Origin of the sequence: Tessaracoccus palaemonis, from assembly GCF_019316905.1 — a bacterium.
GTDB classification, from domain to species: Bacteria; Actinomycetota; Actinomycetes; order Propionibacteriales; family Propionibacteriaceae; genus Arachnia; species Arachnia palaemonis.
Genome location: NZ_CP079216.1, coordinates 1,091,731 through 1,149,401, shown reverse-complemented (window position 1 = coordinate 1,149,401; position 57,671 = coordinate 1,091,731). Strand labels below are relative to the sequence as shown.

Annotated in this window: 51 protein-coding genes (2 of these 51 only partly in view); 6 read left to right on the top strand and 45 right to left on the bottom strand. The window is 70.4% G+C overall.

Translation table 11 applies throughout. The annotated features are described in order from the left end of the window. The 27 genes from KDB89_RS05105 to KDB89_RS04975 all read right to left on the bottom strand — a co-directional run. Positions 1-283, bottom strand: the 5' end (the start) of a protein-coding gene (locus KDB89_RS05105; protein ID WP_219083772.1) for a ribonuclease HII. 350 nt of this gene lie to the left of the window's left edge; the window shows 283 of its 633 coding nt (coding positions 1-283); the start codon lies at positions 281-283; its stop codon lies beyond the left edge, outside the window. Beyond that, positions 283-1,062, bottom strand: a complete 780-nt coding sequence (lepB, locus tag KDB89_RS05100; RefSeq protein WP_255556244.1) for a signal peptidase I — start codon at positions 1,060-1,062, stop codon at positions 283-285. Before lepB ends, KDB89_RS05105 begins: the two co-directional genes overlap by 1 nt. Before the next feature lie 133 nt (positions 1,063-1,195). Continuing rightward, a complete protein-coding gene (gene rplS, locus KDB89_RS05095) occupies positions 1,196-1,543 on the bottom strand; it encodes a 50S ribosomal protein L19 (RefSeq protein WP_219083771.1) in 348 nt (115 codons plus the stop codon). A gap of 231 nt (positions 1,544-1,774) precedes the next feature. Continuing rightward, complete coding sequence (locus KDB89_RS05090) at positions 1,775-2,527, bottom strand: succinate dehydrogenase/fumarate reductase iron-sulfur subunit (RefSeq protein ID WP_219083770.1); 753 nt, start codon at positions 2,525-2,527, stop codon at positions 1,775-1,777. Continuing rightward, on the bottom strand, positions 2,524-4,536 hold the full coding sequence (locus tag KDB89_RS05085) for a fumarate reductase/succinate dehydrogenase flavoprotein subunit (protein WP_219083769.1): 2,013 nt from the start codon (positions 4,534-4,536) through the stop codon (positions 2,524-2,526). Before KDB89_RS05085 ends, KDB89_RS05090 begins: the two co-directional genes overlap by 4 nt. Continuing rightward, on the bottom strand, positions 4,536-5,228 hold the full coding sequence (locus tag KDB89_RS05080) for a succinate dehydrogenase cytochrome b subunit (RefSeq protein WP_219083768.1): 693 nt from the start codon (positions 5,226-5,228) through the stop codon (positions 4,536-4,538). The genes KDB89_RS05085 and KDB89_RS05080 overlap by 1 nt, the downstream gene beginning before the upstream one ends. Before the next feature lie 136 nt (positions 5,229-5,364). Next, entirely contained in the window at positions 5,365-6,075 is a 711-nt protein-coding gene (gene trmD / locus KDB89_RS05075; protein WP_219083767.1) for a tRNA (guanosine(37)-N1)-methyltransferase TrmD, read from the bottom strand. Continuing rightward, positions 6,072-6,593 (bottom strand): ribosome maturation factor RimM, encoded by a 522-nt coding sequence (rimM, locus tag KDB89_RS05070; protein ID WP_219083766.1) that lies wholly within the window; start codon positions 6,591-6,593, stop codon positions 6,072-6,074. Before rimM ends, trmD begins: the two co-directional genes overlap by 4 nt. A gap of 90 nt (positions 6,594-6,683) precedes the next feature. After that, the gene (locus tag KDB89_RS05065) at positions 6,684-6,932 is read right to left on the bottom strand and encodes an RNA-binding protein (protein ID WP_219083765.1); all 249 of its coding nucleotides are present in this window, start codon (positions 6,930-6,932) and stop codon (positions 6,684-6,686) included. Between the two features lie 2 nt (positions 6,933-6,934). Continuing rightward, positions 6,935-7,393, bottom strand: coding sequence for a 30S ribosomal protein S16 (gene rpsP, locus KDB89_RS05060; RefSeq protein ID WP_219083764.1), 459 nt, complete (start codon positions 7,391-7,393; stop codon positions 6,935-6,937). A gap of 189 nt (positions 7,394-7,582) precedes the next feature. Then, positions 7,583-7,927, bottom strand: coding sequence for a metallopeptidase family protein (locus tag KDB89_RS05055; protein WP_219083763.1), 345 nt, complete (start codon positions 7,925-7,927; stop codon positions 7,583-7,585). A gap of 29 nt (positions 7,928-7,956) precedes the next feature. Then, positions 7,957-9,030, bottom strand: a complete 1,074-nt coding sequence (locus KDB89_RS05050) for an amidohydrolase family protein (protein WP_219083762.1) — start codon at positions 9,028-9,030, stop codon at positions 7,957-7,959. 41 nt (positions 9,031-9,071) lie between these two features. Further along, the gene (gene ffh, locus KDB89_RS05045) at positions 9,072-10,604 is read right to left on the bottom strand and encodes a signal recognition particle protein (RefSeq protein ID WP_219083761.1); all 1,533 of its coding nucleotides are present in this window, start codon (positions 10,602-10,604) and stop codon (positions 9,072-9,074) included. Positions 10,605-10,679: 75 nt separating this feature from the next. Beyond that, entirely contained in the window at positions 10,680-11,879 is a 1,200-nt protein-coding gene (gene ftsY, locus KDB89_RS05040; RefSeq protein ID WP_219084207.1) for a signal recognition particle-docking protein FtsY, read from the bottom strand. Between the two features lie 56 nt (positions 11,880-11,935). Beyond that, complete coding sequence (locus KDB89_RS05035; RefSeq protein WP_219083760.1) at positions 11,936-12,160, bottom strand: hypothetical protein; 225 nt, start codon at positions 12,158-12,160, stop codon at positions 11,936-11,938. A 113-nt stretch (positions 12,161-12,273) separates the two neighbouring features. Beyond that, positions 12,274-15,804 carry a chromosome segregation protein SMC gene (gene smc / locus KDB89_RS05030; RefSeq protein ID WP_219083759.1) on the bottom strand — a complete coding sequence of 1,177 codons (3,531 nt, stop codon included), beginning with the start codon at positions 15,802-15,804 and terminating at the stop codon, positions 12,274-12,276. A gap of 34 nt (positions 15,805-15,838) precedes the next feature. Continuing rightward, positions 15,839-16,363 carry a GtrA family protein gene (locus tag KDB89_RS05025; RefSeq protein WP_255556234.1) on the bottom strand — a complete coding sequence of 175 codons (525 nt, stop codon included), beginning with the start codon at positions 16,361-16,363 and terminating at the stop codon, positions 15,839-15,841. After that, positions 16,360-17,199, bottom strand: coding sequence for a bifunctional DNA-formamidopyrimidine glycosylase/DNA-(apurinic or apyrimidinic site) lyase (mutM, locus tag KDB89_RS05020; protein ID WP_219083758.1), 840 nt, complete (start codon positions 17,197-17,199; stop codon positions 16,360-16,362). Before mutM ends, KDB89_RS05025 begins: the two co-directional genes overlap by 4 nt. After that, positions 17,192-17,872, bottom strand: coding sequence for a ribonuclease III (gene rnc, locus KDB89_RS05015; protein ID WP_219083757.1), 681 nt, complete (start codon positions 17,870-17,872; stop codon positions 17,192-17,194). Before rnc ends, mutM begins: the two co-directional genes overlap by 8 nt. A gap of 23 nt (positions 17,873-17,895) precedes the next feature. Continuing rightward, positions 17,896-18,087: a 50S ribosomal protein L32 gene (gene rpmF / locus KDB89_RS05010; RefSeq protein WP_219083756.1), complete on the bottom strand. Its 192-nt coding sequence runs from the start codon at positions 18,085-18,087 to the stop codon at positions 17,896-17,898. 29 nt (positions 18,088-18,116) lie between these two features. Next, entirely contained in the window at positions 18,117-18,665 is a 549-nt protein-coding gene (locus tag KDB89_RS05005) for a YceD family protein (RefSeq protein WP_439654869.1), read from the bottom strand. A gap of 94 nt (positions 18,666-18,759) precedes the next feature. Further along, entirely contained in the window at positions 18,760-19,236 is a 477-nt protein-coding gene (coaD, locus tag KDB89_RS05000; protein ID WP_219083754.1) for a pantetheine-phosphate adenylyltransferase, read from the bottom strand. A gap of 33 nt (positions 19,237-19,269) precedes the next feature. Then, positions 19,270-19,845, bottom strand: a complete 576-nt coding sequence (gene rsmD, locus KDB89_RS04995) for a 16S rRNA (guanine(966)-N(2))-methyltransferase RsmD (RefSeq protein WP_219083753.1) — start codon at positions 19,843-19,845, stop codon at positions 19,270-19,272. Next, on the bottom strand, positions 19,842-22,067 hold the full coding sequence (locus KDB89_RS04990; protein WP_219083752.1) for an ATP-dependent DNA helicase RecG: 2,226 nt from the start codon (positions 22,065-22,067) through the stop codon (positions 19,842-19,844). Before KDB89_RS04990 ends, rsmD begins: the two co-directional genes overlap by 4 nt. Positions 22,068-22,197: 130 nt before the next feature. Further along, on the bottom strand, positions 22,198-22,383 hold the full coding sequence (gene rpmB / locus KDB89_RS04985; RefSeq protein ID WP_219083751.1) for a 50S ribosomal protein L28: 186 nt from the start codon (positions 22,381-22,383) through the stop codon (positions 22,198-22,200). 122 nt (positions 22,384-22,505) lie between these two features. After that, positions 22,506-25,259, bottom strand: coding sequence for an Rne/Rng family ribonuclease (locus tag KDB89_RS04980; RefSeq protein WP_219083750.1), 2,754 nt, complete (start codon positions 25,257-25,259; stop codon positions 22,506-22,508). Between the two features lie 217 nt (positions 25,260-25,476). Further along, positions 25,477-26,175, bottom strand: a complete 699-nt coding sequence (locus tag KDB89_RS04975) for a TIGR03936 family radical SAM-associated protein (RefSeq protein ID WP_255556223.1) — start codon at positions 26,173-26,175, stop codon at positions 25,477-25,479. Positions 26,176-26,260: 85 nt separating this feature from the next. On the opposite strand from KDB89_RS04975, the gene KDB89_RS04970 reads away from it, so the two are divergent. Both KDB89_RS04970 and KDB89_RS04965 read left to right on the top strand, forming a co-directional pair. Next, complete coding sequence (locus KDB89_RS04970) at positions 26,261-27,448, top strand: MFS transporter (RefSeq protein WP_255556222.1); 1,188 nt, start codon at positions 26,261-26,263, stop codon at positions 27,446-27,448. Further along, positions 27,445-28,185, top strand: a complete 741-nt coding sequence (locus KDB89_RS04965; RefSeq protein ID WP_219083747.1) for an alpha/beta fold hydrolase — start codon at positions 27,445-27,447, stop codon at positions 28,183-28,185. Before KDB89_RS04970 ends, KDB89_RS04965 begins: the two co-directional genes overlap by 4 nt. Here KDB89_RS04965 and KDB89_RS04960 read toward each other — a convergent pair. The 5 genes from KDB89_RS04960 to KDB89_RS04940 all read right to left on the bottom strand — a co-directional run bounded on the left by KDB89_RS04960 (position 28,149) and on the right by KDB89_RS04940 (position 33,295). Further along, positions 28,149-30,143 (bottom strand): TIGR03960 family B12-binding radical SAM protein, encoded by a 1,995-nt coding sequence (locus KDB89_RS04960; RefSeq protein ID WP_219083746.1) that lies wholly within the window; start codon positions 30,141-30,143, stop codon positions 28,149-28,151. The two genes, KDB89_RS04965 and KDB89_RS04960, sit on opposite strands and share 37 nt — an antisense overlap. A gap of 38 nt (positions 30,144-30,181) precedes the next feature. After that, positions 30,182-31,123: a CPBP family intramembrane glutamic endopeptidase gene (locus KDB89_RS04955; RefSeq protein WP_219083745.1), complete on the bottom strand. Its 942-nt coding sequence runs from the start codon at positions 31,121-31,123 to the stop codon at positions 30,182-30,184. 86 nt (positions 31,124-31,209) lie between these two features. Continuing rightward, on the bottom strand, positions 31,210-31,620 hold the full coding sequence (ndk, locus tag KDB89_RS04950) for a nucleoside-diphosphate kinase (protein ID WP_219083744.1): 411 nt from the start codon (positions 31,618-31,620) through the stop codon (positions 31,210-31,212). Beyond that, complete coding sequence (locus KDB89_RS04945; RefSeq protein WP_255556220.1) at positions 31,617-31,964, bottom strand: DUF4233 domain-containing protein; 348 nt, start codon at positions 31,962-31,964, stop codon at positions 31,617-31,619. Before KDB89_RS04945 ends, ndk begins: the two co-directional genes overlap by 4 nt. Continuing rightward, positions 31,961-33,295 (bottom strand): bifunctional folylpolyglutamate synthase/dihydrofolate synthase, encoded by a 1,335-nt coding sequence (locus tag KDB89_RS04940; RefSeq protein WP_219083743.1) that lies wholly within the window; start codon positions 33,293-33,295, stop codon positions 31,961-31,963. Before KDB89_RS04940 ends, KDB89_RS04945 begins: the two co-directional genes overlap by 4 nt. A gap of 187 nt (positions 33,296-33,482) precedes the next feature. Between KDB89_RS04940 and KDB89_RS04935 the strand changes: the two genes are divergently transcribed. From KDB89_RS04935 to KDB89_RS04925, 3 genes are all read left to right on the top strand, one after another. Further along, positions 33,483-34,289: a DsbA family protein gene (locus tag KDB89_RS04935; RefSeq protein WP_219083742.1), complete on the top strand. Its 807-nt coding sequence runs from the start codon at positions 33,483-33,485 to the stop codon at positions 34,287-34,289. A 105-nt stretch (positions 34,290-34,394) separates the two neighbouring features. Next, positions 34,395-36,953 carry a valine--tRNA ligase gene (gene valS, locus KDB89_RS04930; RefSeq protein ID WP_219083741.1) on the top strand — a complete coding sequence of 853 codons (2,559 nt, stop codon included), beginning with the start codon at positions 34,395-34,397 and terminating at the stop codon, positions 36,951-36,953. 40 nt (positions 36,954-36,993) lie between these two features. Continuing rightward, positions 36,994-38,199 (top strand): MFS transporter, encoded by a 1,206-nt coding sequence (locus KDB89_RS04925; RefSeq protein ID WP_219083740.1) that lies wholly within the window; start codon positions 36,994-36,996, stop codon positions 38,197-38,199. On the opposite strand, the gene KDB89_RS04920 is transcribed toward KDB89_RS04925, so the two are convergent. The 6 genes from KDB89_RS04920 to tig form a co-directional block, all read right to left on the bottom strand. Continuing rightward, on the bottom strand, positions 38,200-41,409 hold the full coding sequence (locus KDB89_RS04920) for a S41 family peptidase (RefSeq protein ID WP_219083739.1): 3,210 nt from the start codon (positions 41,407-41,409) through the stop codon (positions 38,200-38,202). Between the two features lie 58 nt (positions 41,410-41,467). Then, entirely contained in the window at positions 41,468-42,748 is a 1,281-nt protein-coding gene (gene clpX / locus KDB89_RS04915) for an ATP-dependent Clp protease ATP-binding subunit ClpX (protein WP_219083738.1), read from the bottom strand. A gap of 142 nt (positions 42,749-42,890) precedes the next feature. Beyond that, a complete protein-coding gene (locus KDB89_RS04910) occupies positions 42,891-43,487 on the bottom strand; it encodes an ATP-dependent Clp protease proteolytic subunit (protein WP_219083737.1) in 597 nt (198 codons plus the stop codon). Between the two features lie 47 nt (positions 43,488-43,534). After that, positions 43,535-44,131: an ATP-dependent Clp protease proteolytic subunit gene (locus KDB89_RS04905; RefSeq protein WP_219084204.1), complete on the bottom strand. Its 597-nt coding sequence runs from the start codon at positions 44,129-44,131 to the stop codon at positions 43,535-43,537. A gap of 102 nt (positions 44,132-44,233) precedes the next feature. Beyond that, positions 44,234-45,394, bottom strand: a complete 1,161-nt coding sequence (locus KDB89_RS04900) for an AI-2E family transporter (RefSeq protein WP_219083736.1) — start codon at positions 45,392-45,394, stop codon at positions 44,234-44,236. A gap of 118 nt (positions 45,395-45,512) precedes the next feature. Beyond that, positions 45,513-46,907, bottom strand: coding sequence for a trigger factor (gene tig / locus KDB89_RS04895; protein WP_219083735.1), 1,395 nt, complete (start codon positions 46,905-46,907; stop codon positions 45,513-45,515). 112 nt (positions 46,908-47,019) lie between these two features. Between tig and KDB89_RS04890 the strand changes: the two genes are divergently transcribed. After that, on the top strand, positions 47,020-47,919 hold the full coding sequence (locus KDB89_RS04890; RefSeq protein WP_255556218.1) for a patatin-like phospholipase family protein: 900 nt from the start codon (positions 47,020-47,022) through the stop codon (positions 47,917-47,919). Here KDB89_RS04890 and KDB89_RS04885 read toward each other — a convergent pair. From KDB89_RS04885 to KDB89_RS04855, 7 genes are all read right to left on the bottom strand, one after another. After that, positions 47,912-48,823, bottom strand: a complete 912-nt coding sequence (locus tag KDB89_RS04885) for an EamA family transporter (RefSeq protein ID WP_219083734.1) — start codon at positions 48,821-48,823, stop codon at positions 47,912-47,914. The genes KDB89_RS04890 and KDB89_RS04885 overlap by 8 nt on opposite strands. Before the next feature lie 4 nt (positions 48,824-48,827). Beyond that, on the bottom strand, positions 48,828-51,230 hold the full coding sequence (locus KDB89_RS04880) for a glycoside hydrolase family 3 C-terminal domain-containing protein (protein ID WP_219083733.1): 2,403 nt from the start codon (positions 51,228-51,230) through the stop codon (positions 48,828-48,830). Then, positions 51,217-54,006 carry an alpha-L-rhamnosidase gene (locus KDB89_RS04875; RefSeq protein ID WP_219083732.1) on the bottom strand — a complete coding sequence of 930 codons (2,790 nt, stop codon included), beginning with the start codon at positions 54,004-54,006 and terminating at the stop codon, positions 51,217-51,219. Before KDB89_RS04875 ends, KDB89_RS04880 begins: the two co-directional genes overlap by 14 nt. A gap of 16 nt (positions 54,007-54,022) precedes the next feature. Continuing rightward, positions 54,023-54,850, bottom strand: a complete 828-nt coding sequence (locus KDB89_RS04870; RefSeq protein WP_219084202.1) for a carbohydrate ABC transporter permease — start codon at positions 54,848-54,850, stop codon at positions 54,023-54,025. Positions 54,851-54,855: 5 nt separating this feature from the next. Continuing rightward, positions 54,856-55,773: a carbohydrate ABC transporter permease gene (locus KDB89_RS04865; protein WP_219083731.1), complete on the bottom strand. Its 918-nt coding sequence runs from the start codon at positions 55,771-55,773 to the stop codon at positions 54,856-54,858. A 76-nt stretch (positions 55,774-55,849) separates the two neighbouring features. Then, the gene (locus KDB89_RS04860; protein ID WP_255556217.1) at positions 55,850-57,175 is read right to left on the bottom strand and encodes an ABC transporter substrate-binding protein; all 1,326 of its coding nucleotides are present in this window, start codon (positions 57,173-57,175) and stop codon (positions 55,850-55,852) included. Between the two features lie 73 nt (positions 57,176-57,248). Next, positions 57,249-57,671: the 3' portion of a LacI family DNA-binding transcriptional regulator gene (locus tag KDB89_RS04855; RefSeq protein ID WP_219083730.1), read on the bottom strand. The gene runs 606 nt beyond the window's last position; 423 of the gene's 1,029 nt are visible here — the last part of the coding sequence; its start codon lies off the right edge, out of view; it ends in the stop codon at positions 57,249-57,251.

The following is a 57,671-nucleotide window of genomic DNA, read 5'->3' as shown; positions in this document are numbered from 1 at the left end:
GCATGCCCAGTTCGTCGCACTCCCCCGGCTCGACGACGGCGACGGCGACGGCGACGGCCTCCCGACGGATGACGTCGTAGAGCCGGTCGCGCGCCCTGGCGGTGATGGCCTTGGAGTCGTCGAGCCCCTCGATGGGCCGACGCGGGTCGAGGATGGCCGCGGCAGCGACCAGTGGCCCGGCGCAGGCGCCGCGCCCTGCCTCGTCCGCTCCGGCGACGGGGCCGAGGCCGGCGCGGTCCAGCGCCCGCTCATAGCTGTAGGCGCCACGCCCGAGGCGGATCATCAGCAGCCGGACTCCACGTGGATGAGCTCCGGATCCTCCGGGGCGGGTTCGGTCGCGTCGGGCACCGTCTCGTAGGTCGAGGGCAGCTGGAAGGTCGCGAGGCGGTCCAGCGGCGCGACGATGGCCACGGAAGCACCGACGACGTTCTCGATCGGGACGAAGGCGCTCTCGCCGGGGTTCTGGGACACGTCCGCCAGGCGGCAGCGCGAGTCGTTGGACGCGTTGCGGTGGTCGCCCATGACGAAGATGTGGTCGGCCGGCACGACGATGTCGAACGGCACGGTGCTCGGGGCCACCTGCACGCCGTCCTGCGCGTACAGGTACGAGGTCTCGTCGAGGACCTGGCCGTTGACCTCGATGCTGCCGTCGTCGGTGGTACGGACGTGGTCGCCCGGCATCCCGATGACGCGCTTGATGAGGTGCTCGGTCCCGGAGTTCGGCAGCACGCCGACGAACTCGAGGGCCTGCTTGATCGCGTTGGGCTCCTCGGTCACGGGGGTCAGCCAGTTGCCGGGGTCCTCGAACACGACGACGTCGCCGCGCTGGAAGCCGCCGAACTTCGCCACCAGGACACGGTCGTTGACCTGCAGCGTGTTCTCCATCGACCCGGACGGGATCACGAACATCTGCCCCACGAACGTGCGGATCAGCGTCGCGATCACGATGGCGCCGACGACGACGAGCACGCCCTCCAGCAGCCAGCCGAGCAGCCGACGCCCGACGGACGGGGCCTTCGGCTCGGGCGCGTCAGTCTCGCCGGAGGTTGTGCCTGATTCCACGGATCGTCCTTCTTCGGGTGTCGGGTCTGAGCATACCGCCGCGAACCGGGGTCACGACGACACGAGCCGCCGGGTCGGATTCGACCCGGCGGCTCGTGGGAGATGAAGGTTCAGCGTCGGTGACGCTGGACGATCAGCGCTTCTCCTTGATCTTGGCGGCCTTGCCGCGCAGCCCACGCAGGTAGTAGAGCTTGGCGCGACGGACGTCACCGCGACGCTCGACCTCGATCTTCTCGATGATCGGGGAGTTCACCGGGAAGGTGCGCTCGACTCCGACACCGAAGGACACCTTGCGGACCGTGAATGCCTCCTGCACGCCGGCAGCGTTGCGCGCGATGACGACGCCCGCGAACACCTGCACACGCGACCGGGTGCCCTCGACGACGCGCACGTGCACCTTGACGGAGTCGCCGGCGCGGAACTCCGGGACGTCGTCGCGGAGCGCGGCCTTGTTGATCTCCTGGATCAGGGGATTGGTCATGGTTCTCACCTTTTCCGTCAGTGCCATAGGTCACCGCGGCCATTCGTTTCGATGCGACTCGTCCGGGACGGACCCCCCATGGCAGGAGCCCGGGCGCGCCGCTGTCACCCCCTGGCAGGGAGCAACGACTCTCCATTATGGCAGAGGGGCGCCAGAGGGGAAAATCCCCAGGGGACACGTCAGGGGCGGCACCGAAGTGCCGCCCCTGCGATGTGGCTCAGTCTCTGATGACTACTGCTTGCCGTCGCCCTTGAACAGCGACTTGATGAGGTCGCGGTTGAGGTGGGCGATGGACTCGAGCGGGATGCCCTTGGGGCAGACCGCGGCGCACTCACCGATGTTGGTGCAGTTGCCGAAGCCCTCCTCGTCGTGCTGCGCGACCATGGCCTTGACGCGACGGTAGCGCTCGGGCTGGCCCTGCGGCAGCATCGCGAGGTGCGTGATCTTCGCCGATGTGAACAGCATGGCGGAGCTGTTCGGGCAGGCGGCGACACACGCACCACAGCCGATGCACGTCGCGTTGTCGAACGCGACGTCCGACTCCCGCTTCGGCGCCGGGGTGGCGTGGGCGTCGGGGGCCGACCCGGTGTTGCTCGAGATGAAGCCGCCGGCCTGGATGATGTGATCCAGGGCAGTGCGGTCCACGACGAGGTCCTTGATCACCGGGAACGCGCCCGCGTGCCACGGCTCGATGTCGATGGTCGCGCCATCGGCGAACGAACGCATGTGCAGCTGGCAGGTGGTGGTGGCGGATCCGCCGTGCGCGACGCCGTTGATGACGACGCCGCACATGCCGCAGATGCCCTCGCGGCAGTCGTGGTCGAAGGCCACCGGCTCCTGGTTCGCGTTCGTGAGCTGCTCGTTGAGAAGGTCAAGCATCTCCAGGAACGACATGTCCTCGGACACGCCATCCAGGTCGTACTCGACCATCTTGCCGGCGGCGTTGGCGCCGGCCTGACGCCAGATACGTAGCTTGAGCTTCACTTGTAACTCCGTTGCTTCAGTTCGATTGCCTTGTAGACGAGCGGCTCGCGGTGCAGCACGGGCTTGGCGTTGTCGCCTGCCCACTCCCACGCGGCGACGTAGCAGAACTCGTCGTCGTGGCGGAGGGCCTCGCCGTCCTCGGTCTGCGACTCGGCGCGGAAGTGACCGCCACAGGACTCGCGGCGGTGCAGCGCGTCGACGCACATGAGCTCACCGAGCTCGAAGAAGTCGACGAGACGGCCGGCGCGCTCCAGGGCCTGGTTGAAGTCCTCGTTGACGCCCGTGACGCGGACGTTCTTCCAGAACTCCTCCTTCAGCTCGTGGATGAGGCCGATGGCCTTCTTGAGGCCCTCCTCGGTCCGATTCATGCCGCAGTACTCCCACATGATGTGGCCGAGCTCCTTGTGGAAGGAGTCGACCGAGCGGGTGCCCTGCACGGCGAGCAGCGCGTCGATACGGGCCTGGGCGGCATCGCGGGCCTCGACGACGGCCGGGTGGTCGTCGGCGAGCTTGTCGAACGGGGCATCAGCGAGGTAGTCGTTGATGGTGTTCGGCAGAACGAAGTAGCCGTCGGCGAGGCCCTGCATCAGCGCGGAGGCGCCGAGGCGGTTCGCACCGTGGTCGGAGAAGTTCGCCTCACCGGTCACGTACAGGCCGGGGATGGTGGACTGCAGGTCGTAGTCGACCCAGAGGCCGCCCATGGTGTAGTGCACCGCCGGGTAGATGCGCATCGGCACCTCGTAGGGGTTCTCACCGGTGATCTGCTGGTACATGTCGAAGAGGTTGCCGTACTTGTTCTCGACAGCCTTCTGACCGAGGCGGTTGATGGCGTCGGAGAAGTCGAGGTAGACGCCGCGGCGCATCATGCGCTCCTCGCCGCCCTCGGTGACCTCCTTGACGGCGGGCCCGACACCGCGGCCCTCGTCGCACATGTTCTTCGCCTGACGCGACGCGATGTCGCGGGGAACCAGGTTGCCGAACGCCGGGTAGATGCGCTCCAGGTAGTAGTCGCGATCCTCCTCGGCGATCTCGCGCGGATCCTTGGCGCAGTCCTCGGCCTTCTTGGGCACCCAGATGCGGCCGTCGTTACGCAGCGACTCCGACATCAGGGTCAGCTTCGACTGGGTCTCGCCGTGCACCGGGATGCAGGTCGGGTGGATCTGCGTGTAGCAGGGGTTGCCGAAGTAGGCGCCCTTGCGGTGCGCGCGCCAGTTGGCGGTGACGTTGCAGCCCATCGCGTTGGTGGACAGGAAGAACACGTTGCCGTAGCCACCCGTGGCAAGCACGACGGCGTCAGCGGTGTAGGTCTCGACCTTGCCGTTGATCATGTTGCGGGTCACGATGCCGCGGGCCTTGCCGTCGACGACGATCAGCTCGACCATCTCGTGGCGGGTGTACATCTTGACGGTGCCGGCGGCGACCTGACGCTCGAGCTGCTGGTAGCAGCCGATCAGCAGCTGCTGACCCGTCTGGCCACGCGCGTAGAAGGTGCGCTGCACCTGGACGCCACCGAACGAACGGGTATCCAGCAGGCCGCCGTACTCGCGGGCGAACGGGACACCCTGGGCGACGCACTGGTCGATGATGTTCGCGGAGACCTCGGCGAGGCGGTAGACGTTCGTCTCGCGCGCGCGGTAGTCGCCGCCCTTGACCGTGTCGTAGAACAGACGGTGCGTCGAGTCGTTGTCGTTGCGGTAGTTCTTCGCAGCGTTGATGCCGCCCTGGGCGGCGATCGAGTGGGCGCGTCGCGGGCTGTCCTGGTAGCAGAAGTTGAGGACGTTGTAGCCGGCCTCACCCAGGGTCGCGGCGGCGGCGCCGCCGGCAAGGCCGGTGCCGACGATGATGACGCTCAGCTTGCGGCGGTTGGCCGGGTTGACCAGGCGGGCCTGGAACTGGCGGGTCTGCCACACCTTGTCGATGGCAACCTGCGGCGCCTTGGTGTCACAGATGTCCTCGCCCTCGGTCCAGAACTGGCCGGTCAGCGGTGCGGTGGTGATGGCGTCGGTCATCAGATCACTCCGATCAGAATTGCGAAGGGCATGCTCATGAAGCCGACGAACAGGGCGACAGCGACGATGATGCCGAGGACGTTGAGGACCTTGCGCGCGTTCGGGCTGGTGTTGCCACCGAGCGTGTTGAACGCGCTGAAGAACCCGTGCCGCACGTGCATGCAGATCAGCACCATGCAGATCGCGTAGATCAGCACCATCCACCACTGCTCGAACGCGTAGTGGACCATGACGCTCGGCTTGGCCGGGTCGGTCTCGCCGAACTGCGCCGGGATGATCGTGAACTGGAGCAGGTGGAAGATGATGAAGGCCAGCACGATGACGCCGCCCCAGCGCATGGTGCGCACGGAGTAGGTCGAGGCCTGACGCTTGTAGTTGACGTACTTGTCACCACGGTTCGCGATGGTCTGGCGCGACAGCGTCGCCGCGGCCCAGACGTGCGCACCGACCGCGACGAGCATCACTGCGCGGAAGACGATGATGAACTGACCGGCAGGCATGAGCGGGTACATGATGCCGCCCTCATGGTCGATGCCGTTCTCCGCGAGGCCCTTGAGCCAGTGCGCGTAGTGATCGTAAGCCTCGGGGCTGACGAACATCTTCAGGTTGCCGTACATGTGCACGAGGAGGAACACGATCATGATCAAGCCGGACACCGCCATGATGACCTTCTTGACGACCGTGCTTCTCAACGCTCGTTGATGAATAGTGAGAGTTGTTGCCACGCGCCTCACTCTAGCCAACGCGTTACGCGCTGTCCCTAAGAGGGGGACTTTAACTTTCCCGTCGTCTAAATGCTCAATTTAGGCGTGAATGTAGTTTCGTAAATCAGTCACGCCCGTCCGGTGCCAGCAGATCCGGTCGACGGCTGCGCGTGCGCTCGACGGCCTGCTCCCGGCGCCACTTCGCGACGAGGCCATGGTTGCCGCTCAGCAGCACCTGGGGCACCTCGCGCCCCCTCCACACCGGCGGCTTGGTGTAGTTCGGGTACTCGAGCAGGGACCCGTTCCCGGCCGAGTGCGACTCCTCCGTCAGCGACTCCGGGTTCCCGATCACGCCGGGCAGGAGGCGCACGACGGCCTCGATGACAGCCAGCGAGGCCACCTCTCCCCCGTTGAGGACGTAGTCGCCCAGGGACACCTCGATGACCTCGTAGTGTTCGACGCAGTGGTCGATGACGCGCTGGTCGATGCCCTCGTAGCGGCCGCACGCGAACACGAGCCGCTGCTTCGCGGCCAGTTCGTAGGCGAGCTCCTGCGTGAAGGGGCGACCGGCCGGCGTCGGCACAACGATCGTCATGGGCGCGGGGTCGAGCTCCTCGAGCGCGTCGAGCGCCTCGCCCCACGGCTCGGGCTTCATGACCATGCCGGCTCCCCCGCCGTAGGGGGTGTCGTCGGTGGTGTTGTGCCGGTCGTGCGTCCAGCCTCGCAGGTCGTGGACCCCCAGCTCGACGATCCCCGAGGAGATGGCCTTGCCGACGAGGCTCAGGTGCAGCGGGGCGAAGTAGTCGGGGAAGATGCTGACGACGTCGATCCTCATTCGACGTCCTCCAGCAGGCCGGGGACGTCGGCCAGCTGCACGTGTCCCGCGGCCAGATCCACGACGGGGACCAGCGCGCTGACGAAGGGCACCAGGCGGTCCTCGCCGGCGACGTCGACCTGGAGGACCTCCTGCGCGGGAAGGTGCAGGACCTCGGTGACGGTGCCCACCTGGGCGCCGCGGTGGTCGAGGACCTTCAGCCCGACGAGTTGCCGGTCGAAGTACTCCTCCGGCTCGCTCGGGCGTTCGTCCGACGGCACCAGGGCGTGGAGTAGGAGACCGGTCAGCGCCTCGACGGCGGTGCGGTCGGGGTAGCCCACCAGCGTGACCGCCAGCCGGCCGCGATTCCAGCGCACCTGATCGATCTCGACGCTGCGGCCCGTGTCGCCGAGGCGCAGCGAGACGCCCGGCCGGAACCGGCGCGCGGGCTCGTCGGTGCGCAGCTCGACGGCGATCTCACCTCGGATGCCGACGGCGCGCCCGAAGCGGCCCACCGTCACCTCAACCTGCTCTGACACGTGCTTGCTCCTGGAGAGTCGGGGGAATGCGGCGACGCCGACCGGATCAGGCTCGAAAGCCCCTCCGGTCGGCGTCGACGTGTGGTGTGCTCAGCGGCGGCGGGGACGGTCCACGTCGACGAAGTCCACGCGGACGCTCTCCTTGCCGGCCAGCGCGCCGATGACCGTGCGCAGCGCCTGGGCGGTGCGGCCCTGGCGGCCGATCACCTTGCCGACATCGTCGGGGTGCACGCGCACCTCGAGCAGCCGGCCGCGACGCAGGTCCTTGTCCTTGACGTTCACGTCGTCGGGGTTCGACACGATCCCCGCGACGAGGTGCTCAAGGGCGTCGGCAAGCATGGTCACTCGCCCTCGGCGGGAGCCTCAGCGGAGGCGTCCTCGGCAACGGCCTCTGAGGCCTTCTTGGCAGCGTCCTCGTCGGCCTTCTTCTTGGCCTTGGAGATGGCCGGGGCGGTGGCGCCGGCGTCCTCGGCCAGGGCCTTGGCGAACTCGGCCTCGCGGTCGCGACGCTCGGGCTGCGGGTCGACGCCCGACGGCGTGGTGTCGCCGGAGAACTTCTGCCAGTCACCGGTCCGCTTGAGGATCGCGACGACGGCCTCGGTCGGCTGGGCGCCGACGGACAGCCAGTACTGGGCGCGCTCGGAGTCGACGCGGATCACGCTGGGATCGTTCTTCGGGTGGTACAGACCGATCTCCTCGATGGCCTGACCGTCGCGCTTCGCGCGGGAGTCGATCACGATGATGCGGTAGTGGGGCGAGCGAATCTTGCCGAGACGCTTCAGACGAATCTTGGTAGCCACGAGTGTGGTTTCTCCTGTTTACTCAAAGTGCCTGCTGGGCAGGCGAGCCGGATGGACGCGCTTCGCGTGTGGGGCACACTCCACGCAAACCTGTGGGGCCTTGAGTCCACGTGAGAGGGCGCGGACAAAAAGCTGCACCCGACATTGTGCCAGATTCCGCCCCGCTCCCCCAAACGCCGTGGTCAGGGATCAGCCCCAGCCCAGGTCGTGCAGCGCGTCCTCCTCGATGCCGTGGTAGTGCCCGAGCTCGTGGAGCAGGGTGACCCAGATCTCGTCGTAGAGGTGGTCCTCGTCGGTACACATGCGGGTGAGCGGCCCGCGGAACAGCACGACGCGGTCGGGCAGCTGTCCGAACCCGTACTGGTCACGTTCGGTCAGCGCGGTGCCCTCGTACCAGCCGAGCGTGTCCGAGCCGTCCTCCGGCTCGTCCTCGATGACGAAGATGAGGTTGTCGAGGCCGTCGGTGAGGCGCTCGGGCAGCTGGCCCAGCGCCTCCTCGACGAGTGCCTCGAAGGCGTCGGCGGTGATGTCCATCCGGCAAGGGTACCCAGGCGGCCGCAGGCTCAGGCGACGCGCCTGCCGCGCAGGATCAGCGCGACTGGGCGGCGCAGCGTCGTCAGGTCCTCGCGGGGGTCGGCGTCCAGCACGATGAGGTCCGCGCTCGCACCGTCGGTGAGGATGTCGGCGCCGAGCCAGGGCCGGGCGTTCCAGCTGGCCGCTCCCAGCGCGTACTCGTTGCCGGCGATCTTCGAGAGCTCGTCGATCTCGTCGCGGACCCTGCCGTGCCGCACGACGGTGCCCGCGTCCGTGCCGGAGAAGACGGTGATGCCCGCGTCGACGGCCTTGCCGATGGTCTCTTGGCGGCGGTCGTAGAGGTGGTGCATGTGCGCGAAGTACGTCGGGAACCGCGCCTCGGCGGGAGCGGCGTAGATGGGGAAGCGGTCCAGGTTGATCATGGTGGGGACCAGCGCAGTGCCGCGCGCGGCCATCTGCGCGATGACCTCGTCCGACATGCCGGTGCCGTGCTCGATGCAGTCGATACCCGCGGCGACGAGTTCCGCGACGGACTGCTCGGCGAAGCAGTGGGCCGTGACGCGCGCGCCCTCCTCGTGCGCGGCGGCGATGGCCTGCTCGGCGACGTCTGCGGGCCACAGGGGTGTCAGGTCGCCGACCGAACGGTCGATCCAGTCGCCGACGAGCTTGACCCAGCCGTCGCCGGCGCGCGCCTGGCGGCGGACCTCTGCGACCAGCTCGGCGGGCTCGACCTCCGCGGCCAGGTTGCGGATGTAGCGCTTCGGCCTTGCGATGTGGCGGCCGGCTCGGATGAGGCGCGGCTGCTCCGCGCGGCCCTGCAGCCACCGGGTGTCGGAGGCGGACCCGGCGTCGCGGATCAGCATGGTGCCGGACATCAGGTCGTCCTGCGCCTGCTGCGCCGCGACCTCGTCGGTCACGGCGCCGTCGGGTCCGAGGCCGATGTGGCAGTGCGCGTCGACGAGTCCCGGCACGACCCAGCAGCCCGTCGCGACGGTCTCGGCGCCGGCGACCGGCTCCGGGGAGATGACGCCGTCGGCGATCCACAGTTCCCGTCGTTCGCCGTCGGGAAGGACAACTCCGTCGATGTGCAGCGCATTGCTCATGGGTGCCACACTAGCGCCGCCCGGCGGCGCGCCGTCTCCGGCTAGAACTTGGGCTTGTTCTGCTCGAACATCTTCGCCAGATCCGGCGGCAGCTGGAAGTCGTCCATGCTCTGCGGCGCCTCGGGGGCGGCCTGCGGGCGCTGCTGCGGGAGCTGGCGACCCTTCGCGGGACGGGCCTTCTTGCCCTTGCGGGCCTTGCCGGGGGCCTTCTTCGTTGCGCTGGCCCCGCGGGTCCTGCCCATGCCGGGCATCCCGGGCATGCCGGGCATGCCGCCGCCGGCCATGGACTCCATCATCTTGCGGGCCTCGACGAAGCGCGTGACCAGCTTGTTGACGTCCGAGACCTGCACGCCGGCGCCCTTGGCGATGCGGGCGCGGCGCGAGCCGTTGAGGATCGAGACGTCGTCGCGCTCCTTGGGCGTCATCGAGTAGATGATCGCCTCGACGCGGTCGATCTCCTTCTCGTCGATCTCGTTGATGGCGTCCTTGAACTGCCCGGCGCCCGGCAGCATGCCGAGGATCTTGCTCATCGGGCCCATCTTGCGCAGCTGCTGCATCTGCGAGAGGAAGTCCTGCAGGCCGAACTTGCCCCGGCCCATCAGCTTCTCGGCAGCGGCGCGCGACTGCTCGGCGTCGAAGGTCTTCTCCGCCTGCTCGATCAGGGTGAGGACGTCGCCCATCCCGAGGATGCGCGAGGCCATCCGGTCGGGGTGGAACATGTCGAAGTCGGCCAGCGCCTCGCCGTTGCTCGCGAACATGATCGGCTTGCCGAGCACGCGGGCGATCGACAGGGCCGCGCCGCCGCGGGCGTCGCCGTCGAGCTTGGTCAGCACGACGCCGTCGATGCCGACGCCCTCGTCGAAGGCCTTGGCGGTGTTGACGGCGTCCTGGCCGATCATCGCGTCGACGACGAACAGGGTCTCGTCGGGGTTGACGGCGGCCTTGATGTCGGCGGCCTGCTGCATCAGCTCGGCGTCGACGCCCAGCCGGCCCGCGGTGTCGACGATCACGACGTCGTGCAGCTTGGTGCGGGCGTGCTCGATGGCCCGACGGGCCACGTCGACGGGGTCGCCGACGCCGTTGCCGGGTTCGGGCGCGAAGACCTGCACGCCGGCGCGCTGGCCGACGATCTGCAGCTGGTTGACGGCGTTGGGGCGCTGCAGGTCGGCGGCCACCAGCAGCGGGGAGTGCTGCGAGCCGGCCAACCACTTGGCGAGCTTGCCGGCCAGCGTCGTCTTACCCGCGCCCTGCAGGCCGGCGAGCATGATGACCGTCGGGGGCCGCTTCGCGAAGCGGATGGTGCGGGCCTCGCCGCCCAGGATGGAGACGAGCTCCTCGTTGACGATCTTGATGATCTGCTGCGACGGGTTGAGCGCCTTGGAGAGCTCCGCGCCGAGCGAGCGTTCCTTGACCGCCGCGACGAACTCCTTGACCACGCCGAGGTTGACGTCTGCCTCGAGCAGCGCGATGCGGATCTCGCGCATCGTGGCGTCGAGGTCGGCCTCGGTCAGCCGCCCCTTGGAGCGGAGCCCCTTGAACACCGTCGAGAGCCGGTCCTGCAGAGTGTCGAACACGTGGGGAGTCCTTCGTGGATGGGAGGTGCTACGCGGAAAGGATAGTTGAGGAGGCGGCGGAAGGCTCCGCCGACCTCACTCCCCGAGGATGCCTGCGACGAATCCCTCGGCGTCGAAGGGCGCGAGGTCGTCGACGCCCTCGCCGAGCCCGACGAGCTTGACGGGGACGCCGAGCTCGCGCTGCACCTGCACGACGATGCCGCCCTTGGCGGAGCCGTCGAGCTTGGTCAGCACGATGCCGGTGACGTCGACCACCTCGGCGAAGATGCGGGCCTGCGTCATGCCGTTCTGGCCGGTGGTCGCGTCGAGGACGAGCAGCACCTCGGTGACTGGCGCCTTCTTCTCGATGACGCGCTTGACCTTGCCGAGCTCGTCCATCAGGCCGGTCTTGGTGTGCAGGCGACCGGCGGTGTCGACCAGGACGACATCGGTGCCGTCGGCGGCGCCCTTCGCGACCGCGTCGAAGGCGACGGAGGCGGGGTCGGCCCCGTCGACGTCGCTGCGGACGGTCTCGACGCCGACGCGCTCGCCCCAGGTGGCGAGCTGCTCGGCGGCGGCGGCGCGGAAGGTGTCGGCCGCGCCGAGCACGACCGTCTTCCCCTCCGCGACGAGCACGCGGGCAAGCTTGCCGACGGTGGTGGTCTTGCCGGTGCCGTTGACGCCGACGACCATCACGACGGCGGGGTCGCCCTCGGCCGCCGGGGTCAGGTTGAGGGAACGGTCGAGCGTGGGGTCGACGAGCTTGATGAGTTCGGCGCGCAGGATCTCGCGGGCGCGCTCCGGGTCGGCGACGCCGTCGATCGCCAGCTGCGAGCGGAGCGCCTCGGTGAGCTCGGTGGCGGGTCCGACGCCCAGGTCGGAGGTGATGAGCGTCGACTCGAAGTCGTCCCACACGTCCGCGTCGAGGCGGTCGACGCTCAGCAGGTCGGACAGGGCCCTGGCCAGCGCGTTGTTGCTGCCGGCCAGCCGACGACGCAGGCGCGCCCAGCGGCTGACGGGCGCCTCCGGGGTCTCGAGGGCGGGAGTCTCAGGCTCGGCCTCGGCCTCGGGCTCGACGACCACGTCGGGGGAGGTCGGGGTGACCGGCTCCGCGGGCGCGACGAGCTCGGGCGCCGGGACGGCGGGCGTCTCGACGGTGGGGGCCACGACCACAGGCTCGTCGTCCGCGGTCGGCGTCAGCTCACCGCGGGATGAGCCCTCGAGCTCCTGCCTGCGCTGCTCGCGGTGGACGACGATGCCGCCCACGATCAGCGCGACTGAGACGACGGCGAGCATTACCCAGAAGATCCACACGCCGCCATCCTAGTGTCTGTGGAGCTGGCCCCCGATTCTCAGCCCACGCGGGGTCGGGAGTCCTGGTCCCCGAGGTCGTCGAGCCGCTCGAGGAACCGCGGCATGTCGCCCTGACCCTCGAGGACCTCCTCGGTGCGCTCGGCAAACTGCTGGAGCCGGGGGCGGTTGGTCTGGAGCTTGCCGGAGGCAATGGCCACGACAGCCACGACGGCGCCGGCCAGCAGCACGGCAGCGAGGATCGCGAGGACGTAGGGAAACGGCATGACCGTCGCCTTTCAGGAGAAGCGGAAGCACCTCCAGTGTGCCAGCCGGGTGCCGATCGGCCGTGGTCACTGCGCGCGGCGCTCCGCTTTCGAGACCGTCGTCGCACATTTCGTCACTCGGAGTGCAACCGCTGGCTGACGACGGTGGAGATGCCGTCTCCTCGCATGGTGACGCCGTAGAGCGAGTCCGCGATCTCCATGGTGCGCTTCTGATGCGTGATGATCAGCAGCTGGGAGTTCGCGCGGAGCTCCTCGTAGATGCCGAGCAGGCGGCCGAGGTTGGCGTCGTCGAGGGCCGCCTCCACCTCGTCGAGGATGTAGAACGGGCTGGGCCTCGCGATGAACAGCGCGACGAGGAAGGCCACGGCCACCAGCGAGCGCTCGCCACCCGACAGCAGGGAGAGCCTCTTGACCTGCTTGCCGGCGGGCCGGGCCTCCACGTCGACGCCGGTGGTGAGCCAGTCCCCCGGCTCGGTGAGCACCAGCTTCCCCTCGCCGCCGGGAAAGAGCCGCGAGAAGACGTCAACGAAGCTCCGTTCGACGTCGCGGTAGGCCGCCTCGAACACCTCCTGCACCCGACGGTCGACCTCCTCGACGATGCCGAGCAGGTCGCTGCGGGTCTGCTTCAGGTCGTCGAGCTGTTCCGCGAGGAAGCGGTGTCGGGCCGTCATCGCGTCGAACTCCTCGAGCGCGAGCGGGTTGACCCGGCCGAGGGCCGCGAGGCTGCGTTCTGCGGAGCGCAGGCGGGTGCTCTGGGCGGCCCTGTCGTAGGGCACGGGGGCCGGGACCTCGTCGTCGTCGGTCAACGCCGATCCGTCGGGCCTCGTCAGGACGGGGACGGGCTCGGTCGTGCCGTACTGGGCGACGAGATCGTCGGGCTCGAGGCCGAGCTCGCCGAGCGCCTTCTCGGAGAGTTGCTCGACGCGCATGCGCAGCTCGATGCGGACCATCTCGTCGCGGTGCGCACCGCGGACGATCTCCTCGAGTCGGGCGGCGGCCGCCTTCGCGCGGTGCCGCGCGGCCGTGGTGCCCGCCTCGGCCTCGCGGCGGGCGGTGTCGGCGGCGTCCCGCTCCGCAGTGGCCCGGCGTCGGGCGGCGTCGACGTGCTCGGCAAGCTGGGCGGCTGCGGCGTTGACGACGGCGGCGACCTCGGCCTCGCGGCGGAGCTGTTCGGCCCTGGCCTGGGCCTTTGCCCGCGACTGGCGCTCGTGCTGCGCCGCTCGGAGCAGGCCGTCGGCACGGCCCGCGACGGCCTTGAGCTGTTCCTCGAGCGACCGGACGGCCAGCCGCGCGTCCATGTCGGTCTGCCTGGCGGCCCGGGCCTCGGCGGCCTTCGAGTCGCGGTCCGCGGGGTCGGGTTCGGCGGCCTCGTCCTCGGCCCCGGCCGCGGCGAGCCGTGCGGCCAGCTCGTCGCGCTGGGCCTCGTCGGCGGCCCGGGTGGCGACGGCGGCCTCGATGGCCTCGGCCAGCCTCTCGGCCTCGCGGATGGCGGCGGCCTGCGCCTGCCTGGCCGCGCCCAGCCGGTCCGTGATGGCGGCCAGCCGCGCGTCCGACTCGTTCAGCGCGGACAGCGCCGCGTCGTGCCCCGCCCGGGCCTCGGCGACGCAGTCCCCGGCCTGCTCTGCGGCGAACCGCAGCCGCTCGCCCTCGGCGACGGCCTCGGCGAGTTCGTGCCGCGCCTCGGCCAGCTGCGCCTGCACCTCCAGCAGCGAGGGCGCTGAGGACGCGCCGCCCGTGACGAGCCAGGCAGACACCCACTCGCCCGCGCGGGTGACAGCGCTGAGCGTCGGATCGCCGGCGACGAGGTCCGCGGCCTCCGCGAGGGTCTCCACGGCGACGCAGGCGCCGAGCAGCGCGTCGAGTGCGCCGTCGAGCTCGGCCGGGCCGTCGACGAGCGCGCGGGCGGACCGGGCGCCCGCGCCGGGCCGGGTGAGCGGCGCGTCGGCGATGACGAGCGGCCCGGGATCGGCGTCGGCGAGATGCGCGGTGGCGGCGAGCGCCCCGTCGAGCCCCGCAACGACGACGGCCTCCGTCGCCCCGCGCAGGGCGGCGTCGACGGCCGACTCCCAGCCCGGTTCGACCGTCAGCAGGTCGCTGAGGCGACCGACCACCTCCGGCCGTCCGGAGCCGAGCAGGTCGGCAGAGCCGTCCCTGCGCTCCGCCATCAGGGTGAGCGCGTCGACGCGCGCGCCGAGCGCGGCGCGGGTCCGCGAGTTGTCGGCCGCCCGCTCCGCTACCGACGCCGCCTCGGCCTCGGCCGCGTCCACGGCGGAGGCGGAGCTCTCGAAGACGGCGTCCAGGTCCGTCTCGGAGGCGCCGAGCCCCGCGAGCTCCGCCTCCCCCGCGTGATACTGGGCCGCCGCCGCGGCGGTGCGGGCGAGCGCCTCCTCGCGCCGGGCGACAAGCCGGGCGACCTCCTCCTCGGAGGCCCCGATGCGGGAGGTGACGCTGGCGAGCCTGCCGTTCAGGCGTGCGAGGCCCTCGCGCCGGTCGGCGATGGCCCGCAGTGCGGCGCCGTAGGCCTGCTCGGCGAACGCGTGCACGCGTTCGGCCTCGTTGCGGGCCGACGTGGCGGCGGCGAGCGCCTCCTCGGCCTCGGCACCGCGCTCGCGGAGCTCCTCCTCGCGGCGTCGGAACTCCGCCGCCTCGCGTTCGAGGGCCTCCGGGTCGCGGCCACCCACGTCGAGGGTCGGCTGGTTGTCGCGGGCGCGCATGCGCTCGGCGGAGATCGACACCGTCGTCGCGACCCGCTCACGCAGCGCGGCCAGCGTGTACCACTGCTCCTGGGCGGCGTCGAAGTCCTGGGCGGCGGCGCGCAGCCTCCGCTCGGCTGCCTCCTCATCGGCCTGCGCCGCGGTCACCGCGCTCTCGGCGGCGACGCGGGCCTCGTTCGCGGCCGCCTCGTCGGCGAGTTCGGCGGTCAGCTCCCGGCGGGCGGCGGCGAGGTCGTCGGCCAGTAGCCGCGCCTTCGAGTCGCGGAGCTCGGCCTGGATGACGGCGGCGCGACGGGCCGTCTGCGCCTGCCTCCCGAGCGGCCCCAGCTGGCGCTGGAGTTCCGCGACCAGGTCCTGAAGGCGGTCGAGATTCTGGCGGGTCGCCTCCAGCTTCCGCAGCGCCTTCTCCTTGCGTTTGCGGTGCTTGAGGACCCCCGCGGCCTCCTCGATGAACCCGCGGCGCGACTCCGGGGTCGCCTGCAGGATCGCGTCGAGCTGGCCCTGGCCGACGATCACGTGCATCTCGCGGCCGATGCCGGAGTCGCTGAGCAGCTCCTGCACGTCGAGGAGTCGGGCTGAGGCGCCGTTGATGGCGTACTCGGATCCCCCGCTGCGGAACATCGTGCGGGTGATGGTGACCTCGGTGTACTCGATCGGCAGCGCCCCGTCCGAGTTGTCGATGGTCAGCTCAACCTCGGCGCGGCCGAGCGGCGCCCGCCTGCTGGTGCCGGCGAAGATGACGTCCTCCATCTTGCCGCCGCGCAGGCTCTTGGCGCCCTGCTCCCCCATGACCCAGCTCAGCGCGTCGACCACGTTGGACTTGCCCGACCCGTTCGGGCCGACGACGCACGTGATCCCGGGCTCGAAGACGAGAGTCGTCGCGGAGGCGAACGACTTGAACCCGCGCAGTGTGAGCTTCTTCAGATACATGGCGCGTTCAGCCTAGTGGCGTCCGGTTCGAGGGTCAGGCGCGGCGCACGGAGCGGAAGGTCCAGAGCTTGTTCACGACGAAGTTGATGGGCATGGTGATGACGATGGCGATCAGCTGCGACCAGTACTCGCGGGAGTGGATGCCCGCCTCCTCGTGGAACCACGGCTCGGGCAGGAAGACGGGGCTGCTCGGGTTGGTCAGCGCGATCTTGATCACCAGACCGACGGCTGCGGCGGCGCTGCCGACGGCGAGGAAGGGCCAGAACTCCTTCCACCACCCCGCTGCGGCTGCGGACTTGAAGGTCCACCAGCGGTTGAGCTGGAAGTTGTAGAGGTTGGCGACCAGGAACCCGCCGATCCAGACCAGGGCCGTGAAGCGGATGTTGAACGGGGTGCCGGGGATGGCCCAGACGATGTTCTGCGCGTTGGCGGAGCCGCCGTTGAGGCGGTTCATCACGACCGCCACCAGCATGTTGACGAGCACGCCGGTGCCACCGACGACCGCGAACTTCACGAACTGCCGCATCGAGTGGCGGTAGCGCTGGTAGAGCTCGGTCATCTGGTTCCCTTCGGAGCACGCTGGCATCTCGGGCAGAGGTACGAGCTGCGGTTCATGAAGCTGCGGCGCACGATCGGCGTCCCGCAGCGGCTGCATGGCTGCCCCTCCCGGCCGTACGCCTCCAGCGACCGGGAGAAGTACCCGGACTCGCCGTTGACGTTGACGTAGAGGGAGTCGAAGGAGGTGCCGCCCTCGGCCAGCGCGTCGGCCATGACGTCGCGGGCGGTGGTCAGCAGAGTCACCGCGCGGCGTGGCCCGAGCTCGCCGGTCGGCAGTTCGAAGTGCGTGGCCGTGCGCCAGAGCGTCTCGTCGGCGTAGATGTTGCCGATGCCGCTGACCAACCCCTGGTCGAGCAGGGCGCGCTTGACCGTCGTGCGTCGGCCACGCATCCGCGCGGCGACGGCCGCGGCGTCGAAGCCGGGATCGAAGGGGTCCGCGGCGATGTGCGGGACCGGGGAGGAGGCCAGGCCGGGGCGCCACTCGAGGCCGCCGAACATGCGCTGGTCGACGAAGCGGAGCTCGGAGCCGTCGTCGAGGAGGAAGGTGACGCGGGTGTTGCGTTGCAGCGGGTCCGACGGCGCGTTGACGCGGAACTGGCCGCTCATGCCGAGATGGATGACCAGCGCGTCGTCGGCCAGGGAGAGCCACAGGTACTTGCCGCGGCGGTGGACCGCGTCGACCGTGCGGCCGCCCAGGTCAGCGGCGAAGCCGTCGGCGCCGAAGGGGTGGCTGCGGACGGGCCGCGGGTGGAGGACCGTCACGCGCTCGAGGGTGCGCCCCTGCACGTGCGCTGTCAGCCCCCGCCTGACGACCTCCACCTCGGGCAGTTCAGGCAACGCCCAGATCCTTCACGGCAATCCGTGCAGCGATCTGTTCGGCGCGCTTCTTGCTCCCGGCCGTGCCGGTGCCCATCTCGCGGGCGTCGACGACGACCACCGCGGTGAAGGTGCGCTCGTGGTCGGGGCCCTCGCCCACGACGTCGTAGCGGGGCAGGTCCCAGCCGCGGGCGGCGCAGATCTCCTGCAGGACCGTCTTGTAGTCGGCGTAGTCGCCGGCCGCCTCGGAGGCGGCGATGAGGTCGTCGAAGGTCGCGTGGATGAACCGCGACGCCGCCGCGGAGCCGGCCGAGATGTGGATGGCGCCGATGACGGCCTCCATCGTGTCGGCCAGGATCGAGGTCTTGGTGTTGCCGTGCGTGGCGATCTCGCCCTTGCCGAGCAGGATGTGGCCGCCCAGGTCGAGCGACCTGGCCACCTCAGCGAGCGCGACGGAGCTCACGACACTTGCCCTGAGCTTGGCCAGGTGTCCCTCGGGGAGCTCTGGGTAGGTGCGGAAGATGTGCTCGGTGACGACGATCTCCAGCACGGCGTCGCCGAGGAACTCCAGCCGCTCGTTGGACGCGAGGCCGGGGTGCTCGTAGGCGTAGCTCCGGTGCGTGAAGGACAGCTCAAAGAGCTGGGCATCGACCTCGATGCCCAGCTCCTGCAGTCTGTCAAGCAGTCGACTCACCCGCGTGACTCGCGGGACTCGACTCAGGCCTCGAGGACCTGACGACGCGCGCCACGCGGACCGTACTGGCCGCAGCTCGGGCACGCGGTGTGCTGAAGGTGGGGCTCACGGCACGCCGGGTTGGCGCACACGACGGTGGGAACCACGGTCGTCTTCCACTGGGCCCGACGCGAACGGGTGTTGCTGCGCGACATCTTCCGCTTCGGAACGGCCACGATCTTCTCCTTGGTCTACAGACAAAAAGTCAGTTGGGGGTGTCCCCGGTCAGCCCGGTGAGCTTCGACCACCGGGGGTCGATGCGGTCACCATGCGTGTGCGTGGGGTCGAGGTTGCGGTTGAAGCCGCAGTCCGGGCACAGGCCCAGACAATCATCCTCGCACAAGGGGGTGAACGGCAACTCGAGCACCACGGTGTCCCGCAGGACCTCCTCGAGGTCGATCGTCTCGTCGACGACGAGACTCTCCTCCTCGTCCACCTCGTTGCCGGGGTAGAAGTAGAGCTCCTGGATGTCGAAGGAATCCGTTCCCTCGATACCCGTCAGGCAGCGGGAGCACTGGCCGCGCAGCTGCGCGGTCGCCGTCCCCGACACCAGGACACCTTCGGTGACCGACTGGAGCGTGAGTTCAAGCTCGATGTCGGAACCCTCCGGCACTCCGATCACTCCGACGACAAGTTCGGCAGGAGCGGGAACCGTCGCGTCGATCCTCTTCATGGCCCCAGCCCGGCGTCCCAGCTCGTGCACCTCGAAAACGAGGGGCGAGCGGCGATCCGGTTGGGCATGCGTGGGCGACACGGCTATTCCCCTTCCTTGACCGTCCATGACATCGTCATGACCGACGACCTACCTTACCCCGGGGCCCGACGGGGACCAAATCCGGAGGCGCGGGTCAGGAGCGCGGGAACTTCACCGCCAGAGCGTCCGCCACGTTCTGCGGCACGTAGCGCGACACGTCGCCGCCCAGCCGGATGACCTGCCGGATGATGGTGGAGCTGAGGGTCGCGTGGTCACGCGCCGCGGGCAGCAGCACGGTCTCGATGTCGCCCATCTCGACGTTCATGTGCGCCATCTGCAGCTCGAAATCGAAGTCGGCGCCGAAGCGCAGCCCCTTCACCACCGCCGGGATCCCGCGGTCCCGGCAGAAGTCGACGAGCAGGCCGTCCATGGCCTCGACCGTGATCCCTGAAAGGTCCGCGGTGGCCCCGTGGACGAGCCCGACCCGCTCCTCGAACGTGAACATGTAGTCCTTCGTCGAGTTGTTGCCGATGGCGACCAGGACCTCGCCGAACAGGGCATGGGCTCGCCTCACGATGTCGAGGTGCCCGACGGTGATGGGGTCGAAGGAGCCTGGGACCAGTACCTTCACGTCTCTCCTTGGGTTGGCCGTGTGTGCGACAACCTAGTCGACCGTGCCGAACAGCAGGCAGGTCTCGCCGTAGTCGCGGCGCCAGGTCTCGGTGAAGGCCGGCGGCCAGGCGGGCTCACGGTCGCGCACCGACCGCTCGACGACCACCAGCCCGCGGGGGGCCACGGCGCCGTCGGCCAGCTGGGCGAGCAGCGCCTCGACCTGCTCGGTGGGCACCGCGTAGGGAGGGTCGATGAAGATCAGGTCGAAGGAGCGCCCGGGGGCGGCGGCGAACGTCTCGGCCTTACCGGTCCGGACGTCGGCCTGCAGCCCGGCCGACGCGGCGTTGGCCGCGATGAGCTTCGCGGTGGGTCGGTCGGCCTCGACGAGCACCACGGGCGACGCGCCACGGCTGGCCGCCTCGAGACCGACGGCGCCGGTGCCCGCGAACAGGTCGAGCATCGAGTAGCCGGCGAGTTGCTCCTCGGCGGCGGCGTCGGCGGCGTCGAACCAACTGGCGAGAGCCGAGAACAGGGCCTCGCGGGTGCGGTCGGTGGTGGGACGGGTGTTGGCCCCCTTGGGCGCGGCCAGGCGGCGGCCCTTGGCTCGGCCGGCGATGATGCGGCTCACGACTTCTCCATCCACTCTCCGGCGGCCATCAGCTCGGCCTTGGTCATCAGGTCCGTGAGCAGCGGGTCGGTGGCCGCCCGCTCGTCGGAGATCACGCGTTCGGCGAGCACCTTGGCCTCGCCGATGACGTCGGCGTTCTCCAGTGCCCGCAGCAGCTTCAGCGTCCCTGCCCCGCTCTGCGCCTCCCCCAGCACATTGCCCTCGCGGCGCAGCGTCAGGTCGAGGTCGGCCAGCTCGAAGCCGTCGGTGGTCGTGGCCATGGCCTCCAGCCTGGCGAGCGCGTGCTCGTTGTCGGCGACGGGGGCCAGCAGCAGGCAGAGCCCCGGGTGCTCGCCGCGGCCCACGCGACCGCGGAGCTGGTGCAGCTGGCTCAGGCCGAACCGGTCGGCGTCGAGCACGACCATCATGGAGGCGTTCGGCACGTCGACGCCGACCTCGATCACGGTGGTGGCCACGAGCACGTCGACCTCGCCCGCCACGAAGGCGGCCATGGTGTCGTCCCGCTCCGCGACCGCCTGCTTCCCGTGCACCATGCCGATCTTCAGCCCGCGGAGCGGCCCGGAGGCCAGCTGCGGGGCGAGTTCCTCGACGGCGGCCAGTGCGCGCTGGTCGTCGGCCTTCCCGCCGCCCTCCAGCTGCGTGCCGGTGATGGCCGGGCAGACGATGAACGCCTGCCGCCCTGCGGCGATCTCCTCGCGGATCCGTTCCCAGGCCCGCGGCACCCACGCGGGATGAGTCAGCATGTTGACGAAGACCGTCTGGATCGGCTTGCGCCCGCGCGGCAGCTCGCGCAACTCGGAGACCTCGAGGTCACCGAACACTGTCATGGCGATCGACCTGGGGATGGGGGTGGCCGTCATGATCAGCGTGTGCGGGCGCTGCCTGGCCTTGGCCGCCAGTGCGGCCCGCTGCTCCACGCCGAAGCGGTGCTGCTCGTCGACGACCACCAGGCCGAGGTCGTCGAACTCGACGGGGTCGCTGAGCAGCGCATGCGTTCCCACGACGATCCCGGCCTCGCCGCTCGCGATCGAGGCGAGCGTCTCTCGCTTGATGGCGCTCGACCGCGATCCGGTGAGCAGGACCACGCCGGTGGCCGCCTCGGGCGCGCCGAGCTGCCCGCCCTCGGCCAGGTCCCCCATCAGCGCCGAGATGGAGCGGTGGTGCTGCTTGGCGAGCACCTCCGTCGGGGCCAGCAGGACGGCCTGACCTCCGTTGTCCACGACATTGAGCATGCCGCGCAGCGCCACGACCGTCTTGCCGGAGCCCACCTCTCCCTGCAGCAGCCGGTTCATCGGCACCGACCGCGCCAACTCGCCGAAGATGGTCTCCCCGATCTCCTGCTGCCCGGCGGTGAGCACAAAGGGCAGGGCCGCGTCGAAGGCGTCGAGCAGGCCGCCCGCGCGGCGCGGCCGGGGTGTCGCCGGGTCCTTGGCGAGCTCTCGGCGCCGCGCGGCCATGGCGAGCTGGATGCCGAAGGCCTCGTCGAAGCGGAGCCGATCGACGCCGACCGAGGCCTGCGCCTCCGAGGTGGGCTCGTGCACGGCGGTGAGCGCCTCCTCGAACGGCAGCACGCCCGCCGCGTCCACGACCCACCCTGGCAGCGTGTCGCCCTCGAGCATGGGCAGCACGAGCTCGATGGACTCGGCGATGCTCCAGGTGGGCAGCGCCTTCGTCGCGGGGTAGAGGCCGATCATCGTGGCGCGCTGGACGGCCCGCGACATCGCTTCACGCGACTCGCGGCCGAGGCGCTGCTTCTCGTTCTCTCCCCTGCGCTTTCCGCCCCCGGTGCGGACACCGTCCAGCATGACGAAATCGGGGTTCGTCAGCTGGAGTTCTCCCTTGAACTCCCCCACCTTCCCGACGAAGATGCCGCGCTTGCCGGGGTCCAGCAGCAGCTTCCAGTGGTTGAGGTGGTGGACGTTCTTGGCGAAGAACGTGAGTGACAGCGTCCGACCGGATCCGTCCCCGATGGACGCCGCCAGTCGGCCGGGACCCACCGCGGACCGCCGGACCTCCGCGATGACGGCGGCCTCATCGCCTGGGCGGAGATTGGCGAAGTCGCTCATCCCGGTGCCGGAGATGTAGCGACGCGGGACGTGCCGGACCAGATCGTCGACCGTGACGATGCCGAGCTTGGCGAACGCGGTCGCTGTCCTGCCCCCCAGCACGTCGGCGAGCCTGCGCGACAGCTCGCGGTAGATCGGGGTGCGCCAGTTCGCCATGACACGACCTTACCGACCCCCGCCGACGGACCCACAGCGAAGGCCCCGAGGCCCGGCCACCTGACAAGGGCACACGACACGAAACTGGCGGCCCGCAGAAGCGGACCGCCAGTTCCTCAGAACCTGGTGCTCAGCGAGAGACCTTGCCGGCCTTCAGGCAGGAGGTGCACACGTTGAGGCGCTGCGGCGCACCGTTCACGACGGCGCGCACGCGCTGAATGTTCGGGTTCCAGCGGCGGTTGGTCTTCTTCTTCGACCAAGGCACGTTGTGACCGAAGCCGGGTCCCTTGGCGCAAACGTCACACTTGGCAGCCACTGGATTCTCCTTGATTTGCTCGTGCCCAGGCCACGGCCTGGATTGGATTCGGCGCCCTCCGGAGAAGGCAACCTGTAGATTCTAACGCGCCCGGCCGGTCTGGACCAAACCGGGCGCGACGCTCACTTCCTGCGGCGACGGGGCTTGCGCTCGCCACCGTCTGCGGGGGCCTGCGAGTCGACGGGCTCGTCGAAGCGCAGGTACCCGGCCCCGTGGCAGTGCTCGCACGGCTCGGTGAAGGCCTCCGCCAGCCCCGTGCCGATCTTCTTGCGGGTCAGCTGGACCAGACCGAGGCTCGTGACCTCGGCGACCTGGTGGCGGGTCCGGTCGCGGCCGAGGCACTCGACGAGACGACGCAGCAGCAGGTCACGGTTGCTCGGGAGCACCATGTCGATGAAGTCGATCACGATGATGCCGCCGATGTCGCGGAGCCTCAGCTGTCGGACGATCTCCTCGGCCGCCTCCAGGTTGTTGGAGGTGACGGTGGCCTCGAGATTGCCAGCCGAGCCGGTGAAGCGGCCGGTGTTGACGTCGATGACGGTCATGGCCTCGGTGCGGTCGATGACCAGCGAGCCGCCCGACGGGAGGTAGACCTTGCGGTCGAGCGCCTTGGCGATCTGGTCGTCGACCTTGTACTGCGCGAACAGGTCGCGGCCGTCGTCGCCGACCTCGAACTGCTCGAGGCGGTCCTTCAGGTGCGGGGCGACATGGTCCACGTAGGCGGCGATGGCCTCGTAGGAGTCCTCCTGCGAGCCGTTGCCCTGGACGATCAGGTGCCCGAAGTCCTCCGTGAACAGGTCACGGACGATCCGCAGGGTGAGGTCGGGCTCCGAGTAGAGGGCCTCCGGGGCGCCGCCCTGCTTGGACTTCTTCTCGATGACCTCCCACTGGGCCTTGAGCCGGTTGACGTCGCGTACCAGCTCGTCCTCGCTGACGCCCTCGGCGGCCGTCCGCACGATCACGGACTCCTCGTCGGAGATCAGGTTGCCGAGCACCGTGCGCAGGCGGTGGCGCTCGGTGTCGGGCAGCTTGCGGGAGATGCCGGACAGGTGGCCGCCCGGCGAGTAGACGATGTAGCGGCCGGGCAGGGAGATGTGCGCCGTGAGGCGGGCACCCTTCGCGCCGACGGGGTCCTTCGTGACCTGCACGAGGACGCTCTGGCCGGACTTGAGGACCTTCTCGACCTTGCGGTCCTCGCCGGAGACGTTGAAGGAGGCCCAGTCGACCTCGCCCGCGTACAGCACGGCGTTACGGCCGCGGCCGATGTCGATGAAGGCGGCCTCCATGCTCGGCAGCACGTTCTGCACCTTGCCGAGGTAGATGTTGCCGATCAGCGACGTGGCAGACGCCTTGTCGACGTAGTGCTCCACCAGGATGTCGTCCTCGATGACCGCCAGCTGGGTGTACTCCTCCTTCTGGCGGATGAGGAGGCGACGGTCGACGGACTCGCGTCGGGCCAGGAACTCGGCCTCGCTGAGGATCGGGGCGCGGCGTCGGCCGGCGGCGCGGGACTCCTTGCGGCGCTGCCGCTTGGCCTCCATGCGGGTCGATCCCTCGATGCCGGTGATCTCGTCGTCGCCGGTGCCGTGGGACTCACCCTCGCCACGACGGCGACGGCGGCGACGGCGACGCGTGGTCGAGCCGCCCTCATCGGAAGACTCGGCCTCGCCGTCGGGCTCGCCCTCGGCGTCGGTGTCGGCGCCCTGCTCGTCGGAGGACTCGCCGTTCTCGTCCGCGTCGTCGCCCTGCTCGCCCTCGCTGTCGTCGCGGGAGTCGGAGCGGCGGCGACGGCGGCCGCCACGGCGGCGGCGACGGCGCGACGGGCGCGCGTCCGACTCCTCGGCGTCGGCGTCCTCGTCCTCGTTCTCCTCGGAGTCATCCGCCTCCTCGGCGTCCGTGGACTCCTCGTCGGTGTCGGCCTCGGCGGCCTCCTCGTCCTCGTCCTCATCGTCGTCGCCGGCGATGGCCCCGGCGAGCGCGGCCAGCTCGGCCGCGCGGGCCTCGGCCGTCATGAACGGGTCGGCGAGCACGGCCTTGCGCGCCTCGGCGAGCTTCTCGGCCTCGCGCAGCGCGGCGCCGATGGGATCGGACTCGTCCGCGTCGGAGGCGGGCTCGGGGGCTGCGGCGGGTCGCGCCGCGCGGCGACGCCGGGCGCGGGGCGCCTCGCGGGTGGGTTCGGCCTCGGGCACCGGCTCGGGGGCGACCTCGGGCTCCGGGGTGACGGCGGCCTCGGGCGCCGCGGCGGCCTCGTCGACGGCGGGTGCCTCGACGGGCTCCGGGGCCGCGGCGGGCTCCGGGGCCGCGGCGGGGCGGGAAGCGGCGCGACGGCGACGGGCCGGCTTCGTCTCCGCGGGCTCGGCGACGACAGCGGGGGCCTCCTCCACGACAGGCTCGGCCACGACCTCGGGGGCCGGCGCCTCGACGGCGGCGGGGGTTTCCGGTGCAGGCGCCTTCTCGGCGGGGGCGCTCTGGCGGGTGGCGCGACGACGCGCGGGCTTCTTCACGGGCTCGGCGGGGGCGTCGTCGGCCGGGGCCTCGGGCGCCGTGTCCGCGGGGGCCTCGGCCTGATCTGCGGCAGGGGTCTCGTCGGCGACCTGCACGCGACGACGGCGGCCGGCGGGCTCGGCGACCCGGGTGCTGGCGCGGCGACGCTTCGGGGTGAGGTCCTCCTCGGGGGCCGCGGCGGACGCCTCGACCGCGGGGGCCTCGGGCTGTGCCGGGACCTCGGCCTGCGCGATCTCGGGCTGCACGGTGACCTCTGGCTGGGCGGGGGCCTCGACCTTGACGGGGGCCCCGGCCGGGCGGGCGGCTGCCCTGCGGCGACGGGTGGGGGTGGTCGGTGTTGTGTTTTCCGGACCGTTTTCCGTGTCGAGCATGCGGCTCCTTAACGCGCGAACGCGCGGACCTGGCACAGCGGGCTGTGCGCTAAGACTGACGGTCGACCGGAGCGGGTGAAGAGTCGCGGCACGCTTGCCGCGGTGCGGTTCCCGCCGCCCCTGGTGGCACCGGGAGGTGCCCTGACCTACGGGTCATTCTCTCACAGGTCACCAAAAAGGCGCCATCTGCGCCCGGCGGGTCCGCGGATTTCACCCGTCAGCTGAGCGGGTCGCCGATCTCCCCGTCGCGGAGCGGCCCCTGCACCAGGCGGGTCAGCAGGGCCTGCTGCGGCACCCGGTCGTCGATCATCCTGAGCGCCGTCATGACGTCGTCGGGCCGCACCAGCGGCGTCTGATGGATCGAGCGGAGCCGGAGCGTCTCGTCGTCCGTCGCCTCGAGCGAGATGATGGCCGACCGCACGTCGAAGCTGCGCAGGCCGTTCTTCGTCATGCGCTCGACGGGGAACTCGTCCCGCGCCAGGAGCCCTGCCACGGCCCCGGCGAGCACGCCGGGCTCGGCCCCGGCGACCTTCAGCACCCAGTCGGAGGCCTGCAGGAGGTCGCCGAGGGAAGCCTTGACAGCGTCGGTCGCGGCCAGCACGACGAACCCCGTGGGGAGCACCTCGTTGAGGGCCGCGATGATCTTCGCCGGGTCGCAGACCTCCCTCAGCCCCAGCTCGACGTACTCGGCCTCCGACGCGGCGGACGTGGGCGCTGCGTTGGCGTAGGAGATGCGGGGATGCGGGTTGAAGCCGGACGAGTAGGCCATCGGGATCTCGGCGCGCCGGAGGGCACGCTCGAGGGCGCGCCCGAAGTCGCGGTGAGACGTGAACCGGCCGGGCCCGCGCTTGGCGTAGCGGAGGCGGAGCTTCTGTGCAGGCGGGGCCTGCTGGACCGGCGGCTGTCGATTTCCCACGGCGTGAAGTGTAACTGGGCGCTGCCCGACGACGAGGATAGGGTGACGTGGTTCCCCTTCCCCCGACGAGAAGAGACCCGAGACGATGACCTGGCTCAGACGGTGGTGGCCCCTGGTGGCGATCCTGGCGTTGGCCTTCAACCTGCGCCCGGTCGCCTCCTCGATCGGCCCGGTGCTGACCGAGATCACCGTCGACCTCGGCCTCAGCGGCGCCACCGCCGGGCTGCTCACGTCGCTGCCGACCATCTGCTTCGCCGTCTTCGGCGCCACCGCGCCGTGGATCTCCCAGCGGCTCGGCCTGTCGTGGACGATCGCGCTCGCGCTGGTGGCCCTCATCGTGGGCCAGACGGGGCGCGTGCTGGCCCCCTCGGGGACGCTCTTCCTCGGCTGGTCGATGCTGGCGCTGGCAGGCATGGCGCTGGCCAACGTACTGATGCCGACGCTGGTGCGCCTGCACTACCCTGACCGGATCGCGCTGGCGACGTCGCTCTACTCGCTCACCCTGTCGCTGGGCCTGACCGCCGCGAGCAGCGTGACGGTGCCGCTGGCGAACGCGCTGGGCGGCTGGCGTGCCGCCCTGTCGGCGGGCATCGTGGCCGCCGCCCTCGCCCTGCTGTGCTGGCTGCCGCTGCTGTTGCGCGGGCGCTCCGCGACCGGGTCGACGGGGAAGCCGGTGTCGCTGGCCCGCGTGGCCCGCACGCCGCTCGGCTGGGCCATGGCGGTGTTCTTCGGCATCCAGTCGGCGCAGGCCTACTCGATCTTCGGGTGGCTGCCGTCGGTCTACCGCGGCGCGGGCCTGAGCGAGGTCGAGGCCGGGCTGATGCTCGGCATCGCCACGGGCGTCGGCGTGATCCCGGCGTTCCTCATCCCGGCCTACGTGGCGCGCGCCAGGAACCCCGGGCGACTCTTCCTGGTCATCATGTGCTTCCTGGTGGTGGGCTACGTCGGGCTGCTGAGCGCGCCGACGACAGTCCCCTGGCTGTGGGCGGTATTCCTGGCGCTCGGCACCACGTCGTTCCCGCTGATCCTGGCGCTGTTCGGCACCCGCGCCACCACCCCGGCCGCGACCGCCGCGCTGAGCGGCTTCGCGCAGGCCGTCGGCTACGCCATCGCGACTGTCGGGCCGCTGTCCTTCGGCATCCTGCACCAGGTCACCGGGGGCTGGGTCGCGCCGATCGGCCTGCAGTTGGCACTCTGCATCCCCATGGTGATCGCCGGGCTCTACGCCTGCCGGCCGATCGTCATCGAGGACCAGCTACGTTGGGGCGCATGAGCGAACTCACCGTCCACACGTTCGGCCGCGACGACGCGCCGACGATGATCCTCGTGCACGGACTCTCGGACGACGGCACGGCCTGGCCGGACGCCGTCGAACGCTGGGGCCGCCACTGGCGGCTGCTGGCCGTCGACCAGCGCGGCCACGGCGCCTCGCCGCGCTTCCGGCCCGACGAGCTGTCCCGCACCGCGGAGATCCTGGAGGACGACCTCGTCGCCGTGCTGGAGGAGCAGGACTCCCCCGTCGTGCTGGTCGGGCACTCGCTCGGCGGCCTGATGGCCGCCCGCGCCGCCCTCCGGGTGCCGGAGAAGGTCCGGGCGCTGGTGCTGGAGGATCCCGCGAAACCGCGACCCGGCGAGGACACGGAGTTCCTCCCCTTCGTGGAATCGGTCGTCGCCAACCCTGGCGCGGCGATCGCCCGGCAGGCCGCGGAGTCCACGTGGAGCGGACCGGAGCTGCTGGCCTGGGCCAAGTCGAAGGAGCGCGTCGACCTCGGCTACCTCGCGGGCGGGCTGACGCTCGGCCGGATGGGCTGGGAGACGGGCCTTTTCGACCGGCTGACCACGCCCACCCTCGTCCTGGTGCCCGTCGACGGACCGATGGCCCCGGATCCGGACCTGATCCCCGGCGACCTCGTGCGGGTCACCGAGGTGCCGGGCGCGGGCCACTGCGTGCGCCGCGACCGGCCCGAGGCGTACTACGCCGCCGTCGAGGGCTTCCTCGCGGGGCTCTGACCGGCCGAGAGGTCCGGCTTCACGACGGTGAGCGGCAGCAGCGTGCGGCCGGTGGGGCCGATCTGGATCTCGGTGTCCATCTGCGGGCACACGCCGCAGTCGTAGCAGGGGGTCCACCGGCAGTCCTCGACCTCGCGGCCGTCGAGGGCGTCCTGCCAGTCCTCCCACATCCAGTCGCGGTCGAGGCCGGCGTCGAGGTGGTCCCAGGGCAGGACCTCCTCGTAGCCCCGCTCGCGGGTGGTGTACCAGGCCAGGTCGACGCCGAAGGGCGCGAGCTCCTCGGCCGCCGCATTCGTCCAGCGCTCGAAGCTGAAGTGCTCGCTCCAGCCGTCGAACTTGCCGCCCTCGCGCCACACCCGCTCGATGACGCGGCCGATGCGGCGGTCGCCGCGGGAAAGCAGGCCCTCGATCACGCCGGGCTTGCCGTCGTGGTAGCGCATGCCGATGGCCTTGCCGTAGTTGCGGTCCTCGCGGATCGCGTCGCGGAGGATCTGCAGACGGTGGTCGATCGTCTCGGCCGTCGCCTGGCCCGCCCACTGGAACGGGGTGTGGGCCTTCGGCACGAAGCCGCCGATGGAGATGGTGCAGCGGACGTCGCGCGTGCCGGCGGCCTTGCGACCGGTGTCGATGACGCGGGTGGCCATCTTCGCGATGGCCAGCACGTCCTCGTCGGTCTCGGTCGGCAGCCCGCACATGAAATAGAGCTTGACCTGGCGCCAGCCCGACGAGAACGCGGCGGCGACCGTGTCGATCAGATCGTCCTCGCTGACCATCTTGTTGATGACCTTGCGCATGCGCTCCGAGCCGCCCTCGGGGGCGAAGGTCAGGCCGGAGCGGCGGCCGTTGCGGCTGAGCTCGTTCGCCAGGTCGATGTTGAAGGCGTCGACGCGGGTGGACGGCAGGGAGAGGGACACGTTGCTGCCCTCGTAGCGGTCGGCCAACTCTTTCGTGACCTCGGCGATCTCGGAGTGGTCGGCCGAGCTGAGCGACAGCAGGCCGATCTCCTCCAGCCCGGTGGCCTTCAGGCCACTGGCGACCATGGCGCCGATGGTCTCGATGTTGCGCTCGCGGACGGGGCGGGTGATCATGCCGGCCTGGCAGAAGCGGCAGCCGCGGGTGCAGCCGCGGAAGATCTCGACGGAGTAGCGCTCGTGCACCGTCTCCGCCATCGGCACGATGGGCTTCTTCGGGTACGGCCAGAGGTCCAGGTCCATCAGCGTGTGCTTGCGGACCTGGAACGGCACGCCGGGCCGGTTCGGCGCGACCCGCTGGATGCGGCCGTCGTCGAGGTAGTCCACGTCGTAGAACCGGGGGACGTAGAAGGAGCCGGTCAACGCCAGCCGCATCAACAGTCCGTCGCGGCCGCCCTCGCAGCCGTCCTCCTTCCATTCGCGGACGATGTCGGAGATCAGCAGCGAGGCCTCCTCGCCGTCGCCGAGCACCGCCACGTCGATGAAGTCGGAGATGGGCTCCGGGTTGAAGGCCGCGTGCCCGCCGGCCACCACGATCGGGTGCCCGTCGCCGCGGTCCTCGGAGTGCAGCGGGATCCCCGACAGGTCGAGGATGCTCAGCAGGTTGGTGTAGCCCAACTCGGTGGAGAATGACACGCCCAGCACGTCGAAGATCCCGACGGGGCGGTGCGCGTCGAGCGTGAACTGGCTGACGCGCGCCTCGCGCAGCTCCTTCTCCATGTCCGGCCACACGGCGTAGGTGCGCTCGGCGAGGATCCAGTCGCGCTCGTTGAGCACCTCGTAGAGGATGGCGACGCCCTGGTTGGGCTGGCCGACCTCGTAGGCGTCGGGGTACGCGAGGCACCAGCGGACCTGGGTGGCGTCCCAGTCCTTGACGACGCTGTTGTGCTCGCCTCCGACGTACTGGATCGGCTTGCTGACACGCGCGAGCAGAGGCTCCAGCGCGTCGAAGGTGGAGTGCGTGGGGCGGGTGGGGGTGTCAGTCATAGCGCGGACAAGGATAACCCGCGCGTACCGTCAGTTCCTCACTGACGGGGGCCGGCGGCCTCGATCCCGCGCCTGCGGGCCATGAGTTCGACCACGACGACGATCGCCGCGACGAAGACCAGCTGGATCAGCACGGCCGGGCTGCCGGCGCCCTCGCCCCGGTCGAAGAGCGCGTCGATGTCCTGGAACGGGACGAAGGCCATGCCGATCATGTTGTTCGCCACGTGCACCGCCACGGCGGCCTCCAGCCCGCCGGTGCGCCAGGTCAGCCAGGCGAGCAGCATGCCCATGGTGAAGTAGAAGACGTTGAGCCACGGGTCGCTCGCGGCGTGCAGCGACATGAACACGCCGGAGCTGACGACCGCCGCGACGACGAAGGCGACGCGGTCGGACGGGATCCAGGAGCCGACGGTCCGCAGCAGGACGCCGCGCAGCAGGTACTCCTCAGCGGCGGCCTGGAACGGCGTGACGAGCATCAGGCCGAGGAACAGCCACCAGGAGTAGGGGAAGATCTGCAGGCCGAGGGAGTCGACGCCGTCGATGAGCACGGAGATCCCCGTGTAGAGGGCGATCCCGACCAGCGCGACCCCGACCGCGGGCCAGAACCAGCGCCAGCGGAAGTGGCCGACGACGCTGCTCAGGTAGCCGGGCCGCTGGCCGGCGATCCGGCCCAGCAGGAAAGCGACGGGGACGAGCAGCGCGAGGCCGAGGCTGTTGGCGAAGACGATGCCGGGCGTGAAGGATCCCCCAGCCATCGAGTTGATCAGGTCGATGAGGTCGGTGCCGGTCATGTCGGCCTCGACGAAGACCGCGACGAGCGTCACGACGGTGCTCACCACGAGGAACAGGACCGCGCCGACCAGCGCCGCGACGATCGGGCGCCAGGCGGGCAGGCCGGGGGCGCGCCAGAACTGCGGGTAACGCGTCGGCGTGACGGGCAGCACGGGGGCGGGCGCTGGCGCGAAGGCTGCGGGAGCCACGGCCGGCGGCGGCCAGTCGGGAGGCGACCACTGGGGCGGCGCCCACTGCGGCGGCGGCCCGTAATGCTGTGGGGGCTGCGGGTCCGTCACGTCAGGCCCGGGAACCAGAGCGCGATCTCGGCGTCCGCGGAGCCCTGCGAGTCGGAGGCGTGTACCGCGTTGTGACGCGTGGAGGTGGCGAACTGGGCCCGAATGGTTCCAGGGGCCGCCTTCGCCGGGTCGGTCGCGCCGTGCAGCACCCTGACGCGGGCGACCGCGTCGTCGCCGCTGACGACGGCCGCCACCAGGGGGCCCGACGTCATGAAGTCACGCAGCGGCGCGTAGTAGTCGCGGCCGACGTGCTCCTGGTAGTGGCGGTCGGCGAAGTCGTCGTCGATCGTGCGCAGGCTCAGGGCCTCGATGACGAGCCCCTCGCGCTCGTAGCGCGCGAGGATATCGCCGACGTTGCCCGCCGACACCGCGTCCGGCTTGATGATGATGAAGGTCCGCTGCGTCACTGGGCAGCCTCCTGTCGGGTCTCGAGGCGCCGTCCGAGCACGACGCATGACGCCCAGATGAGGGCGAAGATGATGCCCATGGCGTACATCCACGGGGTCAGGAGGCCGAGGCCGATCGTCACGACCTGGGCGGCCCAGCCGACCAGGTACCCCCAGCGCCGGCGCAGGCCGACGACGCCGACGAGGCAGAGGACCGTCGCCACGGCGCACCAGGCTGCGCCGACCCCCATGGAGACGTCGGAGACCTGGATCATGCCGATGTAGCCGAGCCAGATGACGATCACCTGGCAGATCAGCGTGCCCATGGCGGGCATGTGCATCGGGCTCCCGGGGTCGAGCGTCACGCGTCCTCCCCCGTGGCGAGCAGTTCGAGCGCCTCCCCGGCCGCGATGACGGACCCGGCGACGAGCACGCCCGCCTGTCCGTCTGCCGTGTCGGCGAGCATCACGGCGAGGTCGATCGCCTCCGCGATCGTGCCGGCCCGGTGGACCTGCTCGGTGCGCCACACCGTCTCTGCGACGGCGGCGAGGTCGTCGACGCTGCGCGCCCGGGGAGTGGAGGACACCTTCGTGATGACCACCTGGTCCATCCGTTCGGCGAAGATCTCCAGCACTCCCGTCGCGTCCTTGTCGCTCATCATGGCGACCACGCCGATGACGGGCGCGAAGTCGAAGCTCTCCGTCAGCGCGTCGATGGTGACACGCGCCGCCTGCGGGTTGTGGGCCGTGTCGACGACGATGGGCGGCGAGGTGCGGGCCAGCTGCAGTCGGGCGGGCGCCTCGACGGCACCGAGGCCCTCGACGATGATCTCAGGGTTGAGCGGCTGGGATCCGAGGAAGGCCTCCACCGCCGCGACGGCGAGCGCCGCGTTGCGGGCCATGTGCTCGCCGTAGAGGGGCAGGAACACGTCGGCGACGGGGCCGCCGGTGGTCTCGAGCCGCAGGAGCTGGCCGCCGACGGCGAGTTGCCGCGCGAGGACCCCGAAGTCGGGGCCCTCCGCCTTGACGGGGGCGCCGACCTCGATGGCCCGGTTGAGCAGCACCCGGGCGGCCTCCGGATCCTGGCCGGCGAGGACGGCGGTGCCGCCCTCCTTGATGATGCCGGCCTTCTCCCCCGCGATCTCCGCGAGGGTGTCGCCCAGGATGTGCGTGTGGTCGAGACCGATGGGCGCGACCACCGCGACGGTGGCATCCGCGACGCTCGTGGCGTCCCAGCGTCCGCCGAGGCCCACCTCCATGACGGCCACGTCGACGGGGGCGTCGGCGAAGGCCGCGTAGGCCATGCCCGTGATGACCTCGAAGAACGTCATGGCGACGCCGTCGATCTGCTGCTCGTCGACCATCGCGACGTAGGGCTCGATGTCGCGCCACACCTCGTCGAAACGCTCGACGGTGATGGGCTCGCCGTCGATCACGATGCGCTCCCGCACGTCTGCCAGGTGCGGGCTGGCGAAGCGGCCGGTCCGCAGCCCCGCCGCGCGGAGCAGCGTCTCGATCATGATGGCCGTGCTGCCCTTGCCGTTGGTGCCCGCGACCTGGATCACGGGGGTGGCGCGCTGGGGGTCGCCGAGGAGTTCCATCAGCGCGGAGATGCGCCCGAGGCTGGGTGCGACCCGGTGCTCGGGCCAGCGGCTGGTCAGCTCTGCTACGAGCTCTGCGTGCGTCGATTGGGTCATGGTGGGGCCAAGACTAGCCGCCCGGCAGAACGGGCCGGCACAGAATTGAACCACGACATCGCATGGTCGTCGACAGCCAGGTGGAGGTCTTCGACGCGGACGACCACCGCACCAACTAGTTGAACTTTCCATCTTTATGGGCGCCGCCTAAGATGGGGCAGACCGCCGACTTTCAGGAGTTCTATCCATGGCCAACAACTCGTCGCTGAGCAAGCGCGCCGCGCTGCGTCAGCAGCAGGAACTCGAGGAGCGCCACCAGCGCAACCGGCGCATCCTCGGCGCGGGCATCGGCCTCGCGGTGGTGACCGTGGTCGTCGTGCTGGCGATCGTCATCGTCCAGGCCGTCACCTCGCGCGTCGAGGTGACCGCCGACCAGCAGACCCCGCCCAACGCCACGGCGAGCAACGGCATCCTGTACAACGGTGTGGAGCCCTCCGACGACGTCCCGCACCTCGTGGTCTGGGAGGACTTCCAGTGCCCCTGGTGCAAGGTCTACGAGGACACCTTCGGCCCGACGTTCCACCAGCTCGCCGCCGACGGGAAGATCACGATCGAGGTCCGCACCGCGACGTTCCTGGACGGCACGAGCGGTGACGACTCGCACCGCGCGGCACTGGCCGCCGCCGCCGCCGACGCCGTCGGGAAGTTCGCCGAGTACCACGACGTCGTCTACGCCAACCAGCCCGAGGAGGGCGTCGGGTTCACCGATGAGCAGCTGCGGGTCGACTTCGCGGAGCAGGCCGGCATCACGGGCGACGACCTGACGAAGTTCCAGGAACTCTTCGACACCCGCGCTTTCGAGACCTGGGTGACCGAGGCCGCCGAGAGGTTCACGACCGACCAGATCGGCTCGACGCCGACCTATCTCGTGGCCGGCACCAAGCTCGAGTTCACCGACGACGCGGGCAACGCCCTGATCCAGCCCACCGAGGAGTCGTTCATGGCTGCCGTGAACGAGGCCTGGGAGGCCGGCAACCGCAACAACGACTTCTGATCCCAGCATCCGACGCGGCCCCGCGACCGCGCGGGGCCCCGTCGCCTGTTCATCGGCGGCCGGGCGGTTTCCGCGCCCGGGCGGCCCCTCACTAAGATTGGCACCATGACCGACACGCCCGCGCCCGACCGCGCCCTGCCCGCAAAGCCCGTCCTCGAAGGCCTCGAAGCCAAGTGGGGACAGGTATGGGCTGAGGAAGGCACCTACGCCTTCCGCCGGCCGGAGAGCCGCGAGCAGGTCTTCTCGGTCGACACCCCGCCGCCGACCGTCTCCGGCTCGCTGCACGTCGGCCACGTCTTCAGCTACACGCACACCGACACCGTCGCGCGCTACCAGCGCATGACCGGCAAGGAGGTGTTCTACCCGATGGGCTGGGACGACAACGGCCTGCCCACCGAGCGCCGCGTGCAGAACTACTACGGCGTGCGCTGCGACCCGTCGATCCCCTACGACCCCGACTTCCAGCCCCCGGTCAAGCCCGACCCGAAGCGCCAGGTGGCCATCAGCCGCCGCAACTTCATCGAGCTGTGCCACGAGCTGACGAAGGTCGACGAACAGGCGTTCGAGGACCTGTGGCGCCAGCTCGGCCTCTCGGTCGACTGGGACACGCTCTACACGACCATCTCGGCCGAGTCGCAGGCCGTCGCGCAGAAGGCGTTCCTGAGGAACTACTCCCGCGGCGAGGCCTACCTCAGCTACGCCCCGACGCTGTGGGACGTCACGTTCCACACCGCGGTCGCGCAGGCGGAGCTGGAGGCCCGCGAGTACCCCGGCGCCTACCACCGCGTCGCGTTCCGCAAGGCCGACGGCACCCCCGTCTACATCGAGACCACCCGCCCCGAGCTGCTGGTCAGCGTCTGCGCGCTGATCGCGCACCCTGACGACGAGCGCTACAAGGACCTGTTCGGCACGACGGTCGTCTCCCCCATCTTCGGCGTGGAGATTCCGGTGCTCGCGCACCCGGCCGCCGAGCCCGACAAGGGCGCCGGCATCGCGATGTGCTGTACCTTCGGCGACCTGACCGACGTCACCTGGTGGCGCGAGCTCAACCTCCCGACCCGCACGGTGATCGGCCGCGACGGCCGCCTGCAGCGCGAGACCCCCGACTGGGTCGTCAACGCCGAGGCCTACGAGGCCATCGCAGGCAAGACGACGTTCTCGGCCCGCGAGGCCACCGTGGCGGCGCTGCGCGAGGCGGGCGACCTGGACGGCGAGCCGAAGCCCACGTCCCGCATGGCGAACTTCTACGAGAAGGGCGACAAGCCGCTCGAGATCGTCGCGACCCGCCAGTGGTACATCACCAACGGCGGCCGCTCCGAGGAGCTCAAGAAGACGTTCCTCGCCCGCGGCGAGGAGCTCGCCTGGACGCCCGAGCACATGCGCCACCGCTACGAGAACTGGGTCTCGGGACTCAACGGCGACTGGCTGATCTCGCGCCAGCGCTTCTTCGGCGTGCCGTTCCCGATCTGGTACCGCCTGGACGCCGAGGGCGAGCCGGACTACGACGCCCCGATCGTGCCAGAAGAGTCGTCGCTGCCCGTCGACCCCATGTCGGACGTCCCCGCGGGCTTCACCGCCGAGCAGCGCAACCAGCCGGGCGGCTTCGCGGCCGACCCCGACGTCATGGACACCTGGGCCACCAGCTCCCTGACGCCGCAGATCGCCACGGCCTGGGAGCGCGACGAGGAGCTGTTCAACCTCACGTTCCCGATGGACATCGCCCCGCAGGCGCACGACATCATCCGCACCTGGCTGTTCTCTCGCGTCGTCAGGGCGCACTTCGAGAACGGCTCGCTGCCGTGGAAGCGCGCCACGATCTCGGGCTTCGTGGTCGACCCCGACCGCAAGAAGATGAGCAAGTCCAAGGGCAATGTCGTCGTGCCGACGCACATCCTCGACAAGTTCGGCTCGGACGCGGTGCGCTGGCGCGCCTCGATGGCCCGCCCCGGCCTGGACTCGCCGTTCGACGAGTCGCAGATGAAGGTCGGCCGCCGCCTCGCCATGAAGGTGCTCAACGCCGGCAAGTTCGTGCTGTCGCTGGCCGAGGCCCCCGGCGGCGCGGGCGCCGTGACGAACCCCGTCGACAAGGCGCTGCTGGCGGCGCTCCGCGGGGTCGTCGAGCAGGCGACCGCCTCCTTCGAGGACTTCGACTACACCGGCGCCCTCGAGGCGGCCGAGTCGTTCTTCTGGTCCTTCTGCGACGACTACCTCGAGCTCGTCAAGGAGCGTGCCTACACCGGCGACGAGGCCGGGAAGGCGTCCGCCCAGGCCGCCCTGGCACTGGCCCTCGATGTCCAGCTGCGCCTGTTCGCGCCGTTCCTGCCCTTCGTCACCGAGGAGGTGTGGCGGTGGACGAACGAATCGTCCATCCACCGCTCCGCCTGGCCCCAGGCCGTCGAGCTTGCCGTCGACGGTGACCCAGCCCTGCTGGCCGACGTCGCCTCGGCGCTGATCGCGATCCGCGGCGCGAAGTCCACCGCAAAGGTGTCCATGAAGACCGAGGCGTCCCGCGCCGCGTTCTCCGGCCCGGCCGACGTCCTGGAGCGCCTCGGCTCGATCGAGCCCGACCTGCGCGCCGTAGGCCGCCTGGTCGGCGAGGTCACCTGGACCACCTCCGACCAGCCCCTGACGGTCGACGTCGAGCTCGTCGCCCCCGAGGACTGATCCCCACTCGAACCAGCACCGGCCACAGGATCCACTGACGATGTTCAGGCAGATCCTGTGGCCGGTGCTCGTTCCGTCGCTGCTGTTCGCGGTGGCGATGGGCGCGCTGACCCCTGTGCTCGTGCTCGCCGCGCTCGGCGTCGGCGCCACCGAGTCCTTCGCCGCCATCCTCGTCGGCCTGATGGGCGGGGTCTCGCTGTGTCTGGCCGTCCCGGCCGGCATCATGATCGACCGGCTGGGCGACACGCGCGCGATGTATGCCGCGACTATCGCCTCGGTGTTCGTCTTCGGCGCCATCGTCGTCGCTTTGGCCTGGCATTCGGCGGCCTCGCTGGCGCTCTACACCGTCGCGCTGATGCTGCTCGCACCCATCTCCGACGTGTGGAACCTGGCCCGCCAGGCGGTCGTCGCGGAGACGGTCGCGCCGGCGGACCTGGGCAGGGCCATGACCTCACTCGGCGGGTGCATGCGCGTGGGCACGCTCGTCGGGCCGATCGCGAGCGCCGGGCTGCTCTACGTGTTCCCGATGTGGTCGGTCTTCGTGTTCTCCGCCTGCTGCGGCATCGCGGCGATCATCGTCCTGTCATTGCCCGTGTCGCGCACGTTCGACGATCACAGGCGGCGACCCCGCCCGGCCCGCGACGCCGACGGGGTCCGTCCGCGCCTGAAGGTCGCGTGGACGCCCGTGATGCTGGCGGGCGTGTCGATCGCCACCCTTGCGGTGGCCCGCGCGATCCAGCCCGTGTCTGTGCAGCTGTGGGGAGTGCAGATCGGGCTGCACGAGTCGGCGATCTCGCTGCTGATCGCGCTGGGCGCGGCGCTGGAGCTGATCCTGATGTTTCCCGGCGGCTACCTGAAGGACCGGCTGGGCCGCTCCGCGGTGCTGCTCGCCTGCCTCGGCGCGTTCGCCGTCGGGTTCACGGTGATGGTGCTCGCCCCGAGCCTCACGGGCCTGATCGCCGCCATCGTGGTGATGGCCGTGGGCAACGGGCTGGGCGCCGGCGTCAACATGACCATCGGAGCCGACCTGAGCCCCGCCGTCGGCCGGGCGAGGTTCCTCGGTATCTGGGCGCTGTTCACCAACACCGGCAAGCTGGGCGGCCCGTCGCTGTTCTCCCTGGCGATCCTGCTGTCATCCCTGTCCGCCGGCATCCTGACCAGCGCGGCGCTGGCCGCCTTCGGAGCCGTGTGGATCCTGGCCTGGAGCCGGCGGATCGGGCTGCCGAAGGGGCTGCGGCACGGCTGATCAGAAACGGGGAGCGTCGAACGACGGCGGGGCTGCCGCGGGCGAGGCATCCAGCAGCCGCAGCGCCTCCGCGATGGCCGCGTCGAGCTGCACGTCGTGGTCGGACTCCCACTCCGCGGGCCCGACCTCGACGGGGATGTCGGGGTCGACGCCGTGGTTCTCCAGGCCGAAGCCCTGGCTGTCGAAGTAGGTCCAGTAGCGCGGCTGCGTGACCTCGGTGCCGTCGACCAGCGTGAACCGGCCGTCGATGCCGACCACGCCGCCCCAGCTGCGCTCCCCCACGACTGGCCCGAGCCCGAGGTTCTGCGCGGCAGCGGTGACGATGTCGCCGTCGGAACCCGCGAACGGGTTGGTGATGAACACCACCGGCCCGCGACGCGCCTGGCTCGGGTAGGTGATCGGCACGTCGTGGTGGCGCGCCCCCATCCAGCCGACGGCGCGGCGGGCGAGCCGCTCGATGACCAGCTCGGACGTGTGGCCGCCGCCATTGAAGCGGACGTCGACGATCAGTCCCTCGCAGCGCATGGCCGCGTCCACCAGGCGGGTGAACTCGGCCCAGCCGTTGGCAACCATGTCGGGCACGTGGATGTAGCCGAGTCGGCCGGCGGTGTGTTCCGTGACATAGTCGACGCGGCCGGAGACCCAGGCGTGGTAGCGCAGGGAGGCCTCGCGGGCGATGGGCACGACCGCGACGCGGCGCTTCTGCCTGCCGTGGGCCATGGTCAGTTCGACGACCTTGTCCGCGGCGCCGAGCAGCAGCTGCCCGATGTGGGGCACGTCGGCGGTGCTGTGGCCGTCGACGGCGATGATCACGTCTCCGGGCTGAGCGGCGACGCCGGCGGCGCGCAGCGGTGAGCGGGCGCTCGGGTCGGAGGTCTCGCCGGGCAGCACCCGCTCGATCACGACCTCCCCCTTGGCGTTGCGCGAGTACTCGGCCCCGAGGAAGGCGGCCCGCGGGGCGGGGTCCTGGGGCGCGGGCGGGTCGACGTAGGCGTGCGAGGTGTTGAGCTCACCGACGCACTCCCACAGCACGTCCACCAGGTCGTCGTGCGTGGTGATCTCGTCGAGCAGCGGGCGGTAGCGGTCGACGGCCGCGGCCCAGTCGACGCCGTCGAAGTCGTCGCGCCAGAAGTGGTCGCGCATCAGGCGCGCATTCTCCTCGAACATCTGCCGCCACTCGGCGCGCGGGTCGAGTTCGCGGCGGAGGCGGCTCAGGTCGACGTGGATGCGGCCATCCTCGTCGTCACCCGGGGCCTGCTCCGCGGACTGTACCCAGACCTCTTCGCCGTTGCGCACGACGAGACGCTCGCCGTCGCCCGTGACGGCGGCGGAGTCGCAGGCGTCCACGAGCGTGGCGCCCCTGCGGGTCTTGAACGAGAACCGCTCGATGGTGTCCTTGACCTCTCCCTCGACGCCGGCGCGGACCGCGCCCAGCTCTCCGAAGGAGCGGAGGTTCTGCCAGACGAGGGCGTCCTTGGTGGCCTGGAGGTCCGTGTACCGGCCGGACGGCACGGGGAGCGGGATTATCCGGTCCTCGAAGCCGTCCACATCGAAGACCACCGCGGGCTCCTGGTCGTCCGCCTTGTTCTCCTTGCCACCCTTCTCGTCGCCCGACTTCTCGTCTGCTTCCTGAGGCTCGGAGATGGGCCAGCCGTCGGCGGCGGGCCCGAAGGGGGCGGGCTCGGTGGCGCTCAGCGGGGCCACCCAGGGCCGGATGGTGTGTGTGAAAGACAGGTCGAAGCCCAGCTCATCGTAGGTCGGGTCGATGGTCCGGCTGGACAGGAAGCAGAGGTAGCGGCCGTCGTGGCTGAATGTCGGCGAGAAGTCGTTGAACTGGCCCCTGGTCAGGGTGAATGCCTTGTCGTCCGTCACGTCGTAGCCGACGAGCCGACCCAGCGTGCCCTCGCGGCCGATGGCGGACCGCCAGACGAGGTAGCGGGCGTCCGGGGACCAGGTGAAGCCGGTCGGCTCACCCTCGGTGGAGCGGCCGATCCGCTTCACGGAGCCGCGGCCGGTGTCGACGAGGTAGACGGTTCCGTCGTGGCTGCCCACGGCGACCTTGGGGCCGACGGGCGCGGGCTCCATGGCCAGCACGCGGCCCAGCCTGCCGCTGGCCAGCCTTCGGACCTTCTCGCTGCCGTCGACGTGGCGGACCTCGAGGCAGTCCTCGCCGTCTGCGTCGCTGACCCAGATGCCCCGGCCGCTCTGGCCGAGGAAGCGGGGCTCGCGGATTCGCACGCCGGGTACGTCGGCGAGCGCCCGGGCGGGGCCGCCGCGGTGCGTCAGGAGGTAGGCGGCGCCGCGCCACTCCACGAGCGAGGAGTCGCCACCGTGGTCGGGGACGATGGCCTCGAGCCTGTCGCTGGGGGCGACGGGCACCGGGGCCGGGCGGCCGACGGGTACGGTCAGCTCGAGCGGCTGGGGCTCGGCCTTCAGGCTCGCCAGGTGGTAGAGCCGTCCGCGGGCGTGGTACACGATCCCCTGCCCGTCGCCGACGGCGTCGCGGACGTAGCCGGTCGCGGCGGTGTGGCTGGTGTGCTGCCTGAGGTCGCGTCCCTGGGCGTTGACGGACCAGACCTGGGCCTGCACGTCGGGAGCGTCGCCGAGGTCGGAGGTGAAGACGAGCCGCTCGCCGATCCAGGTGGGACCGAAAAGGCCGGCGGTTGCGTCGGGCAGGATCCGGCGCCACTCGCCCTTCCCGTCCGCCGAGACGTAGAGGCGCGCCGCCATGCCGCCGCGGTACCGCTTCCAGCCGGAGGGGTCGCGGAAGTTCGCCGACGCGACGGCCACCCTGCCGGACGGGCTGACCGCGGCCGCGGTGCCGATGCCCCACGGCAGGCGGCGGAGCTTGCCGTCGAGGGACAGCGAGTAGAGCGAGGCGTCGACGCGGTGGATGCCCTCGTGGTCGGAGCAGAGCAGGATGTGCCCGTCGTCGAGCCAGCCGGAGACCTTCATGCGGCGGGCGCTGAGCCAGGTGAGGCGGCGGGTGCCGCCGTCGGGGTCCACGACATAGCAGTCCCAGCCGCCGTTGGTGGTTGCCGTGAACGCGATCCTTGTCCCGTCGCCGGAGAATCGCGGGTTGACCGGCGTGGACTCCCCCATCGTGATCCGCGCCGCCCGTCCGCCGGCCAGGTCTCCCAGCCACAGGTCCTCGTCGGCAACGAAGACGACCTTGTCGCGGTGGAGATGGGGGTAGCGGGAGTAAGCCATGCGGACGAGCCTACAACGCGCCTGCGACAGGCTCGCGGGGCAGATCGCCCTCAGGGGGTCAGGCGGACAGGTCGCGGCGGCGGGCGAGTTTGGCCCGCGGAACCAGCGTCGGGGGCTGGGTGCCCTCGACGGACTCGCGCGTGACGACCACCTGGGCGATGTCCTCCTCGGAGGGTACATCGAACATGGTGTCGAGCAGCAGCTCCTCGAGGATGGCGCGCAGGCCGCGCGCGCCGGTACCGCGTTCGAGGGCCTTCTCCGCGATGGCGGAGACGGCGTCGTCGGTGAACTCGAGGGCGACGCTGTCGAGGTCGAAGAGCTTCTCGAACTGGCGCGTCAGCGCATTGCGGGGCTCCACGAGGATGCGCTCGAGGGCGTCGTGGTCGAGCGGCGAGACGCTCGTCATCATCGGCAGTCGGCCGATGAACTCGGGGATGAGCCCGAACGTGTGGAGGTCCTCCGGGGTCACCTTGGCGAAGGGATCGGCCTCGGGGGTCCGGCTCTGCGAGGACGTGTTGAAGCCGAGCGGCCGCTTGCCGACGCGGGCGTTGATGATGTCCTCGAGCCCGGAGAAGGCGCCGCCGACGATGAACAGGACCTTGGTGGTGTCGATCTGCAGGAAGTCCTGGTGCGGGTGCTTGCGGCCACCCTGCGGGGGCACGGAGGCGACGGTGCCCTCGAGGATCTTCAGTAGCGCCTGCTGCACGCCCTCACCCGACACGTCACGCGTGATCGACGGGTTCTCCGACTTGCGCGCCACCTTGTCGATCTCGTCGATGTAGATGATGCCCGTCTCGGCCTTCGCGATGTCGAAGTCGGCGGCCTGGATGAGCTTCAGCAGGATGTTCTCGACGTCCTCGCCGACGTAGCCGGCCTCGGTCAGCGCCGTGGCGTCGGCCATGGCGAAGGGGACGTTCAGCATCCGCGCCAGCGTCTGGGCGAGGTACGTCTTGCCGCAGCCGGTCGGGCCGATCATCAGGATGTTGGACTTGCCGATCTCGACGTCGTCCGCCTCTGCCCGGCGGCCGTGCGGCTCCTGCAGCGCCTGGATGCGCTTGTAATGGTTGTAGACGGCGACCGACAGCGTCTTCTTGGCCCGCTCCTGGCCGATGACGTAGGAGTCGAGGAAGTCGCGGATCTCGCGGGGCTTGGGGAGTTCGGTGGCAAGGACCGATTCGGTCTGCTCCGGGAACTCCTCCTCGATGATCTCGTTGCACAACCCGATGCACTCGTCACAGATGTAGACGCCAGGCCCCGCGATCAGTTTCTTGACCTGCTTCTGGCTCTTGCCACAGAAGTTGCACTTGAACAGGTCGCTCGATTCGCCGATGTGCGGCACTGCGGTCCACCTCCTCCACGGAATCGGGTTGCTTCCTGGCCAGCCTACCTGCCCGGGTGCCAGGACGAGGCGGCGACACAAGCTGGTGACGGAAGCCGCGTCGGCCGCCCTGAGGCGACCCGACGCAGCTCCGACTGGTGACTCAGAGATCCTTCAGCGAGGGAAGGATGTCGTCGATGATGCCGTACTCGACTGCCTCGGCGGCGGTCAGGTACTTGTCGCGCTCGATGTCGCGGCTGATCTTCTCCAGCTCCTGGCCGGTGTCGGAGGCCAGCATCGACTCCATGAGGGAGCGGATGCGCAGGATCTCGTTGGCCTGGATCTCCAGGTCGGAGGACTGGCCGTAGCCGCCCTCCGTGGCGGGCTGGTGGATCAGGATGCGCGAGTTCGGCAGCGCGAGGCGCTTGCCCTTCGTGCCGGCCGCGAGCACGACCGCGGCGGCCGAGGCCGCCTGGCCGAGGCAGACGGTCTGGATGTCGGGCTTGATGTAGCGCATCGTGTCGTAGATGGCCGTCAGCGCGGTGAAGGAGCCGCCGGGAGAGTTGATGTAGATGGAGATCGGGCGCTCCGGATCCATCGACTGCAGGCACAGCAGCTGCGCCATCACGGCGTTGGCGACGTCGTCGCTGATCGGGGTACCCAGGAAGATGATCCGGTCCTCGAAGAGCTTCGTGTAGGGGTCGACGCGACGCATGCCGTAGCTGGTGCGCTCCTCCCACTGCGGGATGTAGTAGTTCATGTCCGCTCCTGCGGGAGCAACACCCTGGGGGTGGAAGTTCGTCATCATCACTGGTTCGGGGCCTCCGACTTGATCTGGGAAGCGCGCTCGTAGACGTGGTCGATGAACCCGTACTCGAGCGCCTGCTCTGCGGTGAACCACCGGTCGCGGTCCGAGTCCGCCTCGATCTGCTCGAGCGTCTGGCCGGTGTGCTTGGCGATCAGGCCCGCCATCGTCTTCTTGATGTGGAGGGACTGCTCAGCCTGGATGCGGATGTCGGAGGCCGTTCCCCCGAGGCCGCCGGAGGGCTGGTGCATCATGATGCGGCTGTGCGGCAGCGCGAAGCGCTTGCCAGGCGTGCCGGCCGACAGCAGGAACTGGCCCATCGAGGCCGCCAGCCCCATCGCGACGGTGGCGACGTCGTTGCTGATCCACTGCATGGTGTCGAAGATCGCCATGCCGGAGTCGACGGAGCCGCCCGGGGAGTTGATGTAGAGGTAGATGTCCTTGTGCGGATCCTCGGCGTTGAGCAGCAGCATCTGCGCGCAGATCGCGTTGGCGTTCTCGTCGCGCACCTCGGAGCCGAGGAAGATGATGCGGTTCGCCAGGAGCGCCGAGTACACGTTGTCGGCCATGCCGAGTGCCGCGGCACCCGGCCCCGCCATGCGGATGTCGTCGTCGATTCGGGGCTTATTCACACCCCTAACCTACCGGCATCTGCAAGGGACCCAAGGTTGTGCCTCGAAGTTCGCCGCAGGCGTGAGCCGTCAACCCTCGGAGGGCTTCGGCGCGATGGCCTCCGGCTCGTTGCTGATGAACGCGTTGACCCAGCGCAGCCGCGGATCGGAGTCGATCAGCAGCGCCTTGACGGCCAGCGTCGCCGGCAGCGCGATCAGGGCGCCCAGCGCGCCGAAGACCCATGCCCACAGCAGCAGCGAGATGAAGGAGACGGTCGGGGTGATGCCGACGGCGTCGCCGGTGAACTTCGGCTGGATCAGCGACTGGATGAGGAAGTTCAGGACGCAGTACGCGATGACGACGATCAGGGCTGTGACGGGCCCCTTCTCGAAGAGCGCGAGCAGCGCGGGAGGCACAAGGCCGATGACGAAGCCGACGTTCGGGATGTAGTTGGTGATGAAGGCCAGCACGATCCAGACCAGCGGCAGGGAGACGCCGAGGATGAGGAGCACGACGCCGTCGAGCAGAGCGACGATCAGGCCGAAGACCGTGGTCACGAGCCAGTATCGGCGGATGCCGGTCACGAAGGCGGTGATCGAGTTGGTGAACCGGGGGTGCAGATGCTGCGTCACGCGGAGCCGCTCGCCGACGGACGGAAGGTCCATCACCATGAACACGATCATGACGATGATCACCACGATCATGGCGCTGGCGGCCGACGTGCCGGAGACCAGACCTCCGGCGAAGTCGAGGACGCTCGACGGCGAGATGGACTTCAGGGAGTTGAGCAGCGACGACTCGTCGAAACCGAACTGCCCGAGCCAGGCGATGGACTGCTCGTACATGGCGACGAACTGGTCGGTGTAGCCCGACAGGGTCTGGACCATCTTCGTCACGGACCAGACGATGGCCGCCAGCCCGAGGATGAGCACGACGAACACCGCGAGTCCCGTGACCAGGGATGCGACGAGCCGGGGGCAGCGCTTCGCCACGAGCCAGGTGTAGATGGGGAAGGCGGCGATCAGCAGGTTCAGCGTCAGGAAGATCGGGGCGATGATGCTGCTCAGGTCCTGCAGCAGGCCGAGCGTCAACGCGATGGCCGCGACGACGATGACCGCCGTCACGAGCGCAGGGATCGACGGACGCACCGCGACCGCTTCGGTGTGGTCGATCGTGTCGACCACGTCCCCCTCGTCCAGGTCGACGTCCTGCGGCGCCTCGACGGCCTCGTCGGTGGGCTTGTCAGACATGCGGGCTCCCTCTCTCGGGTTCGCAGTCTAGCCATGGGGACGCCACGGGCAGGAAATGCGGATCGCCGCCGCCCCGGTGGGACGACGGCGATCCGTTCAGCTGGTCAGTGCCGCTGGGTCACTTGTCCTCGGACTCGACGACCTCGACGACGGGGGCCTCCTCGGCCTCCTCCTCGACAGCCTCGGCCTCGGGTGCCTCGGTCTCGATGACGTTGCCGTCGGCGTCCGTGATGGTCGCGGCGGCGACGATGGCGGCCAGCGCCTTGCCCCGACGGATCTCCTGCATCCACTCGGGCATGTGGCCATGCTCCATCATGTGGTTGATCTCGTCCTGCGGGGAGCTGTTGTTCTGCTGCGCCTTGCGGAAGATCAGCTCGGTCAGCTCCTGCTGCGAGACGTCGATCTTGTTCTCGTCGGCGAACACGTCGAGGACGACCCGCGCCTTGAGGGCCTGCTCGGAGCGCTCGTTGATGGTGGCCCAGAAGGCCTCCTCGTCCTCGGCGTCCTCGTCCTCGGCGTTCTCGAGGTACTGCTCGACGGTCATGCCGCCGGCGGCGAGCTGGCGCTCGACCTCGGTGCGGCGGGCCTCCTGCTCGCGGGTGAGGACACCCTCGGGCAGCTCGAAGTCGATCTTCTCGAGGACGGCCTCGAGGACCTTGTCGCGGGCGTCGGCCAGCTGGTCGGCCTTCACCTGCTGCTCGGCACCCTTGCGCAGGTCCTCCTTCATCTCCTCGACCGTGTCGTACTCGGAGATGAGCTGGGCGAACTCGTCGTCGACGGCCGGGAGCTCCTGCTCCGAGACGGTCTTGACGGTCACGGTGATGTCGGCCTCCTGGCCGCGGAACTGGCCACCCATGAGGGTGGAGGTGAAGGTGGCGGTCTCGCCGGCCTTCAGCCCGGTGACGGCCTCGTCGAGGCCCTCGAGCATGTTGGTGTCCTGACCGATCTTGAAGCTCACGCCCTCGGCGGTGGCCTCGGGAAGCTCGGTGCCGTCCTGCGACGCGACAAGGTCGATGTTGACGACGTCGCCCTCGGCGGCGGCGCGCTCGACCTCGGTGGTCGTCGCGAAGCGCTGGCGCAGGATCTCGATGCGCTCGCCCACGAGCTCCTCGACATCGGCGGCGTTCTCGACGGAGGTGGTGACCTCGGCGAAGTCGGGGAGAGTGACCTCGGGGCGGACGTCCACCTCGGCGGTGAACTCGACCAGGTCGTTGTCCTCCAGCTTGGTGACCTCGACCTCGGGCTGGGCCATCGGGGTGACCTCGGCCTCTTCGATGGCCGCGTTGTACGCCGACGGGATGGCCTCGTTGATGGCCTCCTGGAGCACCGCGCCACGGCCGAACCGCTGATCGATGACGGCTGCGGGGACCTTGCCCTTGCGGAAGCCGGGGATGGTGACCTGGTCGGCGATCCCCTTGTAGGCCTTGTCAAGGTGGGGCTTGAGATCGGTGAACGGGATCTCGACGGTGAGCTTGACCCGCGTCGGGCTCAGCTTCTCAACAGTGCTAGGCACGAATGGACTCCTGGGAGTGTGAATGATTACCGCCCGCCAGTCTATCGGCTCGCGCCACCTCCACCAATTGGCCCTCATCGTCGCCAGCGGCGGGGCCCGTAGGATGCACGATGTGCCCACCGCGACCGACCTGATCCCCACCGCCCCCGACACGGCCCTGATCTTCGAGGGAGGGGGCATGCGGGGCAGCTTCTCGACCGGCATCCTGACCGCACTGCTGGAGGCCGAGGTGTTCTGCGGCTGGGTCGGCGGGATCTCGGCAGGCTCGAGCTGCCTGGTCAACTACGCCTCGCGCGACGCGGAGCGCGGGCGCCGGTCATTCGTCGACATCGCGGCGGACCCCCGCTTCGGCGACCTGCGGACCTGGGTGCGCGGCAAGGGCATGTTCCACTCCGAGTGGATCTACGAGCAGACCTCCGGGCCGGACGAGCCGCTGCCGCTCGACTATGCGACATTCACGGCCAACCCCGCCCAGCTGCGCGTCGGCGGCTTCCGCTGCTCCGACGGCGAGATGGTCTACTGGGGCAACGAGGACCTCCAACCGGTCGGGGCTCTCATGAAGCGCGTGCGCGCGTCGTCGACCATGCCGCTGCTGATGCCCATCACCACGGTCGACGGGGTGGACTTCGTCGACGGCGCGCTCGGCCCGACGGGCGGCATCGCGCTCGACGCGGCCGAGGACGACGGCTTCTCGAAGTTCCTCGTTGTGCTCACCCGGGTGCGCGGCTACCGGAAGGGCGCCGTACGGACGCCGCGGACGTTCCGGGCGCTGTTCCGCCGCTACCCGGCCGTGGCGCGGGCGCTGCTCGCGCGGCCGGGGAACTACAACGCCACGATGGAGCGGCTGCTGGAGCTGGAGCGGCAGGGGCGCGCCTACCTCGTGTTCCCCGACGCGATGCCCATCGAGAACTCGGAGCGCAACGTCGCCCGCCTCGCCTCGGTCTACGACGCCGCGCTGGCCCAGGGCCGGCGCGAGGCCCCGGCGATCCGGGAGTTCCTGGGGCTCAGCTGAGGTCGCGCCGGTTGGTCGGGGCGGCGGCCAGGATGACGAGGACCGCGCCGATCAGCGCGAGGCCGACCCAGCCCATGAGCGGGAGCCGCTCACCCACGATCCACACGGCCAGCAGGGCGGCGACCGCCGGCTCGGCGAGCGTCACCGTCGTGGCGGTGCTGGCCTGCACGCGGGTCAGGCCGAAGCCGAACAGGACGTAGCCGAGGAACATGGGCACGAGCGCCATGTAGGCCGCGACCGCGAGGTTCTGGCCGCTGGCGAGCAGCGGCGCCCCGGTCGCCGCGAGCACGGGCATCAGCAGCAGCCCGCCGACTCCGAACACCGCGCCCATCGAGGCGGAGCGGGTCACGCCGTCACGCATCAGCGTGCGCGCGACCCACGAGTACGTGGCATAGGTGAGGCCCGCGAGGAGCCCGAGGCCGACGCCGAGCGCCGTCTCGAGGGCAGCCTGCCTCGACTCGCCCAGCTCGGCGAGGCTCAGCAGCGCGCTGCCGACGACGCCCAGTGCCGCCGCCAGGCCCCACCAGCGGGTGAGTCGCGCCCGGTCCACGACGACCTCGAGCAGCCCGGCGAACAGCGGCGCCGACGCCAGGGCGACGGCGCAGCCGACGGCGACCCCGGCCAGGTGCATCGCGGAGTAGAAGGCGAGCGGGTAGACGGCCACCGAGACGCCGCCCAGCGCCAGCAGCCGCCAGCGCCGCACTAATGCCCGGCGCTCAGTGCGTAGCTGCGGCACCGCGACGGCGGCCTGCAGCAGGCCCCCGATGCCGAGCGCAGCGGCGCCGGTCGCGAGCGGCCCAGCGGTCGAGAACGTCGCCGCGGTGCCGGTCGTGCCCCACAGGATCGACGTGACAAGCAGCGCGAGCACACCCAGGGTGGCGCCCGGGTGCGATCGCGTTGTCATGCGCTCAGTGTACGGGCGCCGCGGAAGGCTCCCTTCGACGGCCGTCAAATGTGAACACCGTGCCCGGGTCAGCGCTGTGCTGCGCCACGGCGACGGTGTGGGCGCCCGCCAGGGGCAGCCTCCGGCCGGCCGCGGCGTCCCAGCGGAGCGGCGGATCGATGGTCACGCTGCCGGCCGCGGTGGCACCTGGGCCAAGCGGGATCCGCACGATGCCCGCGAGCTCGCGCGGACCCGATCCCTCCGCCGAGACGTAGACCTGCGTCACGTGGCACGTCGGCCGGTCTCCCAGGTTGGTCGCGGTCACCGTGACGGTGAGCGAGTCGCCGTCGGCCCGGGCCGAGGCCGTGGCCTCCGTGCGCGAGTAGCCGAGCCCGAAGCCGAACGGGAAGGCGGCCCCCTCGGCCAGCACTGCAGGCGACCGGTAGCCGATGCCCCCGTCGCGCCGGTAGTCGAGGACCGTCGGCACCCCCTCGCCGGTCGGCCGGGCGCCCGGCAGCTGGTCCCGAGTGCGCGGGATGGTCAGGGGCAGGCGCCCCCCGGGCTCCCTGTCGCCCGAGAGGATGTCGGCAAGGGCGGGGCCGAACTGCTCGCCGGGGTACCAGACCTGGACGATGGCGGCCACGTCGTCCGCCCAGGGCATGAGGACGGCGCCGGGCGCGTTCACCACGACGACCGTGCGCGGGTTGGCGGCCGCGACGCGCGCGACGAGCCGGTCCTGGTCCCCGGGCAGCGCGAGGCCGTCGCGGTCCATGCCCTCGCCCGCGGCGGCGTTCACGACGACGACGGCCACGTCCGAGCCCGCCGCGAGCGCGACGGCCTCGTCGATCAGGCCGTCGGGCGGCTGCCAGCCGAGGCGCAGGGTCGGCGTGATGCCCATGGGCGGGATCTCGATGGCGGGGCCGTTGTCGTAGTCGATCTCGACATCGACCGGAACCCCCGCCGTCAGCCGCACGACAGCCTGCGCTGGGTAGAGGGGTCCATGGATGAAGCGCTCGGCCTCGCGGCAGGCGTCGATGACGACCTCGTCCCCGACCCGCAGCCGGGCGTGACCGCCGAAGGCGAGGCTGATCCGGTGCTCGCCGTCCACGGACGGGAGGAGCCGGGCCCGCCAGCGGCGGGGCCACCGCGTCGCGCCCGGCGGCAGCTGGTGGTCGATGCGTTCCAGGACCTCGTCCTCGACGGTGTCGCCGTCGGCGAACTCGACGAGGACGCCGGGGCCGGAGCCGTCGGGCAGCTGCCACGCGGAGGCGGGGACGACGGGCAGCGCAGCGTCGCCGAGCGATCCCTGGGCGGTGACCACCTCCGCGTCGAGGCGCGCCGTCAGCGCGTCGACCGGGGCGACGACCCGCTCCGTAGTCAGGGTCACGGAGGCAGCTCCCCCGCCGACGTACAGGGCGTCGCCAGCTGCGGGGCCGATAAGCGCGACCCGGCGGAGCGTCGGGCCGAGCGGCAGGACGCCGTCGTTGCGGAGCAGCACGCTGCCCGCGACGGCCACCTCGCGGGCCAGCGCGAGGTGGTCCGCCGACGAGGGCGGGCCGGGCTCGGGCAGCGGGTCGTCGACCAGGCCGGAGGCGATGAGCGCGTGCAGGAGGTGTCTCGTGAGGTCACGCAGCGTCTCCTCCGGGGCCTCGGCCACGAGGTCGGCCGTGCGCCCACCCGCGCCGCCGAGGGCCCCGAGGTCGAGGCCGGCCGCCAGCGCCCTGGCCGGGTCGCGGACGGCGAAGATGAAGTCGGGGCAGTAGAACCCTTCCCAGCCCCACAGCCGGCGCGGGATGTCGAGCAGGTCGGCGTCCTCACACACGTAGGCGCCCCCGACGCGGTTGTAGGAGCCCATCATGGACAGCGCGCCGGCCCGCACCGCGGCCTCGAAGGGCCTGAGGTAGACGTCGTGGAGCGTCGCGTCATCGACGATCACGTCCATGGAGTCGCCGCGCTCCGGCTCCCGCCCGAAGCCCGTGCGGCGCGCCTCGCCGTTGTACGCGACATAGTGCTTGACCTGAGCGACGATGTGCGCGGACTGGAGCCCGACGACGTGGGCCGCGCCGATGAGGCCCGACAGGAACGGGTCCTCGCCGAAGGCCTCACCGACGCGGCCGCCGACGGGGTCGCGGGCGAGGTCCACCGTCGGCCCGAGGACGACGGGGAACCCGGCGCGGCGCGCCTCGACGCCCACGGCCTGGCCGTACCGCTCCGCCAGGTCGGCGTCGAAGGACGCCGCGAGGGCGGTGCCGCAGGGGAAGGCGGTGGCGCCGTCGACGCCGCGCAGCCCCGTGCCCGAGTCGACGTAGTCCGGCGCGGGCAGCCCGCGCGCCTCCAGCGGCGCGAAGTCGCCGAGCGCGATCGCCTCCAGGTCGGCGCGCGACAGGTCCTTCAGCAGCGTCTCGATGCGCGGGTCAGGCGTGTGCATCGACGACCTCCGCGAGGCCGCGACGCTCGTTCAGACGCACCAGCTCGTCGGCCACGGCGCCTGCCACGGTGGGCGAGATGAGCGCGAACGCGGAGCGCAGCGACTGGTTGCCCTGCCACCGGGTGCGCAGCCGGAAGTCCTCGGCCACGACGGGATCGATGCCCTCGAAGGCCCCGATCACGGCCGCGTAGGCCTCCGGATCGTCCTGGATCTCGGCGAGCGAGGTGTCGATGTCGACCGCTGCCGGCACCGTCTCGTCGAGCGGCCAGGCGACGCGCCACTCGTGGCTGCCAGAGGCGACCTCGAACGGGTCCCGGCCCGGCAGCACGACGTCCGCGGTCGTGTTGGGCGGCACCTGGGCGGTCACCAGCAGGTCGTCGCCCTCGCGCCGCCACGCGACGCTGACGAGGCCGTACGGGCCGTCGAACGTGGACGACGCCGAGTCGAGGCCCGGCACGGGGGTCGGCTGGAGGCGCACCCGACGGTAGCCGGGCTCCGCGGGCGCGAGCCCGCCGACGACGCGCTGCAGCCAGTCGGCGATGGAGCCCAGCGCATAGTGGTTGAACGACGTCATCTCGCCGGGGTTGATGGAGCCGTCCGGCAGCATCGAGTCCCAGCGCTCCCAGATGGTGGTCGCGCCCATCTCCACGGAGTAGAGCCACGAGGGGCACTCGGTCTGCAGGAGCATGCGGCCGGCCTGCGCGATGTGGCCCGTGCCGCTCAGCGCGTCGGCGATGATCGGTGTGCCGACGAAGCCGGTGCCGATGTGGTAGCCGTCGCGGCGGACGAGGTCGGCAAGGCGGTCCCCCATCTGGGCGCGGAGCTCCCCGTCGACGAGCCCGAACTCGATGGCGAGTGCGTAGGCGGTCTGCGCGTCCGAGAGCAGCCGGCCGGCCGGCGTCACGTACTCCCGCTGCCAGGCCGCGCGCACCTCCTCGGCGACCGCCGCGTAGTGGGCGGCGTCGGCGTCCTTCCCCAGAAGCGCCGCGGCCCTGGCCAGCAGCGTCGTCGAGCGGTAGAGATAGCCGCTGGCCACCAGGTCGGGGTCGGCCTTGGCCTTGGCCGGGTCCTCCGGCGGGGCGTCGGGGTCCACCCAGTCGCCGAACTGGAAGCCGCCCTCCCACAGGCGCCGCTCCCCCGCGATGGCCAGCAGCTGCTCGACCCAGGCCTGCATGGACGGGTACTGCCGCTCCACGACGCCACGGTCCGCGAACCGCTCGTGCAGGACGCTCGGCACCACGGTCGCGGCGTCACCCCAGGCCGCGGCCGGGACGGTGCCCGAGCCCAGCACGTCGGGCACGATGAACGGCACGCCGCCCGCGGCTCGCTGCTCGAGCGCGAGGTCCTCCAGCCAGGAGGCCAGGAACGCGTCGCAGTCGAAGAGGAAGCTGGCGGTGGGGGCGAACACCTGGATGTCGCCGGTCCAGCCGAGGCGCTCGTCGCGCTGCGGGCAGTCGGTGGGCAGGTAGAGGAAGTTGCTGCGCATCCCCCAGACCACGTTCTCGTGCAGTCTGTTGACCCGGGAGTCGGAGCACTCGAACCAGCCGGTGCGGCGCAGGTCGGAGCCGACGACCTCCGCCACGATGTCGGCCGGGTCGAACTCGCCGGGCCAGCCGTTGACCTCCGCATAGCGGAAGCCGTGGAACGTGAACGTCGGCGCGTAGCTCTCCTCCCCGCCGCCGGCCAGCGTGTAGCGGTCGGTCGAGGTGGCGCGGCGCAGCGGCCTGACGCCGAGCTCTCCGTCCTCCAGGACCTCCGCATGACGGAGCGTCACCGTGTCGCCGGCGGCGCCGCGGACGGTGATCCGCAGCCGGCCGACGAGGTTCTGGCCGAAGTCGAGGATGGTCCGACCAGCGGGCGAGGTGATGACCTCCTGCACCGGGACGGTCCCGGTGACCCGCACGGCGGGCGACGTCCGCGGGCCGGGCGTCACGCCGGCGTCCCGGACGTCCGCGGGCCCCCAGTCGGTGGCCGTGCGGCGCGCGTCGTAGGTCTCCCCGACGTAGAGGCCTGCGGAAACGAGCGGGCCCGATCCGCTGGCCTGCCACGACCCGTCGGTGACGATCCACTCCGTGCTGCCGTCCGCGTATTCGAGCCTCAGCTGCCCGGCGACGCTCGGCTGGTCGCCGTAGAACGGCGCCGACTGCCCCTGGAACCCGAACTCCTCGCAGTACCAGCCGCCGGTCAGGGAGATGTCGAGGGAGTTCTCCCCCGCCTGGAGCAGGCTGGTGACGTCGGTCGTCTCGTGGACGAGGCGGAACTGGTATGGCGTCCAGCCGGGCTTGAGGATCTGGTCATCCACCACTGCCCCGTTGACGCGCGCCTGGTAGGCGCCGTGCGCGGTGGCGTACCAGGTGGCGTTGGTCAGGCCGTCCCGGACGGTGAAGCCCCGACGCAGTTGCGCTGGCTGCGCCTGCCTGACCGGGTCGGGCAGCGAGATGAACGACGCCTGCCACTCGTCGTCGCCCAGGAACGTCGCCCAGACGGGGGCGGGCGCGGTCCACGGCGACCAGCCCTCCTCTCCCCGGACCCGGACCCTCAGCTCGCCGCGCTGCCGGGGCGCCAGGGGCGCGAAGGGCCAGGCGACCAGCACCTGGTCGGGGCCGTCCAGGGTGACGGTCACGGTGCGGTCGCCGGTGGCGAACGAGACCTCGGCGGCCAGCTGGCGCCAGCCGTCGGGGGCCGTGGTCGTGACCCAGGAGATGCGCGGCGTCGGGTTCGCGGCGACGGCGGGGCCGTGTTCGAGGCGGGGGGAGGCGACTTCGATGTGTGGCATGGGTGTCTTTCCGGGCTCAGCCCTTGACGGCGCCGGCGGTCATGCCGGAGACGATCTGGCGCTGGAAGATGAGGTACATCACGAGCATCGGGATGGTGATGACGAGGATGTTGGTGAACAGGAGGTTGTAGGACGTGACGAACTGGCTCTGGAAGTTGAACAGCGTCAGCTGCACGGTGGCGTTCGCGTCCCCGGGGAGGAAGTAGAGAGGGTTCTGGAAGTCGTTGAAGACGAAGATCGACTGCACGACCACGATGGTGACGATCGTCGGCTTGAGCAGCGGAAGGATCACCCGGAAGAACAGCCTGAGCGGGCCGGCGCCGTCGACGATGGCCGCCTCGTCGATCTCCCTCGGGATGGTCGCGATGAACGCGCGCATCACCAGGATGGTGAACGACAGCCCGAAGGCGACCTCGATCAGGATGAGCCCGAACAGCGTCTTGAAGATGCCGAGCGACTGCATGACCCAGATGGTGGGCACGACGGCGGGCGGCACGATGAGGCCGGCGAGGATGGCGGCGTTGATGAGGCCGTTCAGCCTGCTCTTCCGGCGGTCGAGGACGTAGGCGACCATGGCGCCGAACACGACCATGAGCGCGACGGAGAACACCGTCAGCGTGAACGAGTTGATGAAGGCCACGATGAGCATGTAGTTGCGGGCCTGGAAGACGGCGACGATGTTCTCCCACAGGACGAACTCGGTCGGCCAGCTGAACTGCAGCCGTGCCGCCTCGGGTCCGGTCTTGGCGGACATCGTGAAGATGAACGCGAACGGCACGAGGAAGAACACCGTGGTGAAGAGGATGCCGCCGATGCCGATGCCCCAGCGGGCGGACTTGCGCATGGTGTTCACAGCGAGGTCTCCTTCGAGTTGAGCCAGCGGGACAGCGGGTAGACGATCGCCGTGACGACGAGGAAAAGGATGACGTTGCCCGCGGTGCTGAGCCCGTAGAAGCCGGCCTGGTACTGCTTGTAGATCACCGAGGCGATGACGTCGGAGCTGAAGCCGGGGCCGCCCTGCGTCGTGGACCAGATGAGGTCGAAGGACCGGAGCCCCCCGATCAGCGACAGCAGGATGACGGTGGAGGTCGCCGGGAAGGACAGCGGCAGGATGATGCTGCGGAACTGCTGCCACGCGCCCGCACCGTCGACGCGGGCGGCCTCGAAATACTCGTTCGGGATGGCGGCGATACCCGCGATGTAGATCAGCGTCGCCAGGCCGACGCCCTTCCAGACGTCGATGGCGGCGACCGAGAGGAGCGCGAGGTCGGGGTTGGTCAGCCAGCCGGGGCCGTCCGCCCCTGTGATGGCGGTCCAGACCTGGTTGACGACGCCGTTGAACGGGTCAAGCAGGACCTGGAAGGTGAGGCCGACGCCGACCGCGCTGACGAGCACGGGAAAGAAGGTCACGGAGCGCAGGTAGCCCCGCGCGATGATCGGGCCGGACAGGAGGACCGCCAGCAGCATGCCGAGGACGACCTTGGACGCCGAGGTGACCACGCCGTAGACCAGCGTGTTCTTCAGGGAACCGATGAGTCCCGGCTCGGCGAAGAACTGGATGAAGTTGTCGAAGCCGACGAAGGTCGAGTCGAACAGCGTCCAGCGGGTGAACGCGAAGTAGAACGACAGGAGCGTCGGGACGATGAAGAGGACGACGTAGACCAGGCCGCCGGGAATGTAGAACCACAGCGGGTAGGAGCGCTCGACGTGGCGGGCCACTGCCCTCGGCGCGGCTGTTTTCGGGCGCGCGGTTGCTTCGGAATGCATAGGGGACAACTCTCTGCGGAGGTGGGAGGAGGGAGGGCCGAGGGGGGCCGCGGTGCGGCGGCCCCCCTCGGTCACATCACCAGCCTTCGAGGCCCAGCTGCTGGGCCTGCTTCTTGACGTCCTCGTCGTAGCGGGCGGCGCCGTCGGCGGCCGTCGTGATGCCGGAGCCGACCTCGACGGTGATCTTCTCCAGGTTCGGGCCCTTGACCGCGGACAGGAACTCGAGAGCCGGGCTCACGTTGCCGTTGTCGTAGTAGGCCTGCATGTCGGTCACGGCGGCGGGGAGGCCGTCGGGCAGCGTGCAGCCCTTGACGGCGTAGGGGCCGGTCGGGTCCATGGCCGCGGTCTGCGCGTCGCAGGCCTCGGGGGTCGCGACCCAGGCGAGGAACTTCTTGGCCGCGTCGAGCTTGTCACCCGTCGTGGTGCTCGGGATGTACAGCGCCGCCGGGCTCCACGAGGTGAGTCCGTTGGTGGCGGCGTCGTCGCCGGGCTGGGCGAAGAAGCCGATGTTCTCCGCGGCGTCGTCGGCCAGCTCGAGGTAGGAGGTGATGGTGAAGGTTAGGCTCGGGTACTGGGCGCCCGTGCCGTCGACCAGCTGCTGCAGGCCCTGGGTGAGCTTCGCGGAGGCGAAGTCCTTGTTCAGGTAGCCGGCGTCGTAGACCTCCTGGAGGCGCTCGAAGCCCTTGATGGCGGGCTCGTCGACGTACTTCGCCTGGTTCGCGGTGTACTTCTCGGCCCAGTCGGGCTGTTCCGAGAGCACGTTGTGGAAGTCGGCCAGCACGAACAGCTGCGAGGTCCAGGTGTCGCCGTAGGTCTGGATGACGGGGTCGATGCCCGCCTCCTCGATCTTGGCGTTGTTGGCCATGAACTCGTCCCACGTCTTCGGGACGCTGAGGCCGAGGTCCGCGTAGACCTTCTTGTTGTAGTAGATGCCGCCGGCCATCAGCTGACCGAACGGGACGCCGTAGACCTGCTCGTCCGCCGTGACCGACGTGACGAAGGACTCGTCGAGGTTCGCGACGAAGTCCTGGTCGGTCAGGGAGACCATGTTCGTGGCCGGGTCGAGCGCCTGCATCAGGGAGCCCGAGTTGTACTGGAAGAGATCGGTCATCTCGCCGGTGGCCAGGCGGGTCTTGACGACGTTGTCGCCGTCGGTGCCCTCGGGACGGGTCTCGATCTTGACCTCGATCTCATCCTGCGAAGCGTTGAACCCGTCGGCGAGGGCCTGGCCCTGGGTCGTGGTCTGGGTCGAGCTGTCCATGAGGATCGTGAGGGTGGTCTTGCCCTCCGAGGAGGACTCGGTGGGATTGACCAGGGAGCCCGCGGAGCAGGCGCCGAGCGCGAGCGCTGAGATGGACGCCGCTGCGATGACCGCAGCCCGCCGAATGGGGTGATGGGACACTTTCGGATTCCTTTGGGATAATGGCGCCACCGCTTCGTGGTCGCCGTGTTTCTGTGGAAGGGATGCTGGTGATTCAGCGGTGCTTGGGGGCCGTGGTGGAGCCGCGGCCCTCAAGTTTCGGCACGATCACTTCGTGGACCGCGTCGCGGCGGCCCTCGATGCGCTCGAGCAGCAGTCGGGCAACCCGCTCGCCGAACTTCGCGGCGGACTGGTTGACGGTGGTCAGGGAAATCAGGGGATGCGAGCTGATGTCCGCATCGTCGTAGCCCACGACGGACAGGTCCGTCGAGTTGAGGCCACGCTCGGCAGCCGCCTGCAGCACGAACAGTGCGAGTTCGTCATGGCCGGCGAAGATGGCGGTCGGAGGGTTGTCGCTGTCGAGGAGCGCCCAGGTCGCCGCGCGCACGGCCTCGACATCCTGCCGCGCGTGCACCACCCGGGCCTGATCGCCGAGGCCGGCTGCGGCCATGGCGTCGAGGAACCCCTGCGCGCGGAC

Bases quoted from the DNA above. Each gene is read 5' to 3' on its own strand.
- rplS (WP_219083771.1), bottom strand. From the start codon at position 1,543: ATGACCAATCCCCTGATCCAGGAGATCAACAAGGCCGCGCTCCGCGAC.
- KDB89_RS05085 (WP_219083769.1), bottom strand. From the start codon at position 4,536: ATGACCGACGCCATCACCACCGCACCGCTGACCGGCCAGTTCTGGACC.
- trmD (WP_219083767.1), bottom strand. From the start codon at position 6,075: ATGAGGATCGACGTCGTCAGCATCTTCCCCGACTACTTCGCCCCGCTG.
- KDB89_RS05065 (WP_219083765.1), bottom strand. From the start codon at position 6,932: ATGCTTGCCGACGCCCTTGAGCACCTCGTCGCGGGGATCGTGTCGAAC.
- KDB89_RS05055 (WP_219083763.1), bottom strand. From the start codon at position 7,927: ATGGACATCACCGCCGACGCCTTCGAGGCACTCGTCGAGGAGGCGCTG.
- KDB89_RS05050 (WP_219083762.1), bottom strand. From the start codon at position 9,030: ATGAGCAATGCGCTGCACATCGACGGAGTTGTCCTTCCCGACGGCGAA.
- ftsY (WP_219084207.1), bottom strand. From the start codon at position 11,879: ATGCTCGCCGTCGTCTCAGTCGCGCTGATCGTGGGCGGCATCGTCGTC.
- KDB89_RS05035 (WP_219083760.1), bottom strand. From the start codon at position 12,160: ATGCCGTTTCCCTACGTCCTCGCGATCCTCGCTGCCGTGCTGCTGGCC.
- smc (WP_219083759.1), bottom strand. From the start codon at position 15,804: ATGTATCTGAAGAAGCTCACACTGCGCGGGTTCAAGTCGTTCGCCTCC.
- KDB89_RS05025 (WP_255556234.1), bottom strand. From the start codon at position 16,363: ATGACCGAGCTCTACCAGCGCTACCGCCACTCGATGCGGCAGTTCGTG.
- KDB89_RS04990 (WP_219083752.1), bottom strand. From the start codon at position 22,067: ATGGCGAACTGGCGCACCCCGATCTACCGCGAGCTGTCGCGCAGGCTC.
- KDB89_RS04980 (WP_219083750.1), bottom strand. From the start codon at position 25,259: ATGCTCGACACGGAAAACGGTCCGGAAAACACAACACCGACCACCCCC.
- KDB89_RS04970 (WP_255556222.1), top strand. From the start codon at position 26,261: ATGACCTGGCTCAGACGGTGGTGGCCCCTGGTGGCGATCCTGGCGTTG.
- KDB89_RS04965 (WP_219083747.1), top strand. From the start codon at position 27,445: ATGAGCGAACTCACCGTCCACACGTTCGGCCGCGACGACGCGCCGACG.
- KDB89_RS04960 (WP_219083746.1), bottom strand. From the start codon at position 30,143: ATGACTGACACCCCCACCCGCCCCACGCACTCCACCTTCGACGCGCTG.
- KDB89_RS04940 (WP_219083743.1), bottom strand. From the start codon at position 33,295: ATGACCCAATCGACGCACGCAGAGCTCGTAGCAGAGCTGACCAGCCGC.
- KDB89_RS04935 (WP_219083742.1), top strand. From the start codon at position 33,483: ATGGCCAACAACTCGTCGCTGAGCAAGCGCGCCGCGCTGCGTCAGCAG.
- valS (WP_219083741.1), top strand. From the start codon at position 34,395: ATGACCGACACGCCCGCGCCCGACCGCGCCCTGCCCGCAAAGCCCGTC.
- KDB89_RS04925 (WP_219083740.1), top strand. From the start codon at position 36,994: ATGTTCAGGCAGATCCTGTGGCCGGTGCTCGTTCCGTCGCTGCTGTTC.
- KDB89_RS04920 (WP_219083739.1), bottom strand. From the start codon at position 41,409: ATGGCTTACTCCCGCTACCCCCATCTCCACCGCGACAAGGTCGTCTTC.
- KDB89_RS04910 (WP_219083737.1), bottom strand. From the start codon at position 43,487: ATGAACTACTACATCCCGCAGTGGGAGGAGCGCACCAGCTACGGCATG.
- KDB89_RS04905 (WP_219084204.1), bottom strand. From the start codon at position 44,131: ATGGCGGGGCCGGGTGCCGCGGCACTCGGCATGGCCGACAACGTGTAC.
- KDB89_RS04900 (WP_219083736.1), bottom strand. From the start codon at position 45,394: ATGTCTGACAAGCCCACCGACGAGGCCGTCGAGGCGCCGCAGGACGTC.
- KDB89_RS04885 (WP_219083734.1), bottom strand. From the start codon at position 48,823: ATGACAACGCGATCGCACCCGGGCGCCACCCTGGGTGTGCTCGCGCTG.
- KDB89_RS04880 (WP_219083733.1), bottom strand. From the start codon at position 51,230: ATGCACACGCCTGACCCGCGCATCGAGACGCTGCTGAAGGACCTGTCG.
- KDB89_RS04875 (WP_219083732.1), bottom strand. From the start codon at position 54,006: ATGCCACACATCGAAGTCGCCTCCCCCCGCCTCGAACACGGCCCCGCC.
- KDB89_RS04870 (WP_219084202.1), bottom strand. From the start codon at position 54,850: ATGCGCAAGTCCGCCCGCTGGGGCATCGGCATCGGCGGCATCCTCTTC.
- KDB89_RS04865 (WP_219083731.1), bottom strand. From the start codon at position 55,773: ATGCATTCCGAAGCAACCGCGCGCCCGAAAACAGCCGCGCCGAGGGCA.